Annotated in this window: 67 protein-coding genes, 1 tRNA gene, 1 pseudogene and 1 riboswitch (2 of these 70 running past the window's edge); of the genes and pseudogenes, 11 read left to right on the forward strand and 58 right to left on the reverse strand. The window is 47.6% G+C overall.

Annotation, left to right across the window (positions count from 1 at the left end):
* The 18 genes and pseudogenes from FND36_10235 to FND36_10320 all read right to left on the reverse strand — a co-directional run.
* On the reverse strand, positions 1-144 hold the 5' portion of the coding sequence (locus FND36_10235) for a hypothetical protein (GenBank protein ID QDW74375.1). Its footprint begins 252 nt before the window's first position; only the first 144 of its 396 coding nucleotides appear in the window; the start codon lies at positions 142-144; its stop codon lies beyond the left edge, outside the window.
* Positions 145-154: 10 nt separating this feature from the next.
* Positions 155-487 (reverse strand): zinc ribbon domain-containing protein, encoded by a 333-nt coding sequence (locus FND36_10240; GenBank protein ID QDW74376.1) that lies wholly within the window; start codon positions 485-487, stop codon positions 155-157.
* 1 nt (position 488) lies between these two features.
* Positions 489-785, reverse strand: coding sequence for a hypothetical protein (locus tag FND36_10245; GenBank protein ID QDW74377.1), 297 nt, complete (start codon positions 783-785; stop codon positions 489-491).
* A gap of 19 nt (positions 786-804) precedes the next feature.
* On the reverse strand, positions 805-1,521 hold the full coding sequence (locus FND36_10250) for a phosphoadenosine phosphosulfate reductase (protein QDW74378.1): 717 nt from the start codon (positions 1,519-1,521) through the stop codon (positions 805-807).
* Positions 1,522-1,567: 46 nt separating this feature from the next.
* Entirely contained in the window at positions 1,568-2,620 is a 1,053-nt protein-coding gene (locus FND36_10255) for a tyrosine-type recombinase/integrase (protein ID QDW74379.1), read from the reverse strand.
* The gene (locus FND36_10260; GenBank protein ID QDW74380.1) at positions 2,617-3,267 is read right to left on the reverse strand and encodes an N-6 DNA methylase; all 651 of its coding nucleotides are present in this window, start codon (positions 3,265-3,267) and stop codon (positions 2,617-2,619) included. Before FND36_10260 ends, FND36_10255 begins: the two co-directional genes overlap by 4 nt.
* Before the next feature lie 15 nt (positions 3,268-3,282).
* Complete coding sequence (locus FND36_10265; protein ID QDW74381.1) at positions 3,283-3,474, reverse strand: hypothetical protein; 192 nt, start codon at positions 3,472-3,474, stop codon at positions 3,283-3,285.
* 209 nt (positions 3,475-3,683) lie between these two features.
* Positions 3,684-4,007: pseudogene (locus tag FND36_10270) on the reverse strand (hypothetical protein).
* Positions 4,004-4,435 (reverse strand): hypothetical protein, encoded by a 432-nt coding sequence (locus tag FND36_10275; protein QDW74382.1) that lies wholly within the window; start codon positions 4,433-4,435, stop codon positions 4,004-4,006. Before FND36_10275 ends, FND36_10270 begins: the two are co-directional and overlap by 4 nt.
* A gap of 79 nt (positions 4,436-4,514) precedes the next feature.
* Positions 4,515-4,727 carry a hypothetical protein gene (locus tag FND36_10280; GenBank protein ID QDW74383.1) on the reverse strand — a complete coding sequence of 71 codons (213 nt, stop codon included), beginning with the start codon at positions 4,725-4,727 and terminating at the stop codon, positions 4,515-4,517.
* Positions 4,720-5,076, reverse strand: a complete 357-nt coding sequence (locus FND36_10285) for a hypothetical protein (GenBank protein ID QDW74384.1) — start codon at positions 5,074-5,076, stop codon at positions 4,720-4,722. The genes FND36_10280 and FND36_10285 overlap by 8 nt, the downstream gene beginning before the upstream one ends.
* 23 nt (positions 5,077-5,099) lie before the next feature.
* Positions 5,100-5,573, reverse strand: a complete 474-nt coding sequence (locus FND36_10290) for a hypothetical protein (GenBank protein QDW74385.1) — start codon at positions 5,571-5,573, stop codon at positions 5,100-5,102.
* Positions 5,570-5,761, reverse strand: coding sequence for a hypothetical protein (locus tag FND36_10295; GenBank protein QDW74386.1), 192 nt, complete (start codon positions 5,759-5,761; stop codon positions 5,570-5,572). Before FND36_10295 ends, FND36_10290 begins: the two co-directional genes overlap by 4 nt.
* Positions 5,762-5,926: 165 nt before the next feature.
* Positions 5,927-6,652, reverse strand: a complete 726-nt coding sequence (locus FND36_10300; GenBank protein QDW74387.1) for a hypothetical protein — start codon at positions 6,650-6,652, stop codon at positions 5,927-5,929.
* A 328-nt stretch (positions 6,653-6,980) separates the two neighbouring features.
* A complete protein-coding gene (locus FND36_10305) occupies positions 6,981-7,217 on the reverse strand; it encodes a hypothetical protein (protein ID QDW74388.1) in 237 nt (78 codons plus the stop codon).
* Positions 7,144-7,395 carry a hypothetical protein gene (locus FND36_10310; protein QDW74389.1) on the reverse strand — a complete coding sequence of 84 codons (252 nt, stop codon included), beginning with the start codon at positions 7,393-7,395 and terminating at the stop codon, positions 7,144-7,146. Before FND36_10310 ends, FND36_10305 begins: the two co-directional genes overlap by 74 nt.
* Before the next feature lie 9 nt (positions 7,396-7,404).
* Positions 7,405-7,614: a hypothetical protein gene (locus FND36_10315; GenBank protein QDW74390.1), complete on the reverse strand. Its 210-nt coding sequence runs from the start codon at positions 7,612-7,614 to the stop codon at positions 7,405-7,407.
* Positions 7,595-7,972 (reverse strand): hypothetical protein, encoded by a 378-nt coding sequence (locus tag FND36_10320; GenBank protein QDW74391.1) that lies wholly within the window; start codon positions 7,970-7,972, stop codon positions 7,595-7,597. The genes FND36_10315 and FND36_10320 overlap by 20 nt, the downstream gene beginning before the upstream one ends.
* 170 nt (positions 7,973-8,142) lie before the next feature.
* On the opposite strand from FND36_10320, the gene FND36_10325 reads away from it, so the two are divergent.
* Positions 8,143-8,598: a hypothetical protein gene (locus FND36_10325; GenBank protein ID QDW74392.1), complete on the forward strand. Its 456-nt coding sequence runs from the start codon at positions 8,143-8,145 to the stop codon at positions 8,596-8,598.
* Here the strand turns inward: FND36_10325 and FND36_10330 are convergent.
* Complete coding sequence (locus FND36_10330; GenBank protein QDW74393.1) at positions 8,585-8,818, reverse strand: hypothetical protein; 234 nt, start codon at positions 8,816-8,818, stop codon at positions 8,585-8,587. The two genes, FND36_10325 and FND36_10330, sit on opposite strands and share 14 nt — an antisense overlap.
* Before the next feature lie 131 nt (positions 8,819-8,949).
* Here FND36_10330 and FND36_10335 point away from each other — a divergent pair, with 131 nt between their 5' ends.
* Positions 8,950-9,273 (forward strand): hypothetical protein, encoded by a 324-nt coding sequence (locus FND36_10335; GenBank protein ID QDW74394.1) that lies wholly within the window; start codon positions 8,950-8,952, stop codon positions 9,271-9,273.
* Here FND36_10335 and FND36_10340 read toward each other — a convergent pair.
* Positions 9,232-9,492, reverse strand: coding sequence for a DUF2829 domain-containing protein (locus tag FND36_10340; GenBank protein ID QDW74395.1), 261 nt, complete (start codon positions 9,490-9,492; stop codon positions 9,232-9,234). The genes FND36_10335 and FND36_10340 overlap by 42 nt on opposite strands.
* Positions 9,493-9,601: 109 nt before the next feature.
* Here FND36_10340 and FND36_10345 point away from each other — a divergent pair, with 109 nt between their 5' ends.
* Entirely contained in the window at positions 9,602-10,072 is a 471-nt protein-coding gene (locus FND36_10345) for a DUF2321 domain-containing protein (GenBank protein ID QDW74396.1), read from the forward strand.
* Here FND36_10345 and FND36_10350 read toward each other — a convergent pair.
* Together FND36_10350 and FND36_10355 are read right to left on the reverse strand one after the other, a co-directional pair.
* Positions 10,050-10,232, reverse strand: a complete 183-nt coding sequence (locus FND36_10350) for a zinc ribbon domain-containing protein (protein QDW74397.1) — start codon at positions 10,230-10,232, stop codon at positions 10,050-10,052. The two genes, FND36_10345 and FND36_10350, sit on opposite strands and share 23 nt — an antisense overlap.
* Positions 10,198-10,422 (reverse strand): helix-turn-helix transcriptional regulator, encoded by a 225-nt coding sequence (locus FND36_10355; protein ID QDW74398.1) that lies wholly within the window; start codon positions 10,420-10,422, stop codon positions 10,198-10,200. Before FND36_10355 ends, FND36_10350 begins: the two co-directional genes overlap by 35 nt.
* A 149-nt stretch (positions 10,423-10,571) precedes the next feature.
* Between FND36_10355 and FND36_10360 the strand changes: the two genes are divergently transcribed.
* The 5 genes from FND36_10360 to FND36_10380 all read left to right on the forward strand — a co-directional run bounded on the left by FND36_10360 (position 10,572) and on the right by FND36_10380 (position 14,072).
* The gene (locus FND36_10360) at positions 10,572-11,024 is read left to right on the forward strand and encodes a helix-turn-helix domain-containing protein (protein QDW74399.1); all 453 of its coding nucleotides are present in this window, start codon (positions 10,572-10,574) and stop codon (positions 11,022-11,024) included.
* Between the two features lie 52 nt (positions 11,025-11,076).
* Positions 11,077-11,532, forward strand: a complete 456-nt coding sequence (locus FND36_10365) for an ImmA/IrrE family metallo-endopeptidase (GenBank protein QDW74400.1) — start codon at positions 11,077-11,079, stop codon at positions 11,530-11,532.
* Entirely contained in the window at positions 11,529-11,717 is a 189-nt protein-coding gene (locus tag FND36_10370; GenBank protein QDW74401.1) for a hypothetical protein, read from the forward strand. Before FND36_10365 ends, FND36_10370 begins: the two co-directional genes overlap by 4 nt.
* A 69-nt stretch (positions 11,718-11,786) precedes the next feature.
* Positions 11,787-12,632 carry a type II toxin-antitoxin system PemK/MazF family toxin gene (locus FND36_10375; GenBank protein ID QDW74402.1) on the forward strand — a complete coding sequence of 282 codons (846 nt, stop codon included), beginning with the start codon at positions 11,787-11,789 and terminating at the stop codon, positions 12,630-12,632.
* A 327-nt stretch (positions 12,633-12,959) separates the two neighbouring features.
* The gene (locus FND36_10380) at positions 12,960-14,072 is read left to right on the forward strand and encodes a site-specific integrase (protein ID QDW74403.1); all 1,113 of its coding nucleotides are present in this window, start codon (positions 12,960-12,962) and stop codon (positions 14,070-14,072) included.
* A gap of 94 nt (positions 14,073-14,166) precedes the next feature.
* Here FND36_10380 and FND36_10385 read toward each other — a convergent pair.
* From FND36_10385 to FND36_10400, 4 genes are all read right to left on the reverse strand, one after another.
* A tRNA-Leu gene (locus FND36_10385) sits at positions 14,167-14,250 on the reverse strand.
* A 144-nt stretch (positions 14,251-14,394) separates the two neighbouring features.
* Entirely contained in the window at positions 14,395-15,573 is a 1,179-nt protein-coding gene (locus tag FND36_10390) for an NAD-dependent malic enzyme (GenBank protein QDW74404.1), read from the reverse strand.
* A 67-nt stretch (positions 15,574-15,640) separates the two neighbouring features.
* Positions 15,641-16,918, reverse strand: a complete 1,278-nt coding sequence (gene larA, locus FND36_10395) for a nickel-dependent lactate racemase (protein ID QDW74405.1) — start codon at positions 16,916-16,918, stop codon at positions 15,641-15,643.
* A 29-nt stretch (positions 16,919-16,947) separates the two neighbouring features.
* Entirely contained in the window at positions 16,948-18,039 is a 1,092-nt protein-coding gene (locus FND36_10400) for a hypothetical protein (GenBank protein ID QDW74406.1), read from the reverse strand.
* A 108-nt stretch (positions 18,040-18,147) separates the two neighbouring features.
* Here FND36_10400 and FND36_10405 point away from each other — a divergent pair, with 108 nt between their 5' ends.
* Positions 18,148-18,846 carry a FadR family transcriptional regulator gene (locus FND36_10405; GenBank protein QDW74407.1) on the forward strand — a complete coding sequence of 233 codons (699 nt, stop codon included), beginning with the start codon at positions 18,148-18,150 and terminating at the stop codon, positions 18,844-18,846.
* A 245-nt stretch (positions 18,847-19,091) separates the two neighbouring features.
* On the opposite strand, the gene FND36_10410 is transcribed toward FND36_10405, so the two are convergent.
* From FND36_10410 to FND36_10450, 9 genes are all read right to left on the reverse strand, one after another.
* Positions 19,092-20,498, reverse strand: a complete 1,407-nt coding sequence (locus tag FND36_10410) for a hypothetical protein (GenBank protein QDW74408.1) — start codon at positions 20,496-20,498, stop codon at positions 19,092-19,094.
* 34 nt (positions 20,499-20,532) lie between these two features.
* A complete protein-coding gene (locus FND36_10415; protein QDW74409.1) occupies positions 20,533-21,597 on the reverse strand; it encodes a GTP-binding protein in 1,065 nt (354 codons plus the stop codon).
* 8 nt (positions 21,598-21,605) lie between these two features.
* Positions 21,606-21,920, reverse strand: coding sequence for a hypothetical protein (locus tag FND36_10420; GenBank protein ID QDW74410.1), 315 nt, complete (start codon positions 21,918-21,920; stop codon positions 21,606-21,608).
* 30 nt (positions 21,921-21,950) lie between these two features.
* Positions 21,951-22,838 carry a polysaccharide deacetylase gene (locus tag FND36_10425; GenBank protein QDW74411.1) on the reverse strand — a complete coding sequence of 296 codons (888 nt, stop codon included), beginning with the start codon at positions 22,836-22,838 and terminating at the stop codon, positions 21,951-21,953.
* 85 nt (positions 22,839-22,923) lie between these two features.
* A complete protein-coding gene (locus FND36_10430) occupies positions 22,924-23,754 on the reverse strand; it encodes a carbon-nitrogen hydrolase family protein (GenBank protein QDW74412.1) in 831 nt (276 codons plus the stop codon).
* Positions 23,755-23,987: 233 nt separating this feature from the next.
* On the reverse strand, positions 23,988-24,533 hold the full coding sequence (locus tag FND36_10435; protein ID QDW74413.1) for a catalase: 546 nt from the start codon (positions 24,531-24,533) through the stop codon (positions 23,988-23,990).
* 18 nt (positions 24,534-24,551) lie between these two features.
* A complete protein-coding gene (locus FND36_10440) occupies positions 24,552-25,196 on the reverse strand; it encodes a hypothetical protein (GenBank protein ID QDW74414.1) in 645 nt (214 codons plus the stop codon).
* Complete coding sequence (locus FND36_10445; protein QDW74415.1) at positions 25,186-26,892, reverse strand: glycogen debranching protein; 1,707 nt, start codon at positions 26,890-26,892, stop codon at positions 25,186-25,188. The genes FND36_10440 and FND36_10445 overlap by 11 nt, the downstream gene beginning before the upstream one ends.
* A 20-nt stretch (positions 26,893-26,912) precedes the next feature.
* Positions 26,913-27,932 (reverse strand): sugar ABC transporter substrate-binding protein, encoded by a 1,020-nt coding sequence (locus FND36_10450; protein QDW74416.1) that lies wholly within the window; start codon positions 27,930-27,932, stop codon positions 26,913-26,915.
* 140 nt (positions 27,933-28,072) lie between these two features.
* Here FND36_10450 and FND36_10455 point away from each other — a divergent pair, with 140 nt between their 5' ends.
* Positions 28,073-28,384, forward strand: coding sequence for a DUF1292 domain-containing protein (locus tag FND36_10455; protein ID QDW74417.1), 312 nt, complete (start codon positions 28,073-28,075; stop codon positions 28,382-28,384).
* Here FND36_10455 and FND36_10460 read toward each other — a convergent pair.
* The 20 genes from FND36_10460 to FND36_10555 all read right to left on the reverse strand — a co-directional run bounded on the left by FND36_10460 (position 28,367) and on the right by FND36_10555 (position 52,043).
* Positions 28,367-30,196, reverse strand: a complete 1,830-nt coding sequence (locus tag FND36_10460) for an ATP-dependent helicase (GenBank protein ID QDW74418.1) — start codon at positions 30,194-30,196, stop codon at positions 28,367-28,369. The genes FND36_10455 and FND36_10460 overlap by 18 nt on opposite strands.
* A gap of 9 nt (positions 30,197-30,205) precedes the next feature.
* Positions 30,206-31,663: a glutamate--tRNA ligase gene (locus tag FND36_10465; protein ID QDW74419.1), complete on the reverse strand. Its 1,458-nt coding sequence runs from the start codon at positions 31,661-31,663 to the stop codon at positions 30,206-30,208.
* Positions 31,664-31,665: 2 nt separating this feature from the next.
* Positions 31,666-32,406, reverse strand: coding sequence for an NAD-dependent deacetylase (locus tag FND36_10470; protein ID QDW74420.1), 741 nt, complete (start codon positions 32,404-32,406; stop codon positions 31,666-31,668).
* 81 nt (positions 32,407-32,487) lie between these two features.
* Positions 32,488-32,967 carry a threonine/serine exporter gene (locus tag FND36_10475; protein ID QDW74421.1) on the reverse strand — a complete coding sequence of 160 codons (480 nt, stop codon included), beginning with the start codon at positions 32,965-32,967 and terminating at the stop codon, positions 32,488-32,490.
* Positions 32,964-34,196 carry a GNAT family N-acetyltransferase gene (locus FND36_10480; protein ID QDW74422.1) on the reverse strand — a complete coding sequence of 411 codons (1,233 nt, stop codon included), beginning with the start codon at positions 34,194-34,196 and terminating at the stop codon, positions 32,964-32,966. The genes FND36_10475 and FND36_10480 overlap by 4 nt, the downstream gene beginning before the upstream one ends.
* 149 nt (positions 34,197-34,345) lie before the next feature.
* Positions 34,346-35,500, reverse strand: a complete 1,155-nt coding sequence (locus FND36_10485) for a glycine reductase (protein ID QDW74423.1) — start codon at positions 35,498-35,500, stop codon at positions 34,346-34,348.
* A gap of 12 nt (positions 35,501-35,512) precedes the next feature.
* On the reverse strand, positions 35,513-37,051 hold the full coding sequence (locus FND36_10490) for a glycine reductase (protein ID QDW74424.1): 1,539 nt from the start codon (positions 37,049-37,051) through the stop codon (positions 35,513-35,515).
* A gap of 120 nt (positions 37,052-37,171) precedes the next feature.
* A complete protein-coding gene (locus FND36_10495; protein ID QDW74425.1) occupies positions 37,172-37,633 on the reverse strand; it encodes a glycine/sarcosine/betaine reductase complex selenoprotein A in 462 nt (153 codons plus the stop codon).
* A gap of 68 nt (positions 37,634-37,701) precedes the next feature.
* Positions 37,702-38,019, reverse strand: a complete 318-nt coding sequence (locus FND36_10500) for a thioredoxin (GenBank protein ID QDW74426.1) — start codon at positions 38,017-38,019, stop codon at positions 37,702-37,704.
* Positions 38,020-38,192: 173 nt separating this feature from the next.
* Entirely contained in the window at positions 38,193-39,137 is a 945-nt protein-coding gene (gene trxB / locus FND36_10505) for a thioredoxin-disulfide reductase (protein QDW74427.1), read from the reverse strand.
* A gap of 71 nt (positions 39,138-39,208) precedes the next feature.
* A complete protein-coding gene (gene grdB / locus FND36_10510) occupies positions 39,209-40,519 on the reverse strand; it encodes a glycine reductase complex selenoprotein B (GenBank protein ID QDW74428.1) in 1,311 nt (436 codons plus the stop codon).
* Between the two features lie 17 nt (positions 40,520-40,536).
* On the reverse strand, positions 40,537-41,805 hold the full coding sequence (locus tag FND36_10515) for a beta-aspartyl-peptidase (protein QDW75608.1): 1,269 nt from the start codon (positions 41,803-41,805) through the stop codon (positions 40,537-40,539).
* Positions 41,806-41,884: 79 nt separating this feature from the next.
* Positions 41,885-42,268, reverse strand: coding sequence for a GrdX protein (locus tag FND36_10520; protein ID QDW74429.1), 384 nt, complete (start codon positions 42,266-42,268; stop codon positions 41,885-41,887).
* A 157-nt stretch (positions 42,269-42,425) separates the two neighbouring features.
* Positions 42,426-42,538, reverse strand: a riboswitch (glycine riboswitch).
* A gap of 161 nt (positions 42,539-42,699) precedes the next feature.
* Complete coding sequence (locus FND36_10525) at positions 42,700-44,133, reverse strand: adenylosuccinate lyase (GenBank protein QDW74430.1); 1,434 nt, start codon at positions 44,131-44,133, stop codon at positions 42,700-42,702.
* A gap of 101 nt (positions 44,134-44,234) precedes the next feature.
* Positions 44,235-45,020, reverse strand: a complete 786-nt coding sequence (locus FND36_10530; GenBank protein ID QDW74431.1) for an amino acid ABC transporter ATP-binding protein — start codon at positions 45,018-45,020, stop codon at positions 44,235-44,237.
* 12 nt (positions 45,021-45,032) lie between these two features.
* Positions 45,033-45,719 (reverse strand): amino acid ABC transporter permease, encoded by a 687-nt coding sequence (locus tag FND36_10535; protein QDW74432.1) that lies wholly within the window; start codon positions 45,717-45,719, stop codon positions 45,033-45,035.
* 49 nt (positions 45,720-45,768) lie between these two features.
* Positions 45,769-46,587, reverse strand: a complete 819-nt coding sequence (locus FND36_10540; protein QDW75609.1) for a transporter substrate-binding domain-containing protein — start codon at positions 46,585-46,587, stop codon at positions 45,769-45,771.
* Positions 46,588-46,691: 104 nt separating this feature from the next.
* Positions 46,692-47,471 carry a hypothetical protein gene (locus FND36_10545; GenBank protein ID QDW74433.1) on the reverse strand — a complete coding sequence of 260 codons (780 nt, stop codon included), beginning with the start codon at positions 47,469-47,471 and terminating at the stop codon, positions 46,692-46,694.
* Positions 47,446-48,729 (reverse strand): hypothetical protein, encoded by a 1,284-nt coding sequence (locus FND36_10550; protein QDW74434.1) that lies wholly within the window; start codon positions 48,727-48,729, stop codon positions 47,446-47,448. The genes FND36_10545 and FND36_10550 overlap by 26 nt, the downstream gene beginning before the upstream one ends.
* A 20-nt stretch (positions 48,730-48,749) precedes the next feature.
* Entirely contained in the window at positions 48,750-52,043 is a 3,294-nt protein-coding gene (locus FND36_10555) for a hypothetical protein (protein ID QDW74435.1), read from the reverse strand.
* A 129-nt stretch (positions 52,044-52,172) separates the two neighbouring features.
* Between FND36_10555 and FND36_10560 the strand changes: the two genes are divergently transcribed.
* Positions 52,173-53,261: an aminotransferase class I/II-fold pyridoxal phosphate-dependent enzyme gene (locus tag FND36_10560; GenBank protein QDW74436.1), complete on the forward strand. Its 1,089-nt coding sequence runs from the start codon at positions 52,173-52,175 to the stop codon at positions 53,259-53,261.
* 102 nt (positions 53,262-53,363) lie between these two features.
* On the opposite strand, the gene FND36_10565 is transcribed toward FND36_10560, so the two are convergent.
* The 3 genes from FND36_10565 to FND36_10575 form a co-directional block, all read right to left on the reverse strand.
* Positions 53,364-53,708, reverse strand: a complete 345-nt coding sequence (locus tag FND36_10565; GenBank protein QDW74437.1) for a cupin domain-containing protein — start codon at positions 53,706-53,708, stop codon at positions 53,364-53,366.
* A 188-nt stretch (positions 53,709-53,896) separates the two neighbouring features.
* Positions 53,897-55,894: an FtsX-like permease family protein gene (locus FND36_10570; protein QDW74438.1), complete on the reverse strand. Its 1,998-nt coding sequence runs from the start codon at positions 55,892-55,894 to the stop codon at positions 53,897-53,899.
* Positions 55,887-56,494: the 3' portion of an ABC transporter ATP-binding protein gene (locus tag FND36_10575; protein ID QDW74439.1), read on the reverse strand. The gene runs 160 nt beyond the window's last position; 608 of the gene's 768 nt are visible here — the last part of the coding sequence; the start codon falls outside the window, past its right edge; its stop codon occupies positions 55,887-55,889. Before FND36_10575 ends, FND36_10570 begins: the two co-directional genes overlap by 8 nt.

The raw sequence follows: 56,494 nt of genomic DNA on the forward strand, positions 1-56,494 counted from the left end.
ATTTTCACAAGATAAGTGCTTGCGGATGATACCTTTTACAACATTCACATTGATTATCCCTGTCGTCCTATCTTCCTCATCAAAAAGTGGCCACATTACCTGCTTCTTCTCTATCTCTTCCAAAATCTTCTCTAATTCTTGCACGCTATCCCTCCTAATCTGTCATACATTGGATTCCGTCCCATATCAGCTTATACCCGCAATTCGGACAAAAATTATTTCCGAGATTAATCTTGTAGCCGCAATTCCCGCATGTATACCAGTCTTCTATATGTCTTCCTTTGTTTAGTTTAGGTTTTTCTCCGTCCAATTTGTCAAACTCATACAGCACCCGGTTTACTGATCTTTCATAGTCCTCCCATTTTTCCTCTGGAATATGATCCTGCACTTCTTCCGTCAGAATCTCCAGGCATCTTTCCCTCGATACGCAAGGCCCGTAACTTTTTCTTTCCTGCATGTCATTCCTCCCTTCGTTTGCTCTGCTCATTTCATTTTATACATCCCTCGATTTCGTCCAGACAATCATTCCACCCCTTGTCATATCTACCGTTGTCCCAATATTCCTCGTGATGCGCTTTTTCCGGAAGTGGTTTGATCGGGCACCAATCTGGTTTCCCGCGAAAAATAGTTTGCAAATATGGATCTTCTAAATTTTCCGGTTCGATTCGACACCGATATAGTTTTTGGTATGTTAAATTCCCTATAGCCATATCCTCAGCGTGATAACACATTGTACACTCCACACACTTGTCCGGCATATCCATCGCAATAATTCCCTTACTCATCCCGCACCTCCACTAAATATCAGTTTAATGCTAAATAGCACATAATTCCGCACTCCTGCATAATCTCATCTTCTATTCGCCCTCGTTCCGGGGAAAGTTCATCCAGGAAGACACCTCTAATGCATGAGTGCCCTACTTCTCTTTCCAATTTCGCCATCCGGTCAAACACTTCCGGGAAGTCTTGCCTGATCTTGTTCCAGTAACCCATTCCACCCTTGACGCATCCAATACAATTATTGTTCTGGTACCCAAGATCGTACATAACCGGCCTCTTGATTCCCAGCCTGTCCAGAATCGCATGTGCGTCTTGTTTGGTCAGATTTCTCTCTATCAACGGGTATTCATGCTCAAACTCTGACATAGATTCATTCAGGCGTTCTGCACGGCCCTTTTCTCCGACATCAAATCCCCAGACATATATAATCTCATAATCCTTATGTGCATCTTCCCATTCTTTTCGCACACGCTTTTTCAGGATTTGTGTGCATTTCGCGCCGTAGGCACCGTTAATATATCGAAATTGTTTAATCACATTCTCTACACTTCGATATGGAGATCTGAGTATTTTTATCGGTCTTTCCAAAGCTTTTTCACAGTCCTTAATAAACCTCATGCTATCCGGGTGTTGATTATCAATGTCAATGTAGATATATTCATCCACTTCTTTTGCCAAATACCCTGCCACAAACGATGACACCCCCGCTGATAGCCAACACACTTTTAGTTTTTTTCTCACATCAACCTTGTCCCTCCGTTAAATCAAAATTTAGTCTTTAAAATGATTAAATTACATACTTTTTATGCGCCTGCTCCAGTTCCTCTTCCGACAGATCCAGATAGATCATGGTCGTATTCAGCCCGGCGTGCCCCAGCATTTTTGACACCTGCTCTACCGGCATCCCTCTTCTCAGTGCCAAGGTCGCACACGTCCGGCGGAACCGATGTGGGTGGGTTTTCTCCACTCCCGCTCTCCGCCCTATTTTTCTGACGGTGGCCTCTATGCTGCTGATATCTCTTGGCTCGTCCACGACTGCGCTTTTATATTTATACCAGTCTTTCCCTTTTTTATTTACAATGTTTCCGCTTTTTTCGCACGCCGGAACTCCTTTCGGGAATAGCCAGTCTGATCCGTCCTTCCTGTCCGCCAGATACTCGCTTAGCGCAATCTGCGCCTTGGCGTTTAGGTACACCGTCCTGTCCTTGTTTCCTTTCCCATGTACGATCAGCGATTCACCTTCGATGTCACTTCTTTTCATCATCGCCAGCTCTTTTACTCTGCAGCCTGTGGATAACAGGATTTCGATGATCGCCCTCTCCAGGGTTGTCCTGCACTGGCCTCTGATTAATTCGATCTCATATTCTGTAAATGCCTTCTTTTTTTGTTTTGCACACTTGATCGTTTCCACTTTTGCGACCGGGTTTTTCCTGATCAGCTCTTCCATGTATAGCCAGTTAAAAAACGCTCTTAGGTTTCTCAGTTCGTTTCCTGCCGTGATATCCGATACTCCGTCCTTTTTTCTTCGGATCGCCAGGAAAAGGCGGATATCATCCGCGGTGATCTCGGATATGTTTTTCTGTGCCCGCCTTAAAAATTCCGTGATCGTCTCTTTGTAATACTTTATGGTCCGTTCGCTTAATCCCTTTACGATCTTCGCGGTTATAAATTTCCGCACCATCATCTGGTTTTCATCTTCCCGCACTACCGCAACCTCTGTTTTCCTTTTTCCGATCTCGTAGTCCGACAGGATTATTTCTAATTCCTGCTCTATTTCTGGCCGGAAGCAATCCTCGGAGATCAGGGCTTGCAGGATCCTGTCGATCAGCTCTTTCCTCACAGGATCACCCCCATCTTTGCAGGAGTATACAATACTCTGTCCGATGGATAGCTGGATATGTATGGTTCCGCCAGGGTGTCCCCCTGCACACACACAGCCCGGATTCCCAAAAGACTTAACTGGAGATAGCACATATACACACCTTTCCAATCCAGATCTTGGGCTGCTACCTCCATGTTTTTCTGGTAGTTTATCCCTTTTTCCTTTAGTGCGGCGGCTGTGGCTATGATCATCCCGCCCCCTCCGCAGGACGGCTCATTGACCCGATATTTCCCGTCCTCGTCCGGCGCTACAAGTTTCCCGCATAGCTCACTTAAGTGGTATGGCGTAAAAAACTGTCCTGCTGCCTTGCTTCCCATCCCTGAGGTCATATAGATACTTCCCAACACGTCCTCCATTTTATCCTCCAGCGCCATAGCCAGCAGTCCAAGCATTTCCACAAAAATTTCCGCTTCTTCTTTTGTGTATCGGCTTATGGTGTCCATATACATTTTTTCTCGATCTTTCCATACTTTTCCATGTATGATCGTAACTGCGTTTGCGATCGATAGAGAGCAGCACCTGATCCAGTCTGTAAAGACTTCATAGGCGGAATACTTTCCCGCTATTTTTTCAATCCTGTCTATGATCTCTTTCTTGTAATCCAATTCCTTCACCTTTTCCTAATTTACTCCCCATGCTTTTGCTTGTAATTTATATCTATACATGTTGTCTCTCAAGTAAGACAATCTATCTTTTATAGCTCGCTTTGCTCCTGGGGTATTGACTAGTTTGAGTTCTGATTCGAGTTCATTAATTTCTCTCTGGTGTTGATTGATTATTTCTTCAATGTTAGATTTTGTAATTCTTTCCATTTTTTCTCCTTTCCTCATTCTCCCGCCTTTTTCACTCGCTTATTTACTACAATCTGGCTCCCGCATTTCGGGCAGTCAAAGCAGTCCCAGTAATCATCCGGGCCTATAAGATTAATGATTTTCCCTGTATACCTATCTTCCTTTGTTGGCACGAATTCTTTTCCGCATACTTTGCATGTTAGTTTTTTGTACTCTCTTTCATCTTTCATCCATTCCTGCCGGAAGAGATTCCGGTCATCGATATAGTAATGGGCTGCCACTTTCCGGCAGTTGTTTCCCCAGTGCGCTTTATTTTCTTCTGTGTTGTCGTTAACTGCATCGAAGGCCAGACCATGCTCCATGCAAAATAGGACTGCTGCCTCCAAGAGTTCTCCTTCCCGGCAGGTCCATAGGATGATCTTGTCTCCTTGCCTCTGCTTTTCCCGCAGGAACTTGATCAGTTCCCGGTTTGGTTCGCCCAGTTCCGGGTATCGATCTGCCAGGTTCAGTGTGCCGTCAAAATCCACGGCATAGATTTCTGGATAGTCTATCATGCTTCTTTACTCTCCTTTTCTGTTTTGCTCCGCTCCACCTTTACGGCGCCTTTTGCCGTGATACCGATCTTCGCTTTCAGCCCGCCTCCGATATCGATGGTTCCAGACTGGATCTTGTCCTCTACCACCTGGTCGGCGATTTCCGCCAGCAGTTCCATGGTCCCCTCTCTGATGATCCCCGTTTTCTGGTATGGCCCAAATTGTTTCATGATCGCTTCTACTGCCCGCTCCTTCCTTTTTTTGTAGGCGTAGTTTTCCGCCTCCTGGCATTCGCAACACTCTGTTGCCAATTCGTCTATTTTCTCTTCCTCCCATTCTCCCGGTGCTTCTACGGTTATCATCTGGCCACAAAACCGGCATCCTCCCGTTCTCTGCCTCAGCAATTCCGGCACTCTTATTCTTACGTCCTTCACTTGGTCTCTTAACATAGTTCTCCTTTCTCCCTGGCCGCCCTGGGCCAGGGCCCGCTATGGTTATCTGGTTGCGTGTGATACATCCCAGTGGGTGCTATAATTTTGTTATTGTTTCGTAAGGCGCTCCCCGGAAGGTTCCATCCTCTTTCTTGATCCAGACGGTATCGGTCTCTCCAAATCTTCCAAATCCTATGACCTCCCCCTCTCCTGATAGGGTTCCTCCTGCTGCCCTGACATTTTCGTATCTCACCCGGTCCCCAATCTTCAAGTCCTTATGACGCCCAAAGTATTTTTCAAACTCATTCAAGGTAATTCCTCCCAGCCTTTTCCATCCATTCTGCCCTGGTATGTGTTTTCTCATATTCCGCCTGAAAGAGTCTGCAGAGATACTCTCTGGTCTCCCGGCAGTTATGGACTGCCTTCGGCCCCGTTCTGTGGTGATAGGGGCATAGGTCTACTACAAACCCTTCCGCTTCGCTGATGGTTCTCTGCCCGGCACCGTAGAGTACGTGGTGCCGTTCTGTTTCTTGATGTTTTTTAATCCCTTCCGCCTCGCACAGAAAACACCGTCCCGATTCTGTAAATATCAGCGGTTTGCCATGTTTTTTTCGGCGTTTTTTCTTTCCCGGCTTCGGGAACATCAATCCTTCTGTCAAAATGCCACTCCCATTCTGTAAAATTAAGGTTTTCCGGCGGTCGCTTCCGCTGTTTCTCTTGATCTATTTTGTTCTTCTGCGATCATTTCTTTTAGCAAAGGCCGATAATCGTGATGTTTACTAAATCGGAAGCCGATTTTTTCCATCCGTTTTCCTTCCTCCAAGAACTGTTTCCACAGCTCTTTATTTTTGACTTCTTCTCCGCTGGCCTTGTGCCACTCTGCGCGGCGCCAGTCTTCCAGACGACCGTTCTCGAAGGTGTTGATGACAAATGCGCAGTTGGTATAGATCAATACCCGGCACGGTTTCAGTTTTTTCAGGGCCTCCACCATTGCCAGGAGGGTTGACCGGTTGTAGGTGGTCTTTTCTTCCATGCCCACGAATCCTTTTGTGGCTGGCCCTTTCTCGGTCTGGCACTCCAGTACCGCTGCATACCAACCATCCTTCACACAGGGGCCCGCCAGGCTGGTCTCGATATAGATTTTTACCTCTTTCATTCCTCCATCGCCGCCTTAAAGATTTCCTTGAGCTGGCCTTCGGTAAAGGTCCGCTCCTGATCGGTGCCTGCGTATACCGTGCAGGACCCGGCGATCACATAAAATCCATCTACTACCCCGTGTTTCTTTACCGCTCTCTTGACACTCCCCTTAATCTTCTCAATGTTTTCCTTGGTCGCTCTTTTCATTTTGTTCCTCCGTAATACTCCGCCGCAATCTGGCAGGCCAGCCCGATCAGGTCTTCATCGTCCATCTCGACCCGCTCCCATCCCTCGTCTTTTTCTTGCTCATCCTGCCAGTTCTCAAAGGCCTGGCGGAATTCTTCCAGTTGCTTTTGCGCGTAATCCTGCATCCTAAATCCTCCTGTGGATCGATATTAATGCGTAATACCGGTACCTGTAACCGGTCACCGGGTTTATCCCTTCGTGGTAACTTGGCTTGTCTATGTAATATCCTGGCTTTTCTTTTGGTTTCTTCCGCCAGCGGGCCAGTCGCTTCACTTTCGGTTCTGGCGTTGGCAGATTCCGGGACGGCTGATAGCTGGCTTCCTTCAGCCGCGGGTCTGTCTCCGGGGTCTTGGTGATGTATGCCGCCAGGTCTGCAAACTCTCCCTGCTCGTAGAGCAGCTTAAAATCTACCCCTCCGTGGGGCCAGGCCTCCTTCAGGATCAGATCTGCGTCTGTGATTCGGTTGACTATGATATGTATGTGCCAGGCTCCTTTTGTCCCTACTTCGATGTTCCGCAGGTATCTTAGTTCCTGCCCCTTCCTCCGGTACCCCCGCCTGACCCGGCGAATGAAATCTGCCAACTCCTTCTTAGCCTGCCTCATGTCCTGCGGCCGTTCCTCTTTTCGGTAAGTCAGAGTGACCAGGTAATCATTCTTTCTAAACCAGGTCCGCAGCTTATGCCTGGCCTTCCTCTCCTTGTTCCATTGGTTCCGCTTTTTGATCTGTTCCGGGGTTGGCTTCTTTTTCTTTTTTCTTGGCTCTCCCCTGGCGCCATATTTCCCATCCAAGTATTCATAGACTTCTATGGCATTGGGGAATGTATAGGTTACTTTTTTGTATCTCTTTTTCATCCTCTGGTCCTAACTTTAATATTCTTATCGAGTCTAAAAACGGGGCGAAAATCCCCGGTTTTCCTTGACTTTCCGCCCCGCAGATGATATAGTATCTATAGGTTATTTTTGTATCATCTGTGAGGCGAAAGCCTGGCGTCCGCGGCAAACGGACGCTTTTCTTTTTATATGATCACGTATGTCAGATCCTTTTCTTCGGCATATTTCTCTGCCATTTTCACCGCCTCTTCGCCGCTCCCGTAAAGGCAGCTTATGAGCCCGTCTGAGTATCGGATGATATAGAGTCTCTTCTCTTCTTTCTGGGTCTTTTCCACTCCTGTGCTTCCTTTCATCTGGACACGTAGTACATTTTCCCATTCTCTTCCAGCTCCATCCTTCCAGACTTTTCTACTGTTGCCGTCAGTCTTCGCTCTCCTTCCAGTACCGCACATGCTTCCAGACCGTCCGGTCCCTTTCCGATCCCGATCATGATGTCCTCCAACTCGTAATTGTCAGCGATCCTGGCTATCTCTTTCAGTGGCTCTTTCAGCCTCGCCGCGATCGGTATCCACTGCTCTTTTTTCACTCTTTTCACCTTCCTTCAGCTTTACGCTTTTGATTCCTTTCCCGTCCAGCAGGTCTGCATAGTTTTTAAGGTATGAGACCGCCATGGTTTTGTGATACTCTGTCCGGTGGTCTATGCGCTCCGCAGATTCCAGGGTCTGGATAATCTCGTCAATCCTGCTTACTGTTAATCTCTTCATTTTTCCTCCCTAAAACAATTCGATCAGCCCGTAGTAGTCCGCCATACACAAGATAGCGGCTATTGTGGCAACACCCGCAAACCCATATACAAATTTAAAAATAGCTGCCAATAGCCTTTCCGCCGCCCATTCCGCTTGATGGATCTGCCTCTTTTTCTTCCATGGCGTATCCTCCTTGATCGGCCACGGTTCGATGTACTTAAATTCCCTCGCTTTCATCTTTCCCCTCCATTTTCAACGCCGCCTCCATGCATTGTCGGTCGTTGTACTCCGGCGCTCTCCTTGGATAATGCCGCAGGATATATCCGTATTTGGCATAATCCCAAAATACCGCTTTATCTACAAGTCTGTCCTGGATGGCCTCCTTTGGGTATCTCCCTTTCTGGATCTGTTCCCGGATTCCGTTTCTCCGGCCCTGATAGGCCGTGGCTCCGATCCCGTACAGCCCCTTAAAATATCCGGCCTTTTCATATCGCCGGACCGGTGCCCGTTCTTCCTTCTCAGCCAAGCATAGGATCAAGTCCGGCAGAATCCTCTGAATCCTCTTCAGCTCCTGTAATGCTTCCGCTTGTTCCATCCGTTAATCCCTCCAGTTCCTCTAATACTCCTTGCGATAGCGTAGAAAATATTTCGAAAAATAATTTTACCTATCTTCTCGTTGTTCCCTCTTGCTCTTTCCTTTTCTCCCTTTTATAATTTGTTTACAGGCTCCGCTGGGCCGAGTATAAAAAAAGGGGGGCTCCTTCTATGCGCAAACCGCGTAACGAACCAAGGTTAATAATCTGTCTTCGCACTTTTCTTCTCAGCCACTCTCTTATCCCTTACAAAACATCCCAGGGAAAAATCCTCAGTTATGACGCTGTCCGCGTTTTGATTTCCTGCGTTTACGATGTGGATGATTCCACCTACAATGGTAAACCCATTCAAACCCATTTCCTTGATGCGTATTTGGGCGGCAACTATCCTTTCCGTGTCCTAAATCATGCTGAGATATTCAGCGCTCTCGAATATCTTCGTGACGCTGGTCTTATTATGGATCTCCGCGGCACTCCTGACAGATACACCTTCTATGTCACTCACGAAGGGATTCATTATTTTGAACTGCGTCGTAAAAACTTCGTCTATCTGTTTTTTACTTCCGTCTTTCTTCCAATCATTGTTTCTGCCGCAACTACGATAATCACCATTTTTATAGCTGGGTAAACACGAGCGTTGTTATCACTGATGTCATAATTGAAACCATAATGATTAGCGGATAGTTTACAGGCGGATGACAGTTCCACTCTAACCAGTCCAGCTTTGCAAGTATTTTATGTAACAGATAATCGTTATACCTTTTGTCCGCTGCTTTTTCATATTCCAGTTTCTCTTTCTGTGCTTCCTTTTCCCCTACTTTTCTAAACACCCATCTTTTCAGGCCCACTTATACCACCTCCTTCTCTTCTCCTGTGAATACGTCTGGACTTACTTCTCTCTTGCCCTTTCCTTTTTTCTCTCTTATAATTTACTTACAGGCTCCCTCCAGAGCCGAGTACAAGGAAAGGAGTTCTGCTTATGCTTACTAAAGAAGCAAAAACCGTTTTGTACCATATGTACAAAGAATATCTTGTTCGTCGTGATAACCACATCCCCCGCTCACAATCCAAGGAGTTTGGATCTGCTGAAAATGTCCAGTCCTTACTCTTCCCTGATTGGGAGCTGGAGGATATCGTGGATACTCTTCGCGAACTTGGCCGCAATGGATTTGTTAAGAATTTCAATGCTGATAACACTGTATATACTTGTAGCCTTACCGATTCTGCCATTGTCAAAATGGAAAACCAGAAGAAAGAAACCTTACTCAGCATTGCTGACTTCATCGCCAAATTCATTCCTTAAAACGGCCCAATCATCAGCCATCAGATCGTCTGCTGTTGGATTCCAGCAACGACAAGCTTCTTTCTGCTTTTTGTCTGCTATTACAACAAGTACGCATGTGTCATATGTGTTTGTTGGCTTAATCGCAGCATATCTTGTTGATTCTTCTATCTTTGCAGATGATCTGATGATTAAGTTATTCTCTTCCATTGCCATTCTTACCGCTTCATGGATATACATGTCACACCACCTCCTTCTCTTCCTCTGGTTTCTTTTCGAATTATTCTTTCTTCCATTCTGAAAACCTGTTATAATTTTCCTAACTCAAAATGAAAGGGGTCTGTATACAATGCCATATCGCAATGCTACAATTTGTCTAAACGGTCATGTAGTATCTCCCAGTAAATCCAATGCTGAAACATTTTGTTCCCAATGCGGAAACAAAACGTACTCCGTTTGTCTTCAGTGTAATTCCCCTATACGTGGTCTTTACGATGTAGAAGGGGTTGTTGTAGTTGGGAGCCGAGATTACCAAAAACCTTACTATTGCTATAATTGTGGATCTCCATATCCGTGGACACAAAAAATACTGGATAATGCAATAGAGCTCCTTTCTCTGGATGATGAATTAGATAGTTCTTCTAAAGAACTGATTAAAAGTGCCATCCCTGATTTAATTGTTGATACACCTACGACTCCTATTGCCATATCAAAATATCGTAAAGGAATTGCAAATGCCGGACAAATTATAAAAGACTCTCTTCGCCAGCTTCTTATTGATGTCATAAGCGAAACTGCTAAAAAGACTTTATTTCCGTAGGCGTTCCGCAATACATGCAGTAGTTGTCCGTTTTAAGTATTTTCCTGCCACACTTAGCACAATGGATACGCTCTTCTTTAGACGAAAGTTTATCATTGTGCTTTTTTTTATTATTTTTCATCTCCTTACTCTCCTTTCTCATCTGGATGATTTGAGTCATAATCTTTTAATTCACAGGGACTTATATCCATCGCCTCGCATAAGTTAAACATTTCATTAGCCTCTAGTTTCCGAGATTTAGATAAAACCGCAGAAAGCTTGCAAGGAGAAATTCCTGCTTTTTTGGCTATGGATGCCTGTATAAATCCCTTATCTGATATGACCTTCTTCAAGTTATCTCTTACATCCATATTTTCACCTCCAAACTCATTTTTTGAGTTAACTAGATAATATCACTCATTATTTTAGTTGTCAATATAAAAAACTAAATTTTTGAGTTTCTTATATTGATTTTCTAAATTTCCTATGGTATAGTTAAATCACTCAAGGAGGTGTTTGCATGACAAAGGAAGAGATTGGAGCTGTCCTTAAAGGACTCCGTACTGACAGCGGAAAAACGCAAAAAGAAGTCGCAGAAATACTTGGAAGAACTCAACAAATCATTGGTCATTGGGAGACTGGATATTCTCAGCCAGATGCCAACACTTTATTTAGATTATGCGAAATATATGGAACTACAGTTGACGAAGCTTTTGGATTTAAAAAAGAAAAACAATTAATTACAAAAAAGGATATTGATCTATTATGTAAGTATCATGAACTAGATCCTCACGGCAGAGAAATGGTGGATTTCACTCTCCAAAAAGAGTATGAGCGTTCAAGGGCTCTGACAGAACATACACCTGAAAACATTGTGGAGTTACCATCTCATCTTGAGGTCAACGCCGCCCACCACTCAAAGGGTGAGTTCACGGATGAAGAACGACAGGCAGATGAAGACATGTTGGATTAAGTCCATTTTATAGGACAACAAGTATGATATTGTTTTATCGGAGGTGTTGGCAATGAAATATGAAACACTGTTAGCCGCCGCCGATGAAGAGGGTCTTCGAATAAAAGAACGCCCCTTCAGCACTTATGATGGGCGGATAAAAGGAAAAGACATTTATCTTCGCAAAGGGATGACCACCACAGAAAAAGCCTGCGTCTTAGCAGAAGAACTCGGCCACCATTACACCAGCGTGGGCGATATTATAGATATGGAGAATTCTCAGAACCGCAAGCAGGAACGGCAGGCCAGATTCTGGTCCTATAATAAACTGATTGGACTGAGAGGAATCATCCAAGCCTATGAATCCGGGTGCCAAAACAGATATGAAATCGCTGAGTACCTGGAAGTGACGGAAGAATATCTGGCGGACTGCATCGAATGTTACCGAGACAAATATGGGGTCGGAGTTGCGGTGGACAATTGCTACATTATGTTTATCCCGCACCTGGCCGTAGGGAAGGTCGTATGAAATATATTTTTGAGAACGAAACAGCACTGAATCTATATTATACAATCACGATAGAGATGGGAATTAATATTGTCCCCCAGGGTTTTGAGGATGAGGTCTATGTTTCAGAGGCCTTTTTGACGGAAGCCTTAGACGAAATCCATCGACTGGAATATATGAAAAAGCAAGGCTCGAAAAAGATGTAAAAGCAAACCGTCCCGGTGTGGCAACACCGGGGCGCTGAGACGCCCACAAAAGAAAAGAGGTGAAATGATTTGTCAAAAGAATTTACAAAAGATGATGTTATACAAAATAAAAAAGAGGCTATTAAATCTTTAAACAAACTATTGGAAAGTTATATTAATGACCCGGCAGGGAACCATTTAAAAAAAGCCAATTTGTTATCGTACTGGATAAAAGACTATGTGCGAATGATTGATTTTGAGGAAAAATTTGATCCTTCTCGTAATATAGCATATAAGCGAGGAAACATCGTAAAAATCGATTTCGGATTTAATATAGGTGCTGAGTATGGCGGACTTCATTATGGGGTTGTATTAGATAATAAAAACGCCCATAGCTCTCCCGTTGTAACAGTCATCCCGCTAACTTCCATAAAAAGTACAAAGAAAATCCACGATAATAATGTTGAACTCGGAAACGAATTATACCGATTGTTAAAATTAAAGTATGATACTATTTCAAAATCACTTAAGGAGGAGCAAGAAGAAATCAAACAAGAACTTGTTCTTTTTAAAACCCTAGTCCATCTTACAAACGACACGATAGATGAACTTAAAACCTGCGAAACAGGTACTGATAATTTTAAAAAGAAGTTAGATGACGCTCAAAAATATTTAGACGCTTCATACAAGTTAGAAAAGGCGTGGAAGGAAAAAGAAAAGCATAATACGGAACAACAAGAATATCTCGATAAGATTGGAAATGAAATTTCTAACATGAAAGCAGGAAGCGTTGCTCTTGTAAACCAAATTACCACCATTAGCAAAATACGTATATTTGATCCAAGAAGCCTTAAGGGTGTTTTGGCGGGTGTTTCTTTATCTGAGGAAAATATGGAAAAAATCAATCAGAAGATAAAGGATTTGTACGTTTTTTAAGAAAAATATTACGGAAATCTGGAATATTTTCATTGACTACGAGCATAATATGAACTATAATAAACTAACAGAAAAGAGAAATCTTTTCTAATATCGCCCTAGGGGCATCAAAAAAGATATATGTTTATTATGTGAAGACCTCGTAGTAATACGAGGTCTTTTACGTTATATAAAAACCGCCCCGGTGTTACCAGCACCAGAGCGGCCATGTACCAGAGATGATACATACATATTTCGTACTCTTACATTGTATCATCTCCTGGTCAGCCACGCAAGAGAAACACTCTCTGGCTGTTATTTTTATACCCATTTTTAAGGAGGGATATTATGTGGGCTGAGAAAACACCCGCCGGAAAAATTAAATTCGTAGAACGTTACGAGGACCCTATGACCGGGAAAAGCCGTAAGGTGTCCTGTACCATGGACAAGGATACCCGCACTACCCGGAAGGCCGCCGCGCAGATCTTAGATGCGGAGATCCAGAAGCGTCTGACTGCTGCCCCTTCCGCCGATCACTCTCTCACCCTTTCCGGCCTGGTAGACCTGTACCGCGAGGACCAGAAACAGAACGTAAAGCCATCCACCTACTCCCGGAATTATTTTGCCTGCAAACGCTTGATTGATATTTTAGGCGCAGACACGCTTGTGTCCCGTTTAAACGCCGGATACGTCCGTAAGCAGTTTAATTCTACCGGGGACGAAAACGGTACCTTAAATGAGCGCCTGGCGCGCCTGAAGGCACTAATCCGGTGGGGCTATAAGAATGACTATATTGATGATATCCGCTGGCTGGATAAGTTGGATAAATCCCCGGACCCGGAGAAAAAGGAACGGCTCCAGGAGAAGTTTTTGGAAAGCGAAGAGCTTAAAAGATTGCTGTCTGGCATGTCCATTCCGCAGTGGCGGCTTCTGACCGCTTTCCTGGCCCTCTCCGGCCTGCGTGTGGGCGAGGCGATCGCTCTTACTCTTAACGACGTGGATACCCATAACCGCATGATCCACATCTCCAAAACCTGGGATACTAACAATGAGCTTACCACGACCGCCAAGACGCTTTCTTCCGCCCGTGATGTCTATATGCAGGATGAGCTTTTGGATCTCTGCCGGAAGATCAAGACCTTTACGCTCTCAGAAAATTTGCGTAACGGGTGCAAGAGCGATTTGCTTTTCTGCGATCCCAACGGAGAGCATATAGTATATACCGCCTATAACAAGTATCTTAAGGAAAATGCGCTGCGTATCCTGAGCCGCCGGATCACTCCCCACACCCTGCGGCATACTCACGTCGCCCTGATGGCGGAGGCGCGTGTGGATCTGGAGATTATTTCCCGCCGGCTGGGTCATAATTCCAGCAAGGTGACCAGGGATATCTACTACCATGTTACCAAGCGTGCGCAGGCGCGGGCCAACGAATCTATTCGCGAGATTAAATTGATTTAATCAGTTTGCCCCTTTTCTGCCCCTTTTTATATTTTGACATACAAAAATCCCTTGAAAATACTGGATTTCCAGCACATTCAAGGGATTTCTCCAATGCGGAAGATGGGACTTGAACCCACACAGCCCGAAAGCTACAAGATCCTTAGTCTTGCTCGTCTGCCAGTTCCGACACTTCCGCATGGCGATTAAATCGTCCAAAAAAGATAATACTATAACCCAAAAGAAATGTCAACAAAAAAATGTAAAAAAATAAAGGCGGCCATCCGTTCTTAATTAGAAAGCCAGATAGCCGCACTATATTCCGCTTTACCCGTGTATAACTCTACAGACGCGCTACACCGCTGTCTCTTGCCGCCTGGGCCACCGCCTTGGCAACGGCTTCTCCAACGCCAGGCTCAAATGCCGCCGGAATGATATGATCTGCGCTCAGCTTATCCTCCGGAATCATATCAGCCAGGGCTTCCGCCGCCGCGATCTTCATCGCGTCATTGATATCGCTGGCACGCACGTCAAAGGCTCCCCGGAAGATCCCTGGGAAAGCCAACACATTATTGACCTGATTCGGGAAATCACTTCTTCCAGTAGCGATTACAGCCACATTTCCAGCCTTCTTCGCCTCATCCGGGAAGATCTCAGGCGTAGGATTAGCACATGCGAAAATGACCGCATCCTTGTTCATAGTCTTTACCATATCTACGGTAAGCGCTCCGGGAGCGCTTACGCCGATAAACACATCCGCGCCCTTTACCGCTTCTGCCAGGCCGCCGGAACGCTTGTCCCTATTGGTGATCTTGGCCATCTCTTCCTTGATCGGGTTCATTCCTTTCTCTCTTCCCTCGTAGATGATCCCTGTACGGTCGCACAGGCGGATTTCTTTCACTCCGGCCGAAAGAAGCAGCTTGGAAATAGCGATTGCCGCAGCCCCTGCTCCATTCACCGCGATCTCAATATCTTCCATCTTCTTGCCGATCAGTTTCAGAGCGTTCTTAAGCCCTGCCAGCGTCACTACCGCTGTCCCGTGCTGGTCATCATGAAAAATAGGGATATCGCAGCGCTCTTTCAGCTTCTTCTCAATCTCAAAACAGCGGGGAGCCGCAATGTCTTCAAGATTTACCCCGCCAAAACTGCCGGATATCTGGTAGATCGTTTCTACAATGGTATCCACATCCTGACTCTTGATACACATTGGGAACGCATCCACATCGCCAAATTCTTTAAAGAGCACACATTTCCCTTCCATAACCGGCATTCCGGCTTCCGCTCCAATATTTCCAAGACCAAGGACAGCAGAACCGTCTGTTACCACCAGACACAGGTTATGCCTCCTGGTCAGATCATAGCTTTTTGAAACATCTTTCTGGATTTCCAGACAAGGCTGGGCAACTCCAGGTGTATATGCCAGAGAGAGATCTTCCTTTGTCTTTACTGGTACTGTTGCCTTTACTTCAATTTTCCCCTTCCACTCTTCATGTAAGCGGAGGGACTCTTTTGCGTAATCCATGTTGATCCTCCTTCTTTTTTCATTCTATTTCTTATTGTATTGCATTTTTATTCATATTTCAATTTTTTTATTCATTTTTCGCGCCATCTTTACCTGCTGCCACCGGCAGGGTGGAACCGCCAAAGGGCATTACAAGTACAGTGGCGTCCTCCCCTTTTTCTGACATTGCGGCGTCCAATGCCTGCTGGGCTGTTTCGTAAGGCTTCAGGAAAATCTGGCGGACCAATTCTGGAGGAAGCTGAGACACAAGATAAATCTGCGCCTTCTCCAGCACCATAGCAATGGCCGCGGCTTTATGGCCGCCCAGCCGGAAGTCTTCTTTGACCCTCCGGATCAAGTCCCCCGGCTTCTTTGCTTCCAGAAGCCACTGTTCAAAGGTTGCCTCTCCAAGCCCTTCCTTGCAAGACCCGATAAGAATAATGATTCCTCCGTCTTTAACCGCATGTTTGGCGTTATCCAGAGCCTTTTGGGTCTGGTAGAGATTCAGATCTTTGGGCGCTCCTCCTTGGGATACCAGGACAATGTCCGCCTTTCTTTCAATCTTTTTCCGATAGAGCGTGTCCAGGAAGCCGCACCCGGTCCGGTGAGCCTTTACCACATCTCCCGCCACCGCTTTCACGATCCGTTTGTGTTCATCCAGAACCACGTTCAATATAAAATCCACTCCGCATACCGCCGTTGCTTCTTCCAAATCCTGTCTCAGAGGATTGTCGTCCAGGTTGCCGGCGCAGGATCTTGCATCCACCATCATACTATGATTATTTTGGATTGCTTCCCGCGTGGATACTCCCGGCATAATAGCTTTCGCCCCGCCGGAATAGCCGGCAAAATAGTGATATTCAATATTTCCCAGGCAGATACGCCGGTCTGCCAGAGCAACTTCTTTTACAATATCCACCGGCGTTCCCCGACTGGTCATCCCAAGATGGACACAATCTGACGGATCTCCATCAATACACCTGATCTTCCGGAAGATTTCTGCCCCGGCAAGTTTCTCTTTTTCTTCCTCCGTTTGGCGTCTGTGGCTTCCAAGAGCAAAGACAAGCGTCACATCGTCCGGTCGGATCCCTCCTTGCTCCAATTCTTCCAAGAGCAGCGGCATCACTTTCCAAGTCGGCATAGGTCTGGTGATATCGCTGGTCACTACCGCTATTTTCTCCCCCGGCTTTACAATTTCTCTCAACCGCAAAGTTCCAATAGGTTCCGCCAGCGCCCGCCGTATTTCTTCCTCTTCCGGCAGAAGATTATGCGGATCCAATTCATTCTGATACAAGATTTCCTGAAGATTCTTTTCTGGAATCTCTACCTGCTGCGTTCCGTCGCCAATTCCCAGTTCAATTTTCATTTTCCCCGCTCCTTCCTTACCAGCTATCCTTATAAGTTATACAATTCATAGGAAGTCTCGCAGGGATTTCCTCCCGTCAGATACATTTCCCTTTTGGAAAGATTCATCAAGATTGAGAATACTGTTCCCATCCGTTTTCCTTCTGGATCATTCTTATCTTCATGCCGGCAGATAGAATCCGGGAATCCTTTGTGATCTCTTAAAAAGCTTTGTATCGTCTCAATACGGATCCGCCCCTCTCCTTCCAACGCCGCGCGGATCATCTGTCTCATCCGCCCATAACGAAGGAAGGTATCTGGGAAGGCCATTTTCCCCGTATCGTGTACCTGATAAAAACGGGAACTCAAGAAATGATTTGTATGTACCAGGAATCCTTCTTCCCCATAGAGCACATCAAAATCTCCCGGCCCCGCTTCAATAGCGACAGCTTGTCCTTCCGCCGACGCAGTGTGGAAATTGGCGCAGCAGGCCAGGTTCATCCTGCCCACATTCTGGATCGCGTCCGACAATGTACTGCTGTTTAAAATTCCTCTCAATACTACATGGAGCGGCACAGTAGGGCCTTCTACCTTCTGATCTGAAGCAAGGGCATTCAGACAGACTCCAATTCCCGCTTCGTTCAGACCAAATTTTCCAACAATTCCCGCTTCTGTAAAAAGCAGAAGATCCGGCTTGTCTTTCTGGTGAATCTTCAGTACCACCAACGCGTCCCTTTGCTCCAATTTCCAATCCCAATTCTGACCAAGCCAGTCCGCCCCATCTCCGGTCACGTCTTCCGTAAACGCCACAGATGTACAGCCGTCTCCTACCTGACCTCCCTGCAGCACGATCTCGCTTCTGGTATTTAACGCCAAAATATCCCCCAGTTCTTTCTCGGCCCCTTCCGCAATGCCCCGAATCTCTTCCATGATCTCCGGATCATACTCTTCGATGTTTTTGGCCATCCCACAAGCATATTTCTTAGCCTCCTCCCAGGAAATTCCAGAAAAAGTCTGGAACATTTCCTGGTAACAGCAGATACTGGCCTCAATCTGTTTTCTGGCCAGACGTCCATGAGCAAGACCAATCTCATAAGCGCTCCCCCATAACTCAAATACCGGAAATTTTCGTTGATTTTCCATCCTTTTAGAAGCCTCCTTTTTCTGTCCTTTGCTGGACATGTCCTTGAAACTGTTATATAATTAATACAGCTAATCCGTCTTAGGCGGATAGATTTGGAGGTATTTCCTTTGTTTTCAGAAGTAAAACGAAAAAAACTCTATGAAGAAGTCTGTGACCAGATCATCTCTTCTATCGCTTCCGGTGAACTCCCGCCAGGAACCCGGCTTCCCTCTGAACAGAAACTGGCCGACAGTTTTCAAGTCAGCCGTACCGCTGTCAGAGAAGCGTTGCGCTCTTTGGAAAGTTCCGGCTATCTGGAGGTTAGAAATACTGGAACTTATATTTGCGATGCCACCTTTGACAAGGGCGTCGCTCCTGTGATGACCCGTCTGATCAAAGATGAGCGGGCGGTTGACGATCTTCTGGAACTCCGTCTTCTCTTAGAGCCTATGGCCGCCGCTCTTGCCGCTCTTCGCGTCGACCCGGCGGAAATCCAGGCCCTGTCTGAAACAATGGATACTATGGAAGAATGGGTTCGGCAGGATCGCAACTATGCTCAGTTGGATTCTCAGTTTCATAACCAACTGATTACCTCCTGCCATAACGAAGCCATCCGTTCCATCTATCAGCTGTCAGCACTGGCTATCAATGATATGTTTGAATCCTTCAGCCATCTTAACAACCAGGCTTCCCAAGTATGTCAGGAGCACCGGCTGATCTTAAAAGCACTAAAGGAGCATGATCCTTCTCAGGCCCAGAAGGCGATGCAAAGTCACTTGGAGCGGGTTTATACCTGTCTCGAAAAGGAAATACCACGAATTTTCTGATGAAATTTCAAAAAAGGGAGCGGCAGGATACTTTTTCTCAATGTATCCGCCGCATCCCTTCTTTTTTACCCGTCTCAGATCAATGTTGTCTGCAGGAAATATACCACAATACCCAGCACAAGGAATACACAGGATACAATATGTGTCTCTCTGCGTCTTTCTTCACTGGAGATCACATGCCAGAATATTGCCAGCAGAATCAGTCCTACAATCAATACAATCCAATTTAACATAGCGCTCCCTCCTTACTTTCTGCCGGCCAGCGCTTCGTTGAGCGCGATTTCTTTCTTCTGGAAGCCAAGGAAATAGAAGATCATACAGAAGACGCAGTATACAACGATCGTTCCAACAAAAGCGTTGATCGAAGCAATCCCCCATGTCATCTTCCAGCCCATTAGCAGTCCAGCGATCAGGGCTGGTATAGTGGCCCAATTAAATTTATGGTGTACGACATCTTCCGAATTGACATTCATATCATAGTAGTTCTTATGTCCAGTCCAATGGTACTTGGTCTTCGACATAATAAAGTAATCCGCGATTGAAACTGCCGCGATCGGCGGAATCAGATAACCAAGGAAACTGCAGAACGGAACATAGTAATCCTGGATATCCAAACCTGCGATACATACCGCGATAAGGCCAACACCCAGAACGATAAAACGGCGCGGGATCCTCTTCTTTGTCACTACTTCTATGGTAATCGGCAGCGACGTAGACGTGATATATGAACTATGCTCACACGTCGCCCAGTTCTGCAGGAAGAACATCAGACACCCAAGGCCTACCATACCCAGCATAGACAGAGTATCCGCGATAACAGAGGTCCCTGTAGCCGCGCCCCATACCGCGCCGCACACAATACACAGACAGAATCCAAAGAAGAATCCCAGGAAAGAGGCCAGGAAGGAACTTTTCGCATCCTTGGCAAACCGCATATAATCTGCCGCTCTGGAACACCCTGCCGCCCAAGTACCTACAACGGTCGTCACACCAGCGCTGATCGTCATAGTCTGCGGGAAAACATTATCCCAAACACCTGCCAGGCCGCCTGGAAGCTGAGAACATTTCCAGATTCCGAAAAGTCCGGTAAAAAGCAGCACTGGGAAAGCAAACCGGTTCAAGATGACCATTTTTGAAAATCCCACATAGTTATTCGTGATAAAAAGAACAGAGATAAGAATTGCCCAGACTTTGATATCGATGGCTGGAAACAGAGCCACCAGAATCGAGCAAAACATCGCCGCATTCACTACATACCAGCCAATATCCGCGATATGGAATCCCGGAATAGCCACTCCTACGCTTCCGTAGGCAAAACGGGAGGACAATGCGGCGTTGCAGTGGGTCTTATATCCCACATAGCCGCTCAGAGCTGTAAAGAGAGCAAGGAATAATGCCCCCCCAAAAATTGCTTTGAGTCCGTTTGAAAGGCCGCCCGTTCCAATCGTAACCGTAACACCTGCCTGATAGAGCTGAGCCACCATAGCCGCTCCAAACCATACGAAGACCAGGTCATACCAGTTCTGCCGCTTTTCTTTAGGAACTGGCTCGTACTGAAAATCATCACCAGAATGAGATGCAGATTCTTCCATCTTTTCGATTTCTTCAATCTCAGCCTCATTTACAACTTTTGTTTTTTCTTCTGTACTCACATAAACACCTCTCTTCCTTTATTGATTATGTTCCTTATGCCCTTCCTCCCGCCGAGGAAATGGAGGAAAGATCCTCATTTAATTCGCGGATATGAGCCTGCGCCCCAAGAATCCTCTGAAAAGCCCGCAAAGAATCCAGGATAATTCCCGGCTCAATATCCTTCATGATAAACACCAGTTCCGATCGTCTTTCCTCGCCTCCCCAGTCCTCCAGATGACGGGGCGGGTGGATGATATGCTGCACCCCGTTGATCAGAACGGGGCCGCCCTCCCCCGTGTCCAAAAGGCCTTTCACACGGTAAATCTTCTCTCCGTGAGCATATAGAAGCGCGGAAAGCCAAAGACCAAACGCAGCCCAGCTGATCGTATTGGAAAATCCGATAGAAATGGAACGCACCAGACTTTCATGCCGACGCTTTAAAACAATCGTTGGCCGCGTATTCATCGCCTGCAGCACTTCAGGACGGTCTGTTCTCCCTACACCCTCTGAGAATACCAATTCCGGATCGATTCGCCCCATATCTGTCCGCAAGATTGAGGCCGATGGATTAATCTCCAGAACTCGTTCCGTCAACGCCGGAATCTCGGAAACCTCCGCCAAATCGGTCTTAGTCAGGAGGATTTTGTCCGCTGTGGCAATCTGCTTTACCGACTCTTTTGTATGATCCAGCTGAAAACTGCCATTTACCGCATCCAGGCAAGTCACCACACAGTCCACCTGGTAGTGATGGCGGAGCACGGAATCCGTCATGATAGAGAACAGAATCGGCGCCGGGTCGGCAAGACCGGTGGTCTCAATTACCACCCGATCCACATCCAGTTCCCCGCGGTCTCTGCTGTCGATCATGGCCGATAACTCCCTCACCAGATCATCCCGGATATTGCAGCAGGCACAGCCGCCGGACAGAAGCAGAGTCTTTTCCTCGATCTGACGCAGTACCCGCTGATCCAAGCCAGCCTGTCCAAACTCATTCACGATTACCGACACTCGCTGAAACATAGGATGCTCCAGCCAATGACTCAGCACGGTCGTCTTCCCGCTGCCCAGGAATCCGGTCACAATAGTGACGGGCAGTTTCCCTTCCGCCATTTTACACACGCTCCTTCCTAACTAGCCCGCGTATTCAGATAATCAATCAATGCTGGGTCTAGCGGATCCACCTTTTTTCCCTGGAGTTTCTCTACATTGCTCCAGATTTCTCCAAAATCCTTACACAGTACACTGCGTCCCTTCCGGTTAGAGATCATATATCCTCCAGGCCGTTCACTGACAGAAAGGCCGTAGAAATTCATGATCTCATTCGTCATCCGCACCTTATCCCACCTGGTCTTACGAAGCACCCGCTGGTCCACAAATCCCCGCTCGTCCGTTTGCAGGGTATCGCTCCAGTGTATGCTGGAAAACATCTGTCCGCATGCCATGCACATTGGTCTTTTCCCTTCTTTCTGAAATTAATCTTTTTCTCTTGGGAACCTGCGCATAAAATCTTCCGCGACTTCTTTATAAGTCACAAACTTCACGCCTTCGTGCTCCATCATATGCTCGATCACCCGCTCGTTCATCAAGATATTCTGTGGATGTCCGCTTACGTCAGGATGGATACACATAGGCACTACCGCATAATCGTACTCCCTATATACATAATCGAACTGATCGATCCACATCTGCCCAATATTGCGGGGGCTTTCAAATCCATAGCTGTTTGGGCTTGCCTTCTGGAACATCATTGGCGGCAGGTCATCCAAATACCAGCTGGCCGGTATCTCTACCAGATCCGTTACCCGTCCGCGTACCAACGGCTTCATCCAGTCTTCCGCGTTCTTGGAGTAATCAATCTTAGTCCAGCTGTCACCAATCCGCAGGTAGTAGGGATGGAAGTCATTGTGCATCAAGCTGTTGTCATAGATAATTCCATGCTCGATCAGCAGTTTGTCTGTGATATCAGAGAACTGCCACCAAGGCGCATCGTATCCTACCGGCTTCTTTCCGCACAGCTTTTCGATCAGATCGATACACTTCTCCAGCACCGCTGTCTCCTGGGCCGCCGTCATGGTCATCGGATCTTCATGAGAATATCCATGGAGCGCGATCTCGCATCCAGCATCTGCTACCGCCTGCATCTGTTCCGGGAAACTCTCGATGGAATGTCCTGGAATAAACCAGGTACTCGGCAGATTGTATTTCTTCAGCATCTTCAAGATACGGGGAGAACCTACCTCGCCAGAGAAAATACCTCTGGAAATATCGGTAGGTGAGTCCTCGCCTCCATAAGAGCCAAGCCATCCCGCTACAGCGTCAACATGAACACCCCATGCCACAAAAATTTCCTTCTTTGCCATTTTGCAACCTCCTTTCTACGGCTCATCGCCGAATACAACCTTTGGCAAATTATAATTATGCATAAATGCCTAATTATCAAATCACTTACTCTCCCAATAATTGAGAAGAAAACAGCTTCCGTTTATAATCTTTCAGATACGGAATGGTCCTTCTTTGTTTTTCTACTTCCTCCATCCAGATCTCCTGGACCAATACCTGATCCTTTGTCTCCTGCTCCACAAGAATCTCTCCTCTTGGATCCACAATCCTGCTTTTCCCCGCGAACACTGGTCCGCCTTTCTCTTCTCCGCAGCGATTGGCCGCCACTACGTATAATCCGTTTTCCAAAGCCCGGGCTCTGGAGGCCAGTTCCCAAGCGTATGATCTCGCAAGCCCGAAAGCCGCTGAATAAGTAATCAGATTTGCTCCTTTTAGAGTCAGTATCCTGGCCCCTTCTGGGAATCCCACTTCATAACAGATCTGCATTCCAAGCCTTGCAAACCCTAAGTCAAACACGGGATAATCTTCTCCGCTCCGAAAACGGAGGGTTTCATCACCCCACAGGCATACCTTGCGGTATTTCCCGATATAGCCTTCCGGCCCTGTCAGCACACTAGTGTCGTACATCACACCGTCACAATCACTTCGTTCGATCAAAGCGCCCACCAGATACATATGATATTGGCTGGAAAGCCGTTCCATCCATTTGACGGTCTTTCCATCTGGAACCAACTCTGAAAACTCATAGTCTTTCTCCGCCATACTATACCCTGTATGGAATAATTCTGGCAAAACCGCAAGATCTGCTCCCTGGCCCGCCGCCTGTCGGATCAGCCCCTCTGCCTTCGAGAGATTTGCTTCCCGATCTCCCAAGATACAATCCATTTGAATCGCTGCTACTTTCACTCCCCGTCCTGCTCTTCTGCCATCATCCATTCCCCGCACCATCCTTATTTTCTATTTCTTTGTACACACTCATTTTGTATGCTTCCGTTTTGTATGATAATAATATTGTATACCGTTTTTTCTGGAAAGTCAATTTAAAAAGTTCATGTTTTCTGATTTTTCTGTCAAAACTCTTTTTCTTTACATGTTTTTAGCATACTTTTACACAAAAATCCGCCGGGGCATCTTTTCATACCCCGGCGGATTTAACTCTGCCAATATAATTATCCTTTTTGATTCTTCAAAATCTTTTTTCTGATATAACGGAATGTATTTTCCTCTCCTTCTTCTGCCAGCATCTTCAGCAGCTTATGCAGCAAAGCCGCCGTCTCCGGATGAATCATCTTTCCAAGCTTTCCGGCCCCTTGTTCGTAATACTGCAATGGATGCCGCTGAGTATACCGATCTCCAAGATAGGTTTTGGAGGCCGCGATCCGGTCCATAAACATCTCAATCACATATTTCACCGGCATCTTCTGTCCCACGATCCCTTCGTCGGGATCCACGCTGTAATCCAGCCAGTATTCATAGTGATGCTTATTTCTCCCCTTGTGATGGAGCCAGGCTGTAGAGTAGCCCGTAGCCTCTCTCTCAGCGTTATTCGGACTTCGTGTCCCCTGATAATAACGGCACCCTACCAGAAATTCTGTGGGTGTATATTTAGAAAGATCATGGAGCAGACCCTGCTTATATAATCCCACTTTGAAACAATGCTTCATGACCAGCCACTTATGGTGATTAATGGTATGTAAATGCTGTAATGCTTTCATCCTTTTTTCCTCATTCCGTCATACGTTAAAATAACTCCGGATTCCATACAAAACCAGCAGATGGACCGGATAAAACAGATAAAACAAATACTTCATCTTTCTTCCCCGCCCCCCATTATATAAGGCAATCGGCAGCGCAGCCAGCGCTCCAAGATACTGGATACCCGGCTGCCACAAAAAATTCCAGAATGCTCCCAAGATCAGCTTCAGCCGAAAACGATCCCGAAACTGAGCATAAATAACAGGAAGAAGCACTCCTAGAAATCCATAGTCTGTACCAAACCATTCACAAATCCCCATTCCTCCCAGCAGAATTAGTACCTTCAGACTTTCTTCCTGTACCTTTTTCATGCCATAGAGCACAAAAAGACTGGCCGCAAGTGTAAAAAATACATTCTGGTGACCAAACTCCAAAACCGTTCCATGAAAGGCCAGATCATAAGGGATTTCTGAAAGCAGGGCAAATACTCCCAATCTCAGAAGGTACCGCCGCAGATCCCCGGTATGGAAGAATCCTTCCGCCAGCAAAAAAGAAAAGATAGGAAACGCCAGTCTTCCAATCCCTCTCAAAAGGATTACATCCGGAAAAAAAACGGCGCCTATATGATCGATCGCCATGGACAAGATCGCAATACACTTAAGCTGGAACGAATCAAGGCTCATCCGCCTTCTGCCTCCCCGCCAGGATCATGATCGTCCGGGCCTTTAGTTCTATCTGTCTTTGCTTTTTTAACCGTCTGGGCTGCTCCAGAATTCCTTCATCTGTAGTTGCGGCCACATACCACTCTTTTCCCTTGGGAAGAGCCGGAATCGCGAATCGATGCTCCAGCCAGTGCATATTATAAGCCACAAAGCAATCTTCCCCTCCAGTCACCGCGCCGCTGTAATAGACGCCCAGTTGTCTGCTGGACACCTCAGAAGACACCTGCCACGCGTTTTCTCCATGATAAGATACGTCTGGCACTCCGCATCTGGTCTGATCCATTCCCCGCATCTCTTCGGCCGGACATAGTACCGGATAGCTTTTCCGCAAATAGATCAGCTCTTTCACAAACCGGAAGAATTCCTTTTCCTTTTCTAACTTGCGCCAATTCAGCCACCCTGTGGGATTGTCCTGACAGTAGACATTATTATTGCCTTTCTGAGAGTTGCCGAATTCATCCCCTGCCAGCAGACAGGGCGTCCCTTGAGCAGTCAGCAGAAGGAACATTCCATTCCGCCTCTGGCGCTCTCTCAGTTCCTGGACGGCCTTTTTCCGGGTTGGTCCTTCCGCCCCGCAGTTCCAGCTATAGTTATAATCCGGTCCATCTTCATTATTCTCTCCATTTGCCTCATTATGTTTTCCGTCATAAGAAACCAGATCGTTCAGGGTAAATCCTGTATGCCCTGTAATGCTGTTAAAGGCCCCTTCTCTTCCCGTGACATGACGCAGCCAATAGATCACACTGTCCACCATGCCCTCATCCCCTTTTAGGAATCGGCGCATTGTGTTCATAAACTCCAGATCGTGCCGGAGGATTTTGGTCTTCTTCAGAATCGGATCCTGACAGACACTCTCCATGGGTGCGTTCAATGGATTCAGGATAAATCCGTCAATATGATATTCCATTCGATAATAACGAAGACAATCCTCTGCCACAAATCCCGGCGTTCCCTCTGCAAAAGGCATTTCCAGCGCCACTTCAATTCCTTCCTGATGGCATGCTTTCACCATTTGTTTTAAAGAAAGAGGACCGTTGCCGCAGGCGGAATAGGCGCTTTTGGGAGCAAAATACCAAGCCGGCCCATATCCCCAATAATTCCGGTACCGGCCGCATTCCTGGAACTCATAGACCGGCATACACTGGATCTGATTGATTCCAAGTTCCTTCAGATAAGGCAGCTTTTCGATCACTCCTTCAAAGGTTCCCTTATCTTTTACCTTTGAAAAAGCATCCTTCGTAAATCCACGCACATGAAGACTATACGCGATCACCTGATGGAGGGGAAGATCCAGCGGTACATCACCTTCCCAGTCAAATGGGTCTTCTCTTAGAACGCCTCTTACCTGATGCTTCTGAATATCCCGCTCCTCTCCCCATATTTCTCTTCCCGAAAGGGATTTCGCCCGCGGATCCACCACGATTTCATCCCCTATCCGGTAATTATACTCCATGCAGTCTTCTATATCCTCCAACCCAAGACAACGTACTTCTCCAAGGGCCGCCTCCATAGGGTATTCCTGATACGGCTCCCGATCTCCTGCCCGGTACAGCAGCAGACTGCAGTCCTTTCCCTCTGGAACAGCTACTGAGAAATTCATCTTTCCATTTTCCGCCGCAACGCCAAGCGGCAGAGGTTTCCCCAACCTTTCTTTCATGCGCTTCCCCTTTCCTGTGCCTACTGCCATCCGTCTGTCCCGTACATATCCACGTTTTCCTCATTGATCATAAAGACATCTTCATAGGTCTCTCTTTCATAGGCTTCGCCTTTCAACATCTTCAGCACCAGTTCTGCCGCCGATTTTCCCATGTTGATAGGCGACTGGGCCGCAGTCCCCGCGATCTGATTCCCTGGCTTCTTTAATTCTTTCTTGATATCTGGGGAACCATCCACGCCATAAATGATCACATCATCTAATTCTGCCAGATTAACAGCCGTCTTTGCTCCTACCGCGATCTGGTCATTTCCGCACATAATGGCTGTCAGATCCGGATGTTCTGCCAGGATCTGCTCTGCCGCCTCCAACGCTTTCTCAAACTGGCCTCCCGTATCCTCTCTTGCCACAACTTCAAAGCCTTTTTCCGCTTCTGAAATCGCTTCTTCAAAACCGGTGATGCGTTCATTGATCGAATTCTGGGTCGGACATTCTAAAATCGCGATCTTCCCGCCTTCCGGCCGTTTTTCGATCAAATCTTCTCCGCACAGCTGACCGGCGGTATAATTATCGGATCCGATATACGCATCCACATAGTCCATCTCCTTGACCTGTGTATCTACATTCAAGATTTTGACATCTGCCTCTCTTAACGCCTCTAAAGAGGGAGTGATCTCCTCCCAATCAACAGGTGTCAGCAGGATCGCGTCAATCCCCTCATCGATCATCTCTTGGATCTGAGTCTCCTGGAGCGCCGCATCTGTACCGGGATCTTTAGTGATTACCTGGCATCCTTCCGCTTCCAAAGCTTCCCGTACCGCGCTCTCCAGCGTAATAAAATAAGGGTTTTCCATATCAATAGGACTGAATCCGATCACGTAAGATTCTTCCTCTCCCTCTTCCCCTTCTGTCTCATCTTCTTCCGGGTCCTCTGTCACAGCATTGTCCTCCGGTGTGCCTACGTTCTTTTTACAGGCTGATATTCCCAAGGTACAGATCAAAACCAACATCATCAATATCTGTATTCCTCTTTTTTTCATCATACAAACATCCTCCTTATGTACATCTGTGCACATACAGCTATATTTTACAACATTTTTATTCTTTTGGCTACTGCTTTGCTTGCTTTTTACATACACCTCTGGTACAGTTAGAGTATCTTAGTCAAAAGGAGAACAAAAATATGGGTGCCAAAAACACAAATTATGAGGAAGATATGATCACAGTCACGCTCACACTGGATAACGATGAGGTTGTAGAGTGCGCCGTCCTTACCACATATCAGGCTGGCGGAAATGAGTACATTGCTCTGCTTCCGATGGACGAGTCCGGCGATGATATGACCGGTGATGTCTACCTCTACCGTTACCGGGAAGTAGACGGCGAGCCAACGTTAGAGAACATCGACGATGATGACGAATACGAGGCCGCCGCCGATGCCTTTGATGAATGGATGGATGAACAGGAATTTGAAGAGCTACCGGACATGGAATAATTCACCCACGAAACGGGAGGGACTTGCGTCCTTCCCGTTTTTTTCCCGTACATAACTGACAAAAAGCCTTTCCCTCGCCCGTGTCATAGCAACATAGAACAGTCTGCGCTCTTCCTCGATCTCCTCTTCCATCTTTGCTTTCTTATAGGGAATCACCCCTTCATTTCCCCGGATGATAAACACCGTATCAAACTCCAGCCCCTTCGCCCCGTGCATAGTAAGAAGGGAAACTCCTTCCCCCGGCGTCTGCCCGGTTTTTTCTCTCATCTTTTCCTGATCTTCCACATGATCCAGCCACTCTGGGATCGTGCGGCAGGATTTAGAAAGTTCCTGTACTTCATCCAGCACTTCCAGCCATTTCCCCGGATCTGTCTGCCGGTATTCTCCATGGCTTTTTAGAAATTCGTCATATCCCACATGCTTCCGGATATATTGGATCGCGGCATAGGGCGTCTGCTTTTCGATCATTTTCATATCCCATTCCAACTGATCGATCCGGTCCTGCATCCAGACCTTATCGCAGTAAAAATTCCGCAGTGTTTCATAACTGATCCTTTCTTCCCGCAGGCTGTCCCGTCCGATATATCGATTGGGACGATTGGAGATCCGCAGAAAATGCTTTTTCTCCAGCTTTCCCTGAGAAAGCGCCAGATAGCTGCAGATATCCTTTACCGCAAAATGGACGTACAGATCCTCCGGCCTCTCCTTCATCACGAATGGGATTCCACGGGCGGCAAGCGTTTCCGCCAGCGCTCTTCCCTCTGCCGCTGTGCGGAACAGCACAGCCATCTGGGAAAAAGGCTCGCCTTCTTGGAAAAGCTTTTTTATCTGGGAGAGTACATACTGACTTTCTTCTACAGGGTCTTTGACCTCCTGTATATGGACCGCTTCCCCTTTCCCGTTCCTGGCTTCCAGCTTTTTGGGCCACCGCTTCTTGTTGTGTTGGATCACCCGCAGGGCGCCGTCTACGATGTAGCCGCCAGACCGGTAATTTGTCCCCAGCACAATTTTCTCTGCTTTGGGATAATCTTTCTCAAATTCCAGCATGATCCCCGGTCTTGCTCCTCGGAACCCATAGATCGACTGATCGTCGTCTCCTACTACGAACAGATTGCCGCTTTCCCCCGCCAAGAGGCGCAGCACGTCATACTGAACCTGGTTGATGTCCTGGAACTCATCTACCAGGATATAAGCGAACCTGGACTGCCATTTCGCCAGAATATCCGGCCGATTCTGGAACAGCCGCAGACAGTAGAGCAGCATATCTTCAAAATCAATCTTCCCCAACTCTTTTTTTCGTTTCTCATAGTTTTGGAAAACTGCCTGGAAACGGTCTTTTCCACAGCACTTTGGCTCATAATCTTCCAGCTTTAGCTTACGGTTCTTAAAACTGCCGATTTCTCCCGCCAGATCACGTATCATGTCTTCTTCTCCATCCAGGTCCTCAGAGACAGAAAGCTCTGCCAAAATCTGCGAAAGAAGCCCTTTCTTCTCTTCCCCCGTCAAAAGCCGGATCCTGGAAGCTCCATAAGCCCACTTTAGGATCCCATAATAGAATCCGTGGAAGGTGCCAAAAGTAACAGGATATTGGCCCTCGCCCATGACCTGATGAAACCGCTGCCGCATCTCTTCCGCCGCATACCGGGTAAAGGTAATGACCAGAATCTCTTCTGGCCTTACCCTATACCTGGTGATAAGATATTCAATTCGTTTTGCAATGGTAAGCGTTTTCCCGGAACCGGGACCGGCAAGGACCATGCAAGGTCCTTCCTTGCAGGCGACCGCCTGCTTCTGAGCTTGGTTTAACTCCATAGATACCCCTTACTTGCTTAATAATTCAATCCCCTTGCGGATCCGGCGCAAAGACTCTTCTTTCCCTAAGATCTCCATGATCTCCGTAGCTCCTCCCGGCGTTGTCTGCTTCCCAGAAACGGCGGTACGCACCGGCCACATTACGAATCCCGTCTTCACACCTTTTTCATCCACATATTTTTTCAGCGTCTCAAATAAAGCATCGTTGCTGAAATCCTCCTGCTCTTCCAGAATCGGGAGCAGGTCCCGCAGCACTTCCAGCGAATTCTCCTCGTTGGTCTTCATCTTCTTATGGCAGTACATAGACGTGTCATATTCCGGAAGCTCCTCAAAGAAATCTATCTGCTCCCGGATGTCTGGAAATACTTCAATCCTGGTCTTTACCAGCGCCGCGATCTTCTTCAGGTCGCAGTCTCTTGCGACAGCTTCTTTGATGTAAGGTTCCGCCATCTCATAGAAACGGTCAAAATCCATAGCCTTCAGATATTCTCCATTCATCCATTTCAGCTTGACGATATCAAATACTGCCGGGGATTTGCTCATATTCCGGTAATCAAATTCTTTCACCAACTCTTCCAGGGAGAAGATCTCCTGATTTCCAGAAGGACACCATCCCAGAAGCGCCACATAATTGACAACAGCCTCGGTTACAAAGCCCTGGTCGATCAGGTCTTCATAGGAAGAATGGCCGCACCGTTTGGAAAGCTTCTTGTGATTTTCATCGGTGATCAGCGGACAGTGCACATAAGTCGGCACTTCCCAGCCAAACGCCTCATAAATCTTATTGTATTTGGGCGCCGAGGAAAGATATTCATTTCCCCGGACCACATGAGTGATCCCCATCAGGTGATCGTCGATCACGTTGGCGAAATTGTAGGTAGGATAACCATCGGATTTGATCAGGATCAGATCTTCCAGCTCTTCATTCGGCACTGTGATCTCTCCATATATATCATCGTGAAACGTAGTGGTCCCCTCCGTCGGCATGTTAAAACGGATCACATACGGCTTCCCGGCCGCCAGATTTGCCTCTACTTCTTCTTTGCTAAGCCCAAGGCAGTGCTTATCATAAACGACAATCTGAGTCCCCTCCTCGGAAACACTTGACTTCAGGGAATCCAGACGCTCTTTGTCACAGAAACAATAGTAGGCGTCCCCTTGGTCGATCAGCTGTTTCGCGTACTTCAGATACAGCCCGGATTTATTGCGTTCGCTCTGCACATAGGGGCCTACGCCTCCATCTTTATCCGGTCCCTCATCGTGGATCAGACCTGTTTCTTCCAGCGTATGATAGATGATCTCCAGCGCCCCTTCTACAAACCGCTCCTGATCTGTATCCTCGATCCGAAGGATAAAATCTCCGCCTGCGTGTTTCGCGATCAGATAAGCATAGAGCGCTGTTCTCAAATTTCCCACATGCATCCTCCCCGTAGGACTGGGAGCGAATCTTGTTCTTACTTTTTCCATGGTTATTCTCCTAACTCTCTCATGATATTCTCTAGTGTATCGTCCACTCTCTGGTTGATCACCAGATCCGCGGACCGGTCGGAAAAATGGGGGTTGGAATGAACCACCACCAATTTATCTCCTTCATAATAATTCACTAACTGGGTACAAAGATAGGTATTCAGATTAGTCCCAAGAGCCAGCAGCATATCTGCCTTCTGTACCTCCTGGGCCGCGCGGGTGATCACACTGTTGTCTACCATCTCCCCAAAGAAACATACATCTGGGCGGATGGGCGTATTGCAGTTCTCACACAGCGGCACCCGCCTTGACTCCTTGATATATTCCACCGGATAGGTCCTTCCGCAATGGGGACAGTGATTCTCATAAACGCTTCCGTGCAGATTGATCACATTCCGGCAGCCCGCCCTCTGGGGAAGCCCATAGATCCTCCTGGTAATGACAGACTGGATCAATCCTTTTTGCTCCAGTTTGGCCATCTCAAGGAATCCCTTTCCCGGCGGGATATCCAGGGATGTCAAGATCTCGTTCCTGTAAAAATCAAAAAACTGCTCTTTCCGTGTGGAGTAAAAGGAACTCGAAAACATTTCTTCCAGGGAAAATCCGTACTTTGCCTCGATCTCATAGGACTCTTTTCCATCCCGGATCGGCGGATAGCCGTTCTCCAACAGCATTTCATAGCCGCTTAAGACTGTAGTATACTTGCTTTCCTGCAGCATCTGCAGAAGTCTTTTCTCCAACATTTGCACCCCTCCCCACTGAAACTGACTAGTTTAAAAATCCATCTTAGGATAGCCATATTGTACCATAGTTGATTTATCGCCTCAAGCCTTTCCCCTTTTCTTAAATATCTTTCTCTCTTTCCAGTAGCGGATCTGGAAAAACTCCCTGGGAATCGATACGATCAGTACAATGCCAAACACGATCGCAAAAGCGATCTTCAAGGCTTCCATTCCTCTCTGTCCAGCCAATGCCATCTGTCCCGTTACCAGGTAATAGGCCGTGAAATAGACACCCGCCCCAGGGACTAGGGGAAATATCCCGGAAATCAAAAAAATCGTAATAGGACATTTCATTCGTACCGTCAGCATCCGGGAGATCAGCACCACCGCCAGCGTACCGAAGAAAGAAGCCATCGCCGCGGAAAAACCCCATCCATCCGTACACAGCACATAGATCATCCATCCTGCCGCTCCCGTCATCCCGCAGCAGTAATAGAAGCGCCTGGGCACATTGAATAAGACAGCGAAGGCGATCGTCCCCCCAAAAGAACACAGGATATTGACTAAAATATGAAAGATCATAGAACGCTTCCTCCAACCATATTACTGTAGATACTAAGGGTAATTCCCACTCCTACCGCGATATACACAAATACCAGAAGGGCATCGATCATCCGCACTGTCCCGGAGAGGAAATCACTATCCGCAATGTCCCTGATCGCGTTGACAAAAGCCATCCCCGGAACCAACGGCATAATCGCGCAACTGATCATCCCTTCCAGGCGAAGCGGCCCAAAGAGCGGCACTTGCTGGGCTAAAAGAGCCAGAGCGGTGATCACGACACCTCCTACCAGATTAACAATGATCTTGGACATATGATGCCTTTTTGCCGTCAATACCCACACATACAAGATACAGCCGATCAGAAAGGCAATAGCGCTTTCTCTGATCGTCGAGCCCAGCAGAAAGCCAAAGCAGGCGCTTCCTACTCCCGCCGCCAGGATCTGGAAATACGGCCTCTTTGGCGGTATCTGGTCGATCTCTTTTAACCGCTCTGCCGCCTCTGCCATTGTTACCCGGCCCGCCGCGATCTCTCTGGACAGGTCGTTGACTTCCGCCACGATCTCCAAGTGAGCGCTGGACAACGGCACGTGTTTCACCTTCGTGTAGGCTTCCTCAATCCCATTTTCCGCACTGACAAAGATCGCATGGCTCAAGGTAAAAATATCCACCTGGTCTACATGGAATTTGTGGCAGATACGGGTAATCGTCTCTTCCACACGGAATATCTCCGCTCCATTTTTCAATAGGATCCTTCCTGCTTCCAAAGCTAGATCCACCACTTTTTTTACATCGATCTCTGAATCCAGACGCTTCTTTAAATAGACCATATCTACCAGACGGACTCCATCCTCATAGATCGGTTCCTGGTAATGGTCTACAAAAAAATCAGCCACAATATGGGAGTTGACGAAGCCGCATTTTTCATAAAACCCTATAGTCTTCCTGCAGTTTCCTGTTCCCACATACATAGTGTCACAGCTGTCTCCATAATGTTCGCAGACAAAACGGACCATCTGCCTGCCATATCCGTGTCCCTGCACTTCTTCCGCCGTAGCAATATTCTTCAGTTCGCACTGACGGTTTTTCATCCGCTGGACCACACAGACGGTGCACAGCTTCCCCTGATCTTCAAGAATATACATATCTCCCTCGTCAAGATAGCGGTCGATCATATCTTCCTGGGGATCGGCAAGCAGCAGAAGATCCAGGTATTGCTTTTTATTTTCTGTAATCTGTCGAATATTCATGACTGACTCCTGTTTTTTCATAATCCAGCTTATTATAACACCAGCGAAAGGAAAATGACAGCCTCTTTTTTATACATAAGGAACTGCCGCCGCACTGATAAAAGCGCGGCGGCAGTTTCCTAATTCTTTCTCTATCCTTTTTCCCAGAACTAGCTGATATATCCAGCTTTCTTCAATTCTTCCTCTGCTTTCGCCAGGTTTGCGTCCGATACTCGGATGATCGGGCCGGTACAGCCCATCCCGCTCTCTGCGTAGATGTTGATCTTCCAGAGGCACTTCACCGCGTCATCCAGGTCCATGACCTCGATACCTGGGATTTGGGAAGTCACGATCTCCTTCGGCGGCTCTTTCACATCTTCTTCTGCCGCCGCCGGTTTAGACGCCGCTTTCACAGAATCCAGGATTTCCTGGAAACCAGCCTTCTTTGCCGCCGCAAATTCTGCTTTGGCAACCTCGAAGACCTTGCCTCTCACCAGCTGCGCCGCATACCGGATCGCGTTTGCGATCACCGGAGCGCCTGACGCTCTGGATACGATCATCACAAGCTGCTCATACCCCTCGCCAATGCCAGGGCCATATCCGCAACCAGTAGCCTCAAAACTTCCGCCGGTATTTGCGGAGGACAGCATCTTCACCAGGATATTTCCTGTCAGGGAATCCGTCACCATAATGTCCGGAGATGCCTGCAGAACATCGTTTCCTCTCATAACACAGCCGCCGTCGGCACGCCCAGATTCCGCGAATGCAATGTCATAACCATTCTCCTGAAGCTGTTTTAACGCCTTTTCAGTCTGTCTTGCCCCGTCCACATTCAGAATTCCAACCGTTGGATGAGCATTCCCGCAGGCTTTTGCCGCAATAATGCCATAGACCGCGTTCTTGACCATTCCCTCGATCCGGTCTGTGCTGGATGTTCCCGTGGTATTAGCGATATACATCTCTTTTCCAAAACCAGGCGTTACACAGCGTCCTACTGTGGATACGCCGATCGGGAACGGAAAGTGCATCGTCACTGCCGCGTCGATCTCTTTGTTTTTTAACATTTCTTCCATTTTGTCGTGGCCTTCCTCATCATTTGCCACTTTGACGGTTGTTACTCCTTCCGCTTCCAAAGTTCCGATGTAGTACACATCGATCCCATCTCTGGCAGCCGCAAGAGCTCCCGCCATGGAATTTTCTTCTCCGTGCTCGCTTCCCATTCCGGTGATGGCGATCTTAGGCTTCTTTCCGAAACTTCCGGTCTCCAGCCCTTCCGCCATCTCCATGAAGGTTTCCGCGATCATTTTTTCAATCCTATCTGCCATCGTCACCACCCCTTACTCTGCCATCAGGGTAGCAGCAAAATCTTTCATAGCTTTTGCGATCAATCCCTTTACTTCATCTTCAGAAACACCTGCGGCCGCTTCTTCTTCCGCCGCTGTATTTCCATGGATCACGAAGGAAACGCCGTCGAACAGGTTTGTCATACGTCCAAGGAACAGACTTCCCTTTCCGATGATCATAGCATTCTTGATCTTCCCTTCCTTAATGTCCTCGCAGGCAAATCCAACATATGGAACACCTGATGGAATATGGCCCTGAGTCGGAGCCCATCCGGTCAGACCATGCTCTTTTGTGAAAGCGGCCAGCTCTTTTCTGTCCAGTTCTCCGCGTTTTACAGCCAAAGCCGCGATCATTTTGTAGTTCGCGAGAGGCACATCTCCTGCTCCTGCTGGTTTGGTAATATCCGGATTCTGCATCTCCGGTGAGTATTTATCAATATCTGTGATCTTCATGCCGACTTTGTCAAGCGGATCAGCTACCAGGCTTCCGATTACGTTCTGCGGAGCAGATCCGGTTCCAACAGTGTGGCGTCCCAGCATACCAAGATCGATCTCAGGGCTGACGCCGTCATTCTCAGAAATGATGACACAGAATCCGCCCAGGCAGTCTTCCAAGATCGGAAGGCCTTTCTTGATGTGGTCTTTGCCGTTCATACCCAGTTTCGCTGTACATCCTCCAGCTGTTACCGCAACCGTCTTATATGCGCCGGATTTTACCAGAGCAGCGGCCTCGATAAGCGCGTGTGTAGGAGCCGCGCAGAATCCTCTTGCATCAGAACCGGTGGCGCTTACAAGCCCGGCCACTTCCGCCGCTGCTTTCGCAAAGTTTCCGCCGCCTCTCTGATTCATATCACCGCAGGCTTCCTCCGCACAGTCAATCACATACTCAACATCAGCCTTGTCAATTCCGGCATTGCGCACGCCATAGAGCAGAGCCAGCACGCTGGAAGCTTTGCTCATCAAGTTCTCATGCATCACATGGGCAGACAAGTTTACATCAATATCGTGAGCTGGTTTTACACAGCCTACCAGCTTATTTTCAAAATACAGAGGCTCTGCGTGGTCGTCTTTGATCAGAGCTTCGATTTCAGCGATCTCTACGCCTTCTTCGATCTTTTCTACGATATCATCAGAGATGATCGGGTTCTTTGCAAATGCGTCTTTATATTTTGCGACAAATTCTTTGTCCAGCTTTACAACTTCAAACATATCGCTGGCCTGTACCAGGAACAAGAATTCTTCTTCCGGCATGATCTCGCCGTATTTGCCGTAGCGCTCCGCCCCTTCTTTTTTCTTATCATACCAGGGCGCCTCTACCTCTGCCAGCTCATCTGGATGCACATTTCCGATATAGGTCTGGTTCGGCCAATAAGCAACAACATCCTCATAAGAACGCAGGTGCTCCGGCACCTCTTTCAGATATTCGGAATCCGGGTTTACGATTCTTTCTGTCGTCTGGGTCGTTCCGTTATATAAAACCATATCAGGAGTATGTACTAATACATAGCCTGCTCCTTTAATTACACTATTCATTGGTTCTCCACCTTTCTTAAACTCATTCAATCTAGGCGGTATCTCCGCCTTTTTCCAAACAAGAAAGGGGGCATTCCCCTAGTGGGGTACACCGGGTAACGCCCCTCTTGTGCGGTCTGATTAAATCTGGTCTCTGATCGCCTGCATCTCTGATACGATGTCGTCAACGTCCAGAACCATTTCCATCATTCCAACCTGCTCATCATAAACAGCTTCGTCAAACTCTTCCTTGATCTCAGGTTCGCATACATGATATACCGTGAGTCCAAGCTGGACCCCAGTCAATGGACCTGCGAAAGTAGGATCGCCAAGGGTTACGGTCTCTGCCGCAAGACCCGCGGCTTCGCCCTCTGCCGCGCCAAGAACTACAACCAAGTTCTCTGCGCCGTACTCTTCAGCGAATTCTTTTACTCTCTTCTGGTTCTCCAGATCCATTGCGCCTGCGCTCGTTCAGACGAAACATTCCGTGGATGAAAATACAACTTCCGCGCCGGCGGTCTTTACGCACTCTGCAATGGCCGGGCCCGGGATTCCATCACGGTCTCCGATAATTATTGCTTTTTTTCCTTCTAAAATAGCCATAATTATGCTTTTCTCCTTTCTTGTAGTGTCAAACAAGTTTGAATCTATGATCGAGAAATCATCTAAGATTAGATGTATTTCTTAATCATCGCCTCAATGCTTTCCTCAGTACAGTCTTCCTTAACCAGCTCTTCTACTTTTTCACCATCTTTGTAGATCGCCATAACCGGAAGTCCAAGAACTTTCTGCGCGATCGCAAGACGACGTGCTTTGGTAGTATTCAGGGATGTAAATTTCAGCTTATCCCCATAGGTTTCAGCAAATTCATGTACCTTTGGCATCAGAGCCTGGCATGGTACGCATCCGTCTCCGTAGAAATCCACGAACACATAGCCGTCTGCTTTTAATACTTCTTCTTCAAAATTTGTCTTGTCCAGATCTAACATGGGACTCATCCTCCTTTTTATTGAATCATAATACATTGCTTCTCTGATAGCAATGGTCTCTTTCATTCTTGTACGCTTCGCCCAAGCGCAGGCGCTGCGAAAGTACCTTGCGCACAGCTGCACTCAAGAGCTGCTGCTCTGCTTTCGCCAATCTTCGCTGTGCTTGTCAGGTTTTAGAAATAGTCGGACAGGCTTCTTTCTACCTGTACGGCCGCGATCGCTCCGTCTGCCGCCGCGGTCACCACCTGACGCAGGCTCTTTACACGTACGTCTCCGGCAGCGTATACGCCCGGAATATTGGTATGCATATCATCGTCTGTCTTGATGTATCCTCTCTCATCCATATCGATGATACCTTCAAACGGTTTGCTGTTTGGAATTGTTCCGATGAAACCGAATACCCCGAACATACCGTCCTCTTCGTCCGCTTCTACCGTTGTGATCTCGCCGGTCTTCACGTTTTTCACTTTCATCCACTGAAGGATATCGTCTCCGCCGACTTCTTCTACAACAGAGTCCCACATAAAGTTGAGCTTCGGATTCTTGAACGCTTTCTCCTGGATGGATTTGGCCGCTCTCAGCTCGTTTCTTCTGTGGATGATCGTAACTTTTCTCGCGAATTTCGTCAAGTACATTGCTTCTTCTACCGCGGAGTCTCCGCCGCCGACTACATATACTTCAAAGTCTTCGAAGAAGTTTGCATCGCAGGTCGCGCAGTAGGATACGCCTTTCCCAAGGAATTCTGCTTCTCCCTTACATCCGATCGGTCTTGCGTGAGCCCCTGTAGCGATGATCACGTTTTTCGCCTGATACTCTGCTTTCTCGCTCTTTAAGATTTTTACGTCTCCTTCAAGTACCACTTCCTTGATCGTGTCAGACACACGCTCAGCTCCAAATTTTTCAGCTTGAGCTGTCATTCTGGCGATCAGGGATGGGCCTGATTCGCCTTCTACGATCTGTCCCGGATAGTTCTCGATCTCGTCTGTGATCGCGATCTGTCCGCCGTCCTGTCCTTTTTCAATGATCAGAACAGAGAGACGGCTTCTGCCCGCGTACAGTCCTGCCGCTAAACCGGCAGGACCTGCACCCAGGACGATAACATCATAAATCTTGCTCATTTTCTGTCTCGTCTCCTTTTTCCCTTGAGTTACATTATTGCCAAGGCCCCTTGCTTGGGCCGTTGGAAGCATTAATCAAAAATTGTCTGTCCATCTACCTCTGTAGTAAGAGCTTCCAGCGCCTTTTCTACAATATGACGACGGAGCGCTTTTTCCTCGTCCTTATCCAACGCTGGATTTCCAAGAGGATGCGGGATCGCGATCGCCGGTACGATCCTGTTGGCTCCAACAGTCATAGAGATTGGCGTTACCGTACAAATGTGTACTACCGGAATACCAGCTCTTTCGATTTCTTTTACCATCGTTGCGCCGCAACGAGTACAGGTACCTCAGGTAGAGGTAAGGATGACAGCATCCACTCCGTCTGCCAGAAGCTTCTTAGAAAATTCTGCCGCAAACGCTTTCGCGGAAGCAACCGCTGTACCGTTTCCTGTAGTGGTGTAGAACAGATGATGTAATTCTCCGATCACACCTTCTTTCTCCATATCTCTCAATACGTCCACCGGAAGCACACGGTCAGCGTCTTCATTTGCGTATACCGGATCGTATCCGCCGTGAGCGGTCTCGTAAGTCTCTTCTGTCAGATCCATCACGCCGGCGATGTCATATTCTCCATAGTGGGAAGCGCTGGAGCTTTCGATGTGATCCGGATTTCCCTTTGGAACAATACCGCCGGAAGTCACCAGAGCGATCTTGGCATGAGCCAGATCCTTGACTGCCGGATTCGGAGCCACTCTGTCAAAATCAGGCATTGGATATTCTGTGGTAAACGGCTTGTCTGCCAGTTTCGCCAGAAGCATCTGTACCGCACGTTTGGAACCTCTTTCCTTCTCAAAGAAGTTGACACGGATCCCGTTTGGAATATAGCCCTCTTCACAGGAAGCGCCGATCGGCTCTCCTCTTCCTACTTTCACAGCCAGAGGCGCCAGCTTCTTTACCGCGTCTCTCATGCCGGCCGCGCTGTTCTTTGTAGATACGATATATACCTTATCTTTGAACATATCCGCGCCCGGATTCTCTACATACATTCCGGTCACTGCCGGGATACCCAGTTCTTCCTGTACGGCAGCCGCGATGGTTCCGCAGGCAACACCGTAACGTCCGGCATTGAAAGCAGGTCCTGCTACAAACACGTCAGGGTTCTGCTCTTTTACCATCTTTAAGATCTCCGCCTTAGCGGTATCCAGATTTTCATTGAAATAAGAGTCTCCGCAGATGATCGTAGCGATGATCTCCGCGTCATCTTTAAAATTCTGTGTCAGCGCCATACCCGGTCCTACTACCTCGCCTACGCGAAGCTCTACCGGATAATCTGCTTTTTCTTCTCCACCAATCTGTGCGAAAAACTGATTGATGTAATGAACTACTTTTAATTTAGCCATTTGCTTATCCTCCCTTCCTATCTTGCGCTCAGCTTATTGAAACCGGTTTCGTTGGTCGCTCCTGTCAGCACCTGAAGCTCTACTTCCAAAGATCCGTCCTCGCGGAGCGTCTCTTCGCTGGCGCCAGCGATCTTGTTCACATAGTCCAGAGTTCCAATTACTTTGTCAAGTTTCGGCAGGATGATCACCTGGTTTGCGTTGCCGCCGGTTACAACCGCGTCCGCAGCCGCGTCCGCATCTGCCAGAGACTGAGATTTTCCATCTCTTCCGGCATACTCATCGGTAATGATAACAGTTTTCACGCCTTCCGCCTCGATCTTCTTACAGTTCATGATCAGGTCAGTATCCGGATTTCCGAAACCTTCCTGAGAAACGATCACGCCGTCCAGATCCAGCATCTTGCACAGCTTTGCGGTCCAGTCGGAAGAACGCTGTTTGTCTGCCAGATATACGTTCTCATTTGTAATGATCTGACATACAAAGTTGATCGTCTTTCCGTGTTCTTCGAACAGGTCGTGCACAACCGGATTGTTCAGATGTACATAAGTTGGGTTCTTATCGCAGGCGGAAACACAGTTTCCGGAAACGATCGCGCCATCCATGATCTCTGTTGGGCTAAGAATCGTTGGAACGATCTTCTTCGCGTCCACACCGTATACATAAGTGTCATGCAGAAGTCCCTGGCTCTGGAGCATCTGTACGTAAGCTACTCTCGGAAGATCTGGATATTTCTCAAAACCTTCTTTGATCGTGCAGGTCTCATATACCTTTGTCTCGTCCGGGGTAAGATCTCTTGCCAGCTCCCCGATATAAGTAGCTACACGGAATCCCGCGAATCTTACAGCCTTCTCATAATCATGCTGTTTGATATCCTCTACCGGCTCACATACCATAACCAGATTCAGAGTCTTGGAGAACGGCGTATAGTCTGCTCCAGGACCTGTCATATCGATGATTCCTTCCTGGAATCCAACGATCTTTCCAGCTGTCACAACAGCCATTCCTTTCAGCGCGTAGGTTTTGCCCTCTCCTACAGTATCTACCTTCGCGATCACGCCTGGGAAGATTCCCCCTCTTCCCTCAACCTTTACACGTGGTTCAATGACATCTTTTACTGGAGTGATCCTTACGGACTCTCCTGGCTTCGCAATATCAAATGATACGCTCTTGATCTTTTCATCCTCAAGAGCAACGGCTTTTACAGCCTCTTCAGATACATAAAGGATTCCGTCTTCGATCTTAGATTCTGACGCAAATTGAATATCCTTGATGTAAATGTGTCCCATTTCTAATCTCACTTTTGGTTCCCTCCTTCAAAAAAATTGATATTATTGTTTAAGCATCTCGCTTCTACAACCAGTTTTATCAGGCATCTGCCGATGCGATCCCACTTTCCAGCAAAGTCCAGTCGATCAATTGAAAATCTTTCCGCACCTTTTCTCCATACCGATCCGATTTAAACTCGAATTTTCCGCAGGCTGCGACCGCATTCTCAATGATCTCCAAAGACCTTAAGTCAACCGCCCCCTTTTCTTCTGATATCATTACAGATTTATATGGTGTTTCATTAGGCTTTACACTTCCTGAAAGAGGATGTGATAAAAGCAAATGACCTTCATGGACTCTATCCCGGACTTCCTTTAAAAGTCCCTCATAGGAAGCTTCACAGTAGACAATCTTGTGGGTGTCTCCAAGTTTTTCAAGGACCAGCGGATTGTTTGTCAAGATCAGATATTCTTCTTTCTTCATTTCTCTTCCGCCTCTTTCTTTCGCTTGTCTTCTTTATAGTAAGAAAAAAGGACGATTTAAACACGTCATGTGTGTAAGTCGTCCTTTTCTGTCTTTTGCCCTGATAATATCATGTTTAGTTAAAAGTCTTATCATACAGCACAAGATTCAGAATGCGGTCCATTCTCCAATCCTTTTGCCTGAAAGTTTCGCCTTCCCGTTCTTACATAACAGGACAGGTTTGCCTCTTCGGCGGCTGCGCTCAGATCAGCTCTCTCTTGAAGAATATCGTCCCACGATTTAATTTTTATAGACAGATTAAATAAGTTTCTCTTTTCTTCTATAATAATAACTGATTGTTAAATGATTTGCAACCGCTTAATCAAATTAAACTGAATTTATGATTTCTGCACAATTTTTATTTTTAGTTTTGTGCAGTTTTACTACTTGTTCTAAACATTGATTTCCGCTTTTACACCCAGGATTTCTTTGTTCTTCTCTAGCAGCGGGTTCACCACATTATTCAGATATGCCTCCACCTGTACCGCTGATCTCCCAGTGTATTTTGCCGGATCCATGGTTGCCTTCAGCGTCTCTTCCGACAGGTTAAACGCCGGATCCTGGGCAATCAGTTCCAGAAGATTATTGTCTAATCCTTTTTCTTTGACATTTCTGCCCGCCTCCATGGAAAGCTCCCGAATGCGTTCATGAAGTTCCTGCCGGTCTCCGCCAGCCTTTACCGCGTCCATCATGATATTCTCCGTTGCCATAAAGGGCAGTTCCGCCATCAGGTGTTTCTCGATCACCTTCGGGTATACCACCAGCCCGTCCACCACATTCAGGCACAGATCCAGGATTCCATCGACAGCAAGAAATCCTTCCGGCACGCTTAACCGTTTATTAGCCGAATCGTCCAAGGTCCGCTCAAACCACTGGGTCGCCGACGTGATCGCGGGATTCAGCGCATCGATCATCACATAACGGGAAAGGGAGGCGATCCGCTCACTGCGCATCGGGTTCCTTTTATAGGCCATGGCGGAAGATCCGATCTGGGTCTTCTCAAATGGTTCCTCTACTTCTTTTAAATGCTGCAGAAGCCGGATATCATTGGACATCTTATGGGCGCTGGAGGCAATCCCAGCAAGCACGTTCAGCACTCTAGTGTCTACCTTTCTGGAATAGGTCTGGCCAGACACAGGGTAACAAGCCTCGAATCCCATCTTCTCCGCGATCATGGGATCGATCTTGTCGATCGTCTCCTGGTCTCCCTCAAACAGTTCCAGGAAACTGGCCTGGGTTCCAGTGGTCCCCTTTGAGCCAAGGAGCTTCAGACTGCCTTTTACATAATCCAGATCTTCAAGGTCCATCAGGAATTCCTGCAGCCACAGGGTCGCCCGCTTCCCTACTGTAGTAGGCTGAGCCGGCTGAAAATGGGTAAATGCCAAGGTTGGCTGATCTTTATAAGCATCCGCGAACTTTGCCAGTTCAGCGATCACATTGACCAGTTTCCTGCGCACCAGTTCCAATGCTTCTGACATCAGGATAATGTCTGTATTGTCTCCCACATAGCAGGAAGTGGCTCCAAGATGGATGATGCCTTTGGCTTTCGGGCACTGCTGTCCATAAGCGTAAACGTGGGACATAACATCGTGGCGCACCAGTTTCTCCCTCTCTTTGGCCACATCATAATTAATATCATCCGCATGTTCCTTTAATTCCGCGATCTGCTCTTCCGTGATCGGCAGTCCTAGTTCCTTTTCCGTCTCCGCCAGAGCGATCCACAGCCTTCTCCAGGTGCGGAACTTCTTATCCGGAGAGAAAATGTACTGCATCTCTTTGCTTGCGTACCGCTCGGAAAGAGGACTTTGATATCTGTCATTGCTCATCTTTGTTTCTCCTTTTTCTCACAACCATACCATAGTATTGGGGGCAAAAAAGCTTTTTGCCCCCTTGTATCTTTCATTCTATCAGATATTTTTCATTTCCGCTACCCATTTGTAAAACGGGAAAGGAATTGTCTGGTTCTCTCTTCTCTTGGATGTTCCAGTACCTCTTCCGGTGTTCCCTGTTCCATGATCCGCCCTTCATCCATGAAAAGCACCTGGCTGGAAACATCCCTGGCAAACGCCATCTCATGAGTAACTATGATCATGGTAGTCTCCTGATCCGCCAAACTTCGGATTACTTTCAGCACTTCTCCTGTCAACTCCGGATCAAGCGCAGAGGTAGGCTCGTCAAAGCACAGGATATCCGGTTTCAGCGCAAGAGCGCGGGCGATCGCCACTCGCTGGCACTGGCCTCCCGACAGCTGATGGGGATAATTATCCATCCGGTCCTGCAGACCCATTTTGGCAAGGAGCTCTTTTGCCTCTTCCCTGATCTGCTCATGGATCTCTTTCTTATGCTCTTTATATCCCGGCTGTTCTTTAGCCAAAAGTTCCTTGGCCAGCATTACATTTCCCAAAGCCGTATACTGCGGGAACAGATTGAAAGACTGGAATACCAGCCCAAAATGAAGCCGTTTCTTACGTACCGCTTCCTCCTGTGTAGTCACAGGATCTGCCGCGTCAAACAAAGTCTCCCCGTTCACCCGGATCACGCCGCCATCCGGTCGTTCCAGGAAATTCAGACAGCGCAGGAGAGTGGTCTTTCCGCTTCCGGAAGATCCGATGATGGACAGCACCTGTCCTTTCTCCAGAGAAAAGCTGATATCCTCCAGCACCTTTGTCCGGTCAAAACTTTTATTCAAATGCTCTACTTCCAATATTGCCATCAATTCCACCTCCTATCTGAAATAATCCAGTTTCTTCTCCAGTCGTCCCAGGAGCACCGTAAGGATCCCATTGAAGACAAGATAATAAACAGCGGTGAAAAACAATGGCCAGATCACGCCCGCGATTCCCTGGGAACCTTTCAGGAATGACTGTCCCGCCCAGATGATCTCCTGCAGGGCGATGATCCTGGCAAGTGAAGTGTCTTTGACCAGTGTAATGATCTCATTGGACATTGGAGGCACGATCCGCTTGATCATCTGCAGCAGCGTAACCTTAAAGAAGATCTGGCTTTTGGTCATGCCAAGCACCAGACCGGCTTCCTCCTGTCCGTGGGGCACTCCTTGGATACCGCCTCGGTAAATCTCTGAAAAATAGCAGGAATAATTAAAAATAAAGGCAACTGATGCCGCCATAAACCGGCCTGTCTCTCCTCCTCCCCAGATTGGATTGTTAAGCACCAGTCCAGGAAAGAAATAGATAATCAGCAATTGGATCATCAGAGGAGTCCCTCTGATGATCCATACAATAATCCTTGTGAGATATCGCAGCGGCCGGAAACGCGACATAGATCCAAATGAAATTACCAGTCCAAGCGGAATCGCTCCCAGAAGAGTTACAAAAAACAATTTCAGCGTCTGAACGAATCCTACATTCAGAGACTGGATCACGATTGGAAATTGTTCTAATATCTGTTCCATGTTACAGCTCCATCTTCTTTGTATCTTTTTCTAAAATAGCAGCCTTGATTTACTGCTCAACCAGGGCCGCCTGTACGCCGTAGGTCTCCGCGCACTCCTGCATGGTCCCGTCTTCGTAGCATTGAGCGAAAAAGCTATTCAGTTCTTCCGCCAGATCCGAACCCTTACGGAATCCAACGCCATACTCTTCCGTGTTCAGGCTTACCGTATAGGTCAGGTCCGCGTAGCTGGTTCCCTCTCCGATCATGGCTGCCGCCATCAAAGAATCGATCACAGCCGCGTCAGAAGTCCCCGCCGCAACTTCCATCAGAGCATCCGCCTGGGCGGTCACCGCTGTGTAATTAAGGCCGCGGGCGCTTACTTCCGCTTCTCCCGCGCTTCCCGCCTCAACAGCAAAGTTCAAGTCCGCAAGACTTTCTTCGTCCTGGTACTGATCTGCCACATCATTAGGAACCACTACGACTTGCGCGTTGTTGAGATAAGCGTCTGTACATTCCATGGCGCTGGTCACTTCATCGGTCAGGGTCATACCATTCCAAACACAGTCAATGGTCTGTCCTTCCAATTCCAGGATCTTATTGTCCCAGTCAATCTCCACAAATTCCACGTCTACGCCCAGACTATCCGCGAAGGCCTTCGCCATATCCGCGTCAAACCCGATCCAATCTCCATTTTCATCCTGATAATCCATAGGCTCAAAATTCGTGATCCCTACTACAAGGGTTCCTTTATCCTGTACGTAAGCTTTGTCGCTGCCGTCAGAGGAGCTGTCTCCCCCGCTCTCGCCAGAATCTCCGGAGCCGCAGCCGGCAAGCATGCCAACCATCATAACAGCCGTAAGCAGTAACGCAAGCGTCTTTTTCATAATCGTTTCCTCCTTGATCTCCTTCATACTTCACGATCTATGTACTGCATTGTTGTAACAATTCATCAATTGATTACTTTACCATGCTAAATCGCTCTGTTATCGTATCACATCCCCTGATCCTTGTCAATCCTGCGATACTCTTTTTTCCAGATTTCAAGCTGTTCACCTGGGATTTCAGGATCCGTATCCCTATGGATCCTGCGAAGCTCTTCTTTCAGTTTCTTATCTACACTAAGATAAACTGGATTCCCGGAAAGCAGCTTCATGTATTCCTCCTGGGGGTACGCTTTGGAATAACTATAGAGATAGGCCTTTATCATATCCCGATCTTCACAGAGGCTGCATGCCTCCCGGTACGCGCTGGCCGCCTCCTCATAAAGGAACAGACGTCCATAAGCTGTCCCCAGACTCGCGTATACCCTGCCGTAGAAAAGCTTATCTACAGACTCATCCCGCTTTTCTCCCACAATAGACTGGTAGATCAGCACGGCAGCGGAATATTCTCCCCGCTCCAGAAGACTGTCCGCTTTATATTTCAGTTTTTCCACATCTTTCTGGCTGTGCAGCCGCTCCAGGATCCCTTGGACTTTATTGATCTCTGACGCGGCGTAGATCACAGACTCCTGAAGGATCGTAAGGATAAACTCTTCTTCCGAGCAATCCTTGGCCAGTTCATCCTGAAGCTTCTCCGCAAGGAGAGGCATCTCAAGCTCTGTCCTGATCCATTCACACAACTGCCGGTTCATGATCGTTTGGTCGATCAGATATAGATTGTTGCAGATATAATAGCATAATTCTTCAATCGTATAGACCCGGATGTGGAGTCTTGTGATCTCATAGGGCTGCACGGCCCGTTTGTTATGACATAGAATTAAACTGCCCATGGATTCCTCCTAAGTGTATGGTTTTCTCCGTCTGAAAACCAGACGAAGGGAAAAATTCTCCAAATCCAATATCCCTAAATGTCATGCGGCAGGTCCTCTCATCCAGGAATAAAAGCTCGATCCGAAGCCGCAAAGAGTAATCCTTCCGTTCCGGCAGCCCTTCCAGGGAGACGGTTTCCACTTTCAGTTCATCCCCTGCCAGCGTCTCCACATGGATCTCAATATCCGACGCGTCTTCCAGGATCACTTCCCATTGTCCATCCGCTTCATACCAGTGGGTGCCCCATGCGACCACCGGATACCATCCTTCTTTTCCTCCCACCCGCATCCGCAGAGTGATCTGCTCTGTCATCTTCGTCTCATCCAGATACACCGGGCCATCATCGTATTCCAGACATCTGCGCATCGATGTATAACAGGCTCCCCGGCTGTATAAGTTATCTCCCACGAAAGCCCGTCTTCCGTTACAGAGCACCTTTAAAGAGGCCGGATACCAGTTGTTCTCAAATCCTTCCCCCGTCAGATAGACTGAAGAAACCACCTTTTTATCAAACACATTCTGGATAAAGGATTTAAAGCTCTCATCCGCGTCTTTGGCTTTCTCCGCGTTCAAAACCGGATAGATCGCCTCCAGCTCCTTCATATGGGCGCTGGCCACCTCATCCACCGTGACAAACAATTCTCCCCCTTTGGCTCCCACTGTATTCAGCCTGCGCAGCATATACGCGTTGATCCTTTGGCCGTCACAGAAAAACAGGGCAGACTCATACTGCCACAGCTCTTTTGGCTGGTAAAACATATACTGGCAGAAGCTTTCTTTGTAATCCTGTACACAGATTCGCTCTTTCGGGATTCCAAGATGATTTCCGATGCCTTTGAGCAGTTTCGACATATCTACATTGGTCTCCGGGACGGAAAAAGTAAGATATTTGATCTCATCAAATGATTCCAGAGTAAGCTGGATAAATTTGGCCAACAGCCAAACCCCGTCATACACTTTTCCTCCAACCCTGGCCTTTTCCCGTTTCACTGCCTTTTGATACAGATCAGTGACCGTACAGTCGCCGCCGGCGATCGCCAGTCTTTTCGCTTCTCTTCCGTAGACCCACCGGTCCTTGAAGTATCCCAGCACAAGCGGAAGCTGACTGACGCCCGCGGCCAGTTCCAATGTCTGCGGCTCATCTTTCGCCGTATCATAATAACTGATCTGGCAGGTTTTCTCATTTAAATCATATCCAAGGATACCGCCCTTTTTCATATACTTACTCCCCTTTTTGATTAATACCTCTTGAAGATCTGCCGCGCCGCCTTCTCTTCTTCTTTAAATCCGATCATTGCCCGCTTCTTCCGGGCCGGCGGCATCTTGATCATTGCGTTGAGTTTACTGTATTTACCGCTCTTTTTCCGGGCTGGCGGCCCTATTTTCTTTGTCTTTGTCGTGTATGTCTTTCTCCCCTGCTTCTCCTGGAAATAATAACTGAGCACCTCGTCTCTATATAAAATAAACTGCTTTACATACAGATTGTCATACACTGGTACCAGCATTTCCTCATGAAATCCCAGCTCTTCCCGCTCTCCGCTGCGGATCTTGTAAAACAAGGCAACCCGGCTTCCCGGCCTGGCCTGATAAGAAAGCATCACCTTATCATAGAGCTGTACTTCCCGCAGCCAGCCTTCCGGATACTTTAAGTATTCTGGGAAGATCAATTGTTTTTCACACATCTCCCGCAGTGTCTGATGGAGGACATTCTCAATCTCAGCCGGATAATCCTGGGCAGAATAATATTTCAGCAGGGCTGCCTTGCAGATATCCGGCAAATCTTCTTTCTTCTCACATTCATTGGCTATGATCTCAAAGATGCAGGAATCTACCGTCCTGCCGCGTACCACATATTCTTTTGCGGCAAACGCAAGATACGCCTGCCTCACACGGAAGTACACATTATTCGACAGATAATAGTCTTCAAAGATCTTCTCCTCTTCAAACATATCCTCTGTAAAGACCATCTGGGTAATGATCCGTTCTCCCAGCTTATGGGAGGCGATCCCGTATTCCCGCAGCGCTTTCCACAGCCGCTTCATATCCGCCGTGGCGCCGCAGTAACAGTCCGACAGATACATCAGCGTCGTCTTATCATACTGACCTCTGCGGAACAGTTCAATACACAGGTACGTGAGAAATTCGTCCTCCTGGTAATTTTCTTCCCGGATCCTTCTGCTGCACAGCCGTAAGACTTCCCGCTCATCGAAGACATTTAAACCCTTTAGCTGAATATTCTCAAAAGTTACTTCTTCTCTGGGATCCGCTTCCTTCCATTTGCCCACTGCCGCCCCGTATTTCCTGCACACTTCCACGAAATGCGGCTCATAGAAGAGCCGTTTTGTCTCATAGGGGATCGAATCCGTATAATATCTTCCCTCCTGGGATTCCCAGATGATCCGAGATTCTTTATCATAAAGGAAGACGATAGTCTGCCCCTCTTCCGCGTTATAAGGCACTCTTTGCTTGACTGTTCCATCTTTTTCGATCACCAGGACGCAGTTCATGCCCGGTACTTTAGTCGTGATCGCATAGGCAAAACAGATGTCCCTCATAGCCTCCATCCGTTCCGCGTCCATATCCTCTTCCTTGCAGAACCATTTGTACAATGTCCGCAGATGTTCTGTGATATGGCGTTTCAAAAGCTGCTCCCAGGTGAAACTGACCATCTGTTCCCGATACGCAAGATACAGGTCCTCGCCTCCAACTTCATAAGTCAAAAGATTGGCGTAAAGGAAAGCTTCCTTCTTATAATCCAGAGAATTCCCATGGGAAAAATACAGGAAAATAGCCTTGGGAAGCGGCCCTTTCTGTTTCTCCGTATCTAGGGTGATCATGTAATATTCGTATAATTCCGCAATCTTGAGTTCCTCTTCCACCGCCCGCTGATACCATTCAAAATACCGCTTTTCCGTTTTATTCCCTTTGATCAGCAGCGTACAGATCGTATTGAGGATCATGGTCTCATTGTACATCTTATAAAGCCGCTCCAGAATCCGGAACAAGGGTTCGCTGTAGTGCTTCTGCTGACTGGCAAAATTGGCGATATAAAGAGCCAATTCTTTGGTCATCAGCCGGTATTTCGTGGCGAAATTCAGCACCTGTATCTCAAATTTCCCAAGTTTTTTAAGCAGAGTAGGCTTTTCTTGATAACAGAGATAAGATTCCAGATAAAACAGAACCTGGCAGGTTCCAAACTCAAACTGCTGTTCCAGCACTTCCAGCCTTTTATAAGGATTGCGATAATGAGAATCCAGTTCCAGGATCATCCGCAAAAGCTCCCAGGAATCCTGGCGGCGCATGTAAGCTTTGCCGATCTCGTCCAGCACCCGCTCCGTATAACTTGACACTCCGCGGACCAGTGCTGTCAGATAGAGATAATAGCAGTTGGTCAGCGGATCTTTTCCGATGGCAAACCGGTTATAATTATAATTCTCCAGAATCCATTTCGCTTCTTCTTTCTTCTCTCCCACCAGGTAGATATTTGCCAAAAGAAGCTGATACATCTCATTTTGGGGATCCATCCTGCGAAGTTCTGTCGCCTTTTCGATGGCGCTTTCCACCCAGGAGGACCGTTCGATCCTTCCCGCCGTATATCCCACATATTCCTTGAGGATCTGGGCCATCAAAAGCTCCGGCACGTGATGGTCCTCATGATATTCCTGGTTTTCCATCACTTCCACCTCATAGACCAGCGTCTCATAGGGCGTGACAAAACGGACCGCCCCATAATTACGGCCGCCGTGCAGGTATTCCGGACGGATCAGGTACTCCATCTCATATCCGTTGCCCACAAAATCCTCCGTACTGATCTCTGTCCGGGTCACCTTCAGGAAATCCCCCTCTGTTACGATCCGGATGGGCATATATCCCCAGGTATTCTTCATCAGGGAGATTACTCCCTTGGTCGATTCGTGCACATCCTCGTAGAGCATCCCCTCTCCAGGAAGAGTCAGGAAAATACATTCCTTCTGCTTGATCCCTACCAGGAATTCTTCCAGCGCCTGATCTCCCAGGGACCATTTCCGCATATTGTCATACAAGTAGAAAATACGCTCGTTTTCATATTTTAAAATCTCATAGAATTCTGTGGACCGGAAGAGTCTTCCCGCCTCCGAGAAATCTTTGATCGCCAGTTTCCGAAAATCATCGGTGCTCTGTACCTTTCCATAGGTGGTCATCACGTATGGACGTTCGATGATGGCTGTAAACGCCAGTTCAAACTCCCCGCCGGTACATACTACGGTAAACGTCCCCTTCTCCACATGTCCGGGACGAAGGCCTGTTCCGTCATAGGTAAATTCCAGCCGTATCTGCCGTCCCTCAAAGCCCTGTTCTCTAAAATGGACACGAAAAGAAGACGGGTATACTAGTCCCCGTATCACACTGTCATTATTACTTTTTATCCCCAAACTGCCCCTGTATACTTCCCCTTCTCCGATTATCAGGACCAGATTCGTTTCCTCAAACACAACTTCCGGCTTTTCCTGCCTGAAATCGCCTTTGGAAAATTTCTGAATCTTATTTTTCAAGTCTGACACCTGCTTCTTTCGTTGCTTTTTCAAAAAAACATATTATAATGAATTATAGCATTGAATGAACGGTCATGGCAATGCCGGAAGTACAAAATCTTCGAAATACATGATAAAGGAGACTTGTTTATGGGTAAAAAACCGGAATTTCATGGAAGCGACCTGGAAAAAATCGAAGAATACTATCACATTCCCAAGGAAGAGATCGTCTGTTTCAGCGCGAACGTCAATCCTCTTGGACTTTCTGACACAGTACGCCAGAAACTGGTCCGCAATCTGGATATCATATGCCGGTACCCGGACCGGGCTTACAAAAGTCTCCGTCAGACTATCGGCGCGTACTGCGGCGCCGACCCGGCCCATATCGTGGTCGGAAACGGCTCTACAGAACTGATTTCTCTTCTGATCTCCCAGCGGGCGCCAAGAAAGGCTCTGGTCCTTGGCCCCACTTATTCAGAATACGCAAGAGAACTTTCCTTAGTAGGCGGTTCTATGGAATACTATCATCTTCGGGAGGAAGATGATTTCATCCTGGACATTGACGACTTTCTCTCCCACATAGATACGGATGTCGATATGGTGATCTTATGCAATCCCAATAACCCCACCTCCTCCGCTATCCCCTGCCGGGATATGGAGCGGATCATCTGTGAATGTGAGAAGAAGGACGTATTCGTCATGATCGATGAGACTTATGTGGAGTTCGCTCCATCCGTCTCCCAGATCAGCGCCGTATCTCTGGTTCCCAAATATGATCACTTTATGGTCATCCGAGGCGTCTCCAAGTTCTTTGCCGCTCCGGGGCTTAGATTCGGTTATGGGATCACCAGCAACGAACGATTCCTCACAGCCCTTTTGACCCATCAGAATCCTTGGAGTTTGAACAGCATCGGCGCTTTTGCCGGCGAAGAAATGTTAAAAGACCAGACGTATATCCAGAAGACCCGGGCCCTGATCGCCAGCCAGCGGGAAGAAATGCTCCGCCGGCTGGCCGGCTCCGAAACCTATAAGACCTATCCCGCCTACGGCAACTTTATCCTGGCCCGGATCATGAAAGAAGGGGTAACCTCTTTCGACGTGTTTGAAAAAGCCATCCATCAGAAGCTGATGATCCGAGACTGTTCCTCCTTCGCGGAACTGGAAGGCGAATACATCCGGTTCTGCATCATGCTGCCGGAAGACAACGCACGCCTGATGGACTGCCTGCTGGATGTGTAGGGCCATTTGGGTACACCGCAAAACGCAATTGGGGACGTAGCCTTTTTAAACTTTACTACGTCCCCTGTTATTATTTTAACATTTTCTCTTCTCCCGCATCCTCTACTTTTTCAAGATCAATGCCACAAATGTTAAATCCTCTGTTCCATTATTCTTCATTCCATGCCCATCTCCGTCTTTGCAGAAGAACACGTCTCCCGGTTCCGCAGGAATTGCCTTTCCATTATCGTCATACATTCCTTTTCCGGACAAGATATAATACGTCTCCGTCTCCCCGTGATGCTCGTGATGCCCAAGCTCGCACCCCGGACATAATGTTACCTTGCTGAACATCTTACAATGCTCTCCCAATTCTTCCGGAGAAAGCAGCCCTTCTTTCATAATAAACCCGGCGCCGCCGTTGGCACGTTCCACCTTCACAATCTCACGTTCTCCAGCTTTTGTCATAAAAATACCTCCTATTCCTTACTCCTTTGCAGCAATTAAAATCCATCCATCGGTGGAAGATTTTCTATAAAAACAATACATCCGCCAGCCAAAACTGTCAACCGGGTACAGGGCAAATTGCGTTTGGGTACACCGTAAAATGCAATTTGGGACGTAGTACTTTTAAACTTTACTACGTCCCCGGTTAATTAATTCACAATTTTATAATACTCTTTTGCTGTTACAGCGAACACGATTACATAAAACACTGCGAACACTGCTCCTGTCACTACTGTGCACACGGCGAATAATGGTACGTTTACCAAGTTCAGTGTGGCCAGCAGCTTTGTGATGACTTTGAACGCCACGGCAATATGAATGAATGCCGCGATCAGGGGCAGGAAGAAGACGGTAAGCACTTGGCTTCTGATGGAACGGCGCACCTCTCGTTTGCTCATTCCCACTTTCTGCATGATCTGATAGCGCTCTCGGTCGTCATATCCTTCTGAGATCTGCTTATAATAAATGATCAGTACGGTTGCCATCAAGAACATAATCCCCAGATAAAGCCCGATAAAAAGGATTCCGCCGTACAGCAGGTAGAAACTTTCTTTGCTCAGTTCTCTGCTCTCGCATAGAGCGCCGGGAAACTGGGCGTTCATGATCTCTTCCTGCAGCTGCTGTGACATATCGGCCTTCTCCTTGTCAGAGCCTATCATATCAAACCCTGTCACATATTCTATCTTGGTGGCGTCTTCCAGGTATTCCTTCTGCATACCGCTGTGTTCCCTTACATAAGCCATCACTTCCTGTATTTCCTGAGTGTCCCTGACAATGAGGTAAATGCCGTGTACCGTCCGGGTCTGGTTCTTTGGCTCGATCTTCAGTTCTTCCGGCTCGCCTTTTACCTGATAGGTCTTATCCGCGATCTCCAGAGTTTCCTCCCCGTAGGTTCCTTCCGGGTCGTAAGCCAGCACTTCATCCTCCTCAAGGGTTGCATCCTCTCCCTCCATCTGATTATAGTCTTCCAGCGGAATCAGATAAACCTCATATATCGAAGATACTGCCAGTCCATAATCCTGGTCAGAAGCCAGATCAAACTGCTTTCCTTTCCGTACAGCCGCCGCGCTTCCCTCGTGATACGCCAGTATATTGGTCCGTTCCACTCCATATTCATCCGCCACGCTTCCGATCAATTCCTGAAGCTTTTCCTCCTGTCCGCCCGATTCCGGCGCTATCGTCACAGAGAATTCCCTGGAAAAACGGGCGCTCAGCACATCTTCCATTCCCACATACAGGGAAACCGTGCTGGAGATAATGACCAGTACCATTGTGCTCAGGATACAGATATTGGCAAGTCCCACTCCGTTTTGCTTCATCCGGTAGATCATCCCGGAGATGGAGGTGAAATGATTCGGCTTATAGTAGAAATTCTTTCTCCTGCGCAGCGCTTTCAAAAGAGCGATGCTTCCTGCCACAAATAGAGAATAGGTCCCCAGGATCACGCAGACCACCGCCACAAAAAACAGCTGCAGCGCAGCCAGCGGCGCCTCAGTTGTCAGCGCGATATAATATCCGATCCCGATCATGACCAAGCCAAAAATCGTAAGAAGCCACCGAGTCTTAGGCTCTTTCTCTCCCTGACTGCCGCCGCTTAACAGCTCAACCGGTTTGGCATGTCGGATCTGCAGAAGATTGTAGGCCAGCGTCATTGCGAAAATGATCAGGAACAGTCCCACAGCCGCCATCAGCGCAGGGACAGACACCTCGAAAGACATTCTCACATCATAACGCACGATCTTCAGCAGGATCAGATACATCAGCCGGCTGAACACCAGGCCAAAGACCAGGCCGGCCCCGATACTGACTGTTCCTGTCAGAAGCGTCTCTACACACAGCATTTTCGCAATATGCCGTTTCCCCATTCCAAGAATGTTATAAACTCCAAGCTCCTTTTTTCTGCGTTTGATCAGGAAGCTGTTTGTATAAAACAAGAAGATCACCGCAAACACTACCATAATATTAGAAGCAATGCCAAGACAGCTTTGAAGCGCGCTGTCATCAGGAATACTGCCGCTTCTCCCCAAAGCATTTATAATATAATACATCATGACTGTCAGAGCGGCCGTCAGGATATAAGGCAGGTAAGTCTTGCGGTTATTCTTCAGATTGGTCAGCGCCAGTCTGGTATAGATCGAACTACTCACCGCTCTCACCTCCTGTTGTCAGCACCGTCAGCGTATCCGAAATCTTCTGATACATCTGCTCATTGGTGAGGTTCCCCCGATACAGCTGATGGAAGACAATGCCGTCTTTGATAAAAAGAATCCTCTTTGCGCTGCTGGCCGCCTTGATGCTGTGGGTCACCATCAGAATCGTCTGCCCATCCTGGTTGATCGCGGCAAACAACTGCAAAAGCTCATCCGCCGCCCTGGAGTCCAAAGCCCCGGTTGGCTCATCTGCCAGGATCAGCTGGGGCTTGGTGATCAGCGCTCTGGCAATGGCCGCCCGCTGTTTCTGTCCCCCAGACACCTCGTAGGGATATTTCTCCAGAATATTTTCAATCCCAAGCCTTTGGGCGATGGGTTTTATCTTCTCCTCCATCTCCGGATATTTCCTGCCGGAAAGTACCAGCGGCAGGAAGATATTATCCTTAAGAGAAAACGTATCCAAAAGATTAAAGTCCTGAAACACGAACCCCAGGTTCTGCCTCCGAAACGCCGCGATCTCTTTTTCCTTAACACTGCTTAAATCCCGCCCTTTCAGATAGACCTTTCCGCCGGTGGGCCGGTCCAGCGCCGCCAGAA

The organism is Lachnospiraceae bacterium KGMB03038 (assembly GCA_007361935.1).
Lineage (GTDB): Bacteria > Bacillota > Clostridia > Lachnospirales > Lachnospiraceae > Massilistercora.

What these genes read in the sequence shown, in the direction of transcription:
- FND36_10345 (QDW74396.1), top strand. Translation starts at nt 9,602, where the DNA reads ATGCCATATCGCAATGCTACAATTTGTCTAAACGGTCATGTAGTATCT.
- FND36_10560 (QDW74436.1), top strand. Translation starts at nt 52,173, where the DNA reads ATGGGTAAAAAACCGGAATTTCATGGAAGCGACCTGGAAAAAATCGAA.
- FND36_10420 (QDW74410.1), bottom strand. Translation starts at nt 21,920, where the DNA reads ATGGCATGCGGACAGATGTTTTCCAGCATACACTGGAGCGATACCCTG.
- FND36_10355 (QDW74398.1), bottom strand. Translation starts at nt 10,422, where the DNA reads ATGGATGTAAGAGATAACTTGAAGAAGGTCATATCAGATAAGGGATTT.
- FND36_10475 (QDW74421.1), bottom strand. Translation starts at nt 32,967, where the DNA reads ATGATCTTTCATATTTTAGTCAATATCCTGTGTTCTTTTGGGGGGACG.
- FND36_10490 (QDW74424.1), bottom strand. Translation starts at nt 37,051, where the DNA reads ATGAATAGTGTAATTAAAGGAGCAGGCTATGTATTAGTACATACTCCT.
- FND36_10400 (QDW74406.1), bottom strand. Translation starts at nt 18,039, where the DNA reads ATGGAAAATCAACGAAAATTTCCGGTATTTGAGTTATGGGGGAGCGCT.
- FND36_10290 (QDW74385.1), bottom strand. Translation starts at nt 5,573, where the DNA reads ATGAAAGAGGTAAAAATCTATATCGAGACCAGCCTGGCGGGCCCCTGT.
- FND36_10275 (QDW74382.1), bottom strand. Translation starts at nt 4,435, where the DNA reads ATGTTAAGAGACCAAGTGAAGGACGTAAGAATAAGAGTGCCGGAATTG.
- FND36_10435 (QDW74413.1), bottom strand. Translation starts at nt 24,533, where the DNA reads ATGAAAGCATTACAGCATTTACATACCATTAATCACCATAAGTGGCTG.
- FND36_10380 (QDW74403.1), top strand. Translation starts at nt 12,960, where the DNA reads ATGTGGGCTGAGAAAACACCCGCCGGAAAAATTAAATTCGTAGAACGT.
- FND36_10445 (QDW74415.1), bottom strand. Translation starts at nt 26,892, where the DNA reads ATGAAAGAAAGGTTGGGGAAACCTCTGCCGCTTGGCGTTGCGGCGGAA.
- FND36_10350 (QDW74397.1), bottom strand. Translation starts at nt 10,232, where the DNA reads ATGACTCAAATCATCCAGATGAGAAAGGAGAGTAAGGAGATGAAAAAT.
- FND36_10530 (QDW74431.1), bottom strand. Translation starts at nt 45,020, where the DNA reads ATGGCAATATTGGAAGTAGAGCATTTGAATAAAAGTTTTGACCGGACA.
- larA (QDW74405.1), bottom strand. Translation starts at nt 16,918, where the DNA reads ATGAAAATTGAACTGGGAATTGGCGACGGAACGCAGCAGGTAGAGATT.
- FND36_10310 (QDW74389.1), bottom strand. Translation starts at nt 7,395, where the DNA reads ATGAAGAGATTAACAGTAAGCAGGATTGACGAGATTATCCAGACCCTG.
- FND36_10245 (QDW74377.1), bottom strand. Translation starts at nt 785, where the DNA reads ATGAGTAAGGGAATTATTGCGATGGATATGCCGGACAAGTGTGTGGAG.
- FND36_10365 (QDW74400.1), top strand. Translation starts at nt 11,077, where the DNA reads ATGAAATATGAAACACTGTTAGCCGCCGCCGATGAAGAGGGTCTTCGA.
- FND36_10425 (QDW74411.1), bottom strand. Translation starts at nt 22,838, where the DNA reads ATGGCAAAGAAGGAAATTTTTGTGGCATGGGGTGTTCATGTTGACGCT.
- FND36_10500 (QDW74426.1), bottom strand. Translation starts at nt 38,019, where the DNA reads ATGTTAGATCTGGACAAGACAAATTTTGAAGAAGAAGTATTAAAAGCA.
- FND36_10515 (QDW75608.1), bottom strand. Translation starts at nt 41,805, where the DNA reads ATGGGACACATTTACATCAAGGATATTCAATTTGCGTCAGAATCTAAG.
- FND36_10440 (QDW74414.1), bottom strand. Translation starts at nt 25,196, where the DNA reads ATGAGCCTTGATTCGTTCCAGCTTAAGTGTATTGCGATCTTGTCCATG.
- trxB (QDW74427.1), bottom strand. Translation starts at nt 39,137, where the DNA reads ATGAGCAAGATTTATGATGTTATCGTCCTGGGTGCAGGTCCTGCCGGT.
- FND36_10455 (QDW74417.1), top strand. Translation starts at nt 28,073, where the DNA reads ATGGGTGCCAAAAACACAAATTATGAGGAAGATATGATCACAGTCACG.
- FND36_10265 (QDW74381.1), bottom strand. Translation starts at nt 3,474, where the DNA reads ATGGAAAGAATTACAAAATCTAACATTGAAGAAATAATCAATCAACAC.
- FND36_10565 (QDW74437.1), bottom strand. Translation starts at nt 53,708, where the DNA reads ATGACAAAAGCTGGAGAACGTGAGATTGTGAAGGTGGAACGTGCCAAC.
- FND36_10335 (QDW74394.1), top strand. Translation starts at nt 8,950, where the DNA reads ATGCTTACTAAAGAAGCAAAAACCGTTTTGTACCATATGTACAAAGAA.
- FND36_10360 (QDW74399.1), top strand. Translation starts at nt 10,572, where the DNA reads ATGACAAAGGAAGAGATTGGAGCTGTCCTTAAAGGACTCCGTACTGAC.
- FND36_10520 (QDW74429.1), bottom strand. Translation starts at nt 42,268, where the DNA reads ATGAAGAAAGAAGAATATCTGATCTTGACAAACAATCCGCTGGTCCTT.
- FND36_10370 (QDW74401.1), top strand. Translation starts at nt 11,529, where the DNA reads ATGAAATATATTTTTGAGAACGAAACAGCACTGAATCTATATTATACA.
- FND36_10465 (QDW74419.1), bottom strand. Translation starts at nt 31,663, where the DNA reads ATGGAAAAAGTAAGAACAAGATTCGCTCCCAGTCCTACGGGGAGGATG.
- FND36_10325 (QDW74392.1), top strand. Translation starts at nt 8,143, where the DNA reads ATGCGCAAACCGCGTAACGAACCAAGGTTAATAATCTGTCTTCGCACT.
- FND36_10525 (QDW74430.1), bottom strand. Translation starts at nt 44,133, where the DNA reads ATGAGCAATGACAGATATCAAAGTCCTCTTTCCGAGCGGTACGCAAGC.
- FND36_10470 (QDW74420.1), bottom strand. Translation starts at nt 32,406, where the DNA reads ATGTTGGAGAAAAGACTTCTGCAGATGCTGCAGGAAAGCAAGTATACT.
- FND36_10315 (QDW74390.1), bottom strand. Translation starts at nt 7,614, where the DNA reads ATGAAAGCGAGGGAATTTAAGTACATCGAACCGTGGCCGATCAAGGAG.
- FND36_10450 (QDW74416.1), bottom strand. Translation starts at nt 27,932, where the DNA reads ATGATGAAAAAAAGAGGAATACAGATATTGATGATGTTGGTTTTGATC.
- FND36_10295 (QDW74386.1), bottom strand. Translation starts at nt 5,761, where the DNA reads ATGAAAAGAGCGACCAAGGAAAACATTGAGAAGATTAAGGGGAGTGTC.
- FND36_10460 (QDW74418.1), bottom strand. Translation starts at nt 30,196, where the DNA reads ATGGAGTTAAACCAAGCTCAGAAGCAGGCGGTCGCCTGCAAGGAAGGA.
- FND36_10535 (QDW74432.1), bottom strand. Translation starts at nt 45,719, where the DNA reads ATGGAACAGATATTAGAACAATTTCCAATCGTGATCCAGTCTCTGAAT.
- FND36_10545 (QDW74433.1), bottom strand. Translation starts at nt 47,471, where the DNA reads ATGGGCAGTTTAATTCTATGTCATAACAAACGGGCCGTGCAGCCCTAT.
- FND36_10390 (QDW74404.1), bottom strand. Translation starts at nt 15,573, where the DNA reads ATGGATTACGCAAAAGAGTCCCTCCGCTTACATGAAGAGTGGAAGGGG.
- FND36_10300 (QDW74387.1), bottom strand. Translation starts at nt 6,652, where the DNA reads ATGAAAAAGAGATACAAAAAAGTAACCTATACATTCCCCAATGCCATA.
- FND36_10485 (QDW74423.1), bottom strand. Translation starts at nt 35,500, where the DNA reads ATGGCAGATAGGATTGAAAAAATGATCGCGGAAACCTTCATGGAGATG.
- FND36_10340 (QDW74395.1), bottom strand. Translation starts at nt 9,492, where the DNA reads ATGTATATCCATGAAGCGGTAAGAATGGCAATGGAAGAGAATAACTTA.
- FND36_10430 (QDW74412.1), bottom strand. Translation starts at nt 23,754, where the DNA reads ATGGATGATGGCAGAAGAGCAGGACGGGGAGTGAAAGTAGCAGCGATT.
- FND36_10320 (QDW74391.1), bottom strand. Translation starts at nt 7,972, where the DNA reads ATGGAACAAGCGGAAGCATTACAGGAGCTGAAGAGGATTCAGAGGATT.
- FND36_10480 (QDW74422.1), bottom strand. Translation starts at nt 34,196, where the DNA reads ATGAATATTCGACAGATTACAGAAAATAAAAAGCAATACCTGGATCTT.
- FND36_10550 (QDW74434.1), bottom strand. Translation starts at nt 48,729, where the DNA reads ATGAAAAAGGGCGGTATCCTTGGATATGATTTAAATGAGAAAACCTGC.
- FND36_10240 (QDW74376.1), bottom strand. Translation starts at nt 487, where the DNA reads ATGAGCAGAGCAAACGAAGGGAGGAATGACATGCAGGAAAGAAAAAGT.